This window comes from Mycobacterium paraseoulense (assembly GCF_010731655.1).
Classification (GTDB): Bacteria; Actinomycetota; Actinomycetes; order Mycobacteriales; family Mycobacteriaceae; genus Mycobacterium; species Mycobacterium paraseoulense.
The window spans coordinates 2,404,420-2,462,090 of record NZ_AP022619.1 but is presented as its reverse complement, the minus strand read 5'-3'; the positions used below and the strand labels follow the sequence as shown (position 1 = coordinate 2,462,090).

Here is a 57,671-nt window from a genome sequence, read left to right as displayed (position 1 = left end):
TTCGACCGCCACCCCGAGCTGCGGGTGGTGTTCGTCGAAGGTGGTTTCACGTGGGCGATGCCGGTGATGTCGCGGATGGACCGTATCTGGGAAGCCCGCCGCGGCGACCTGCCGCACGTGCGGCGGCGCCCGTCGGAGTATGTGCGAGAACATGTTCGGTTCACCACCCAGCCGCTCGAAGACGCCGACACCGTGCAGTTCCGGGAGTACCTGGAGATGATGGATCTGGGCGACAACCTGATGTTTTCGACGGACTACCCGCACTGGAGCTACGACTCGCCGGCATACGCGATCAACCGATTCCCGGCCGACCAGCGCGAGCGGATCATGCGCGGCAACGCGACCGCCCTCTACGGGCTGCCGGCGACCGTCAAGGCGCTCCCCGGAGAACGGTGAATCTGGCCCACGCTCGAGCGAGAAGCACCTCATCTTCCACCGCACGGATTCGCAGGTCTACGTTGAAGAGGGTTTCCAGGCGCGGCACCGCGCCGGCACCGGACGAGCCCGCATTCATGAGCCGGAAGATGAGAAGGTATGACACAGACGAATCTGTCGCGGCCGCAGGGCCTTACCCGGATCGACCCGGTGCTCCGGGAGGTCGCCGCCGCGCTGGGCGTCGTCGAATTCCGCGCCGAGACACTGCCCGCCGAACGGGAACACGCGGACCGGCTCGCCGCTGAGCGCGCCTCGGCAGCCGACACCGCCGATGTGGCCATCGAAACGCGCACGATCGCCGGCCCGGGCGGCCACCAGCTGAAGCTTCGCCTCTACCGGGGCCCCGACCTCGATCGAGCGGACTCGGGTTCCCCCCTCGTCCTCTACGCACACGGCGGTGGCTTCGTGACCGGCAACCTCGACACCGATCACGCGCAATGCGCGGAGTTGGCCAGAGAAGGCGGTTGCCTGCTGATATCGGTCGACTACCGGCTCGCGCCGGAACATCCCTGCCCGGCGGCATTGGACGATGTCGAGGCGGGCTTTTATCACGCGATCCGCAATTGCGCCGAGCTGAATGTGGATGTCAACCGCATCGCGGTGATGGGCCGGGACGCGGGTGCCGCCCTCGTCGCGGGCCTCAGTCAGCGCATGTTCGACGACGAGGGCCCGCAAATCCTGGTGCAGATCCTGCACCAGCCGATGCTCGACTCCGATGCCACCCAGTCGCGGCGTGAGTTCCAGCGCACGCCGGGGCTCAACGGGCCGGCGGTGAGCCGGGCATGGGGTCATTACCTCGGGCACGCGAGCGCCAACGGTCAACATGTCCCCGCGCACCGGGCGAACCTCGAAGGCCTGCCGCCCACGTTCATCAGCTGCGCCGAGATCGATCCGTGCCGCGACGAAGCCATCGATTATGCGAACAGGCTGTTGCACGCCTACGTGCATACCGAATTGCATGTCATCGCAGCCGCATTCAACGGCTTCGACTCGTTGGTTCCCGATTGGGTGGTTTCGCAGGAGAATCGGGCCCTGCATGCGCGCTCCCTGCGCCGCGTGTTCGCCATGTAGCGGTCGGCAGAACTATCGACGGGACTCCGGTATCTCTTACCGTAGCGCCCGTTGCTACCATCGAAACGCCGGCGAATTCGGACGAGAGGCAGCATGACGACACTCGACTCTCCCGAAAAGACGCTGTTCACCTCGACAACCCAAGCGTTCCTGGAAAAGGAAGCGCCGCTGCGCCGCGTGCGCGAGTTGCACGCCGCGGGGGAGTCGTTCGATCCGGCATGGTGGCGGCGCGCCGCCGAACTCGGCTGGACCGGACTGTTGGTGCCCGAGGAATTGGGCGGCGGCAGCGTCTCGGACAACGGCCTGGCGGATCTGGCCATGGTCGCCGAACTGCTCGGGAAGACGGTGGCGCCCGGGCCGTTGTATTCGGTCAGCGTTGTGCTCGCCGCACTCGTCGAGTGCGCGGACCGGCAAGAGCACACCGCCACCATCGAGGCGCTGATGTCCGGTGAAACTGTGGCGTCCTGGGCGGTATCGGAACCGGGCCGGGGATGGGCGCCGCTGAATCCGTCGGTCACGGCCAGCCCGACCGATTCGGGCTACCGGATCGACGGGATCAAGGACCGGGTGGAGGCCGGCGCGCAGAGTGCGGTGCTGCTGGTGGTGGCGCGCTGCGGGGACGGGCTGCGCCAGTTTCTGGTCCCCACGGATGCGCCAGGGGTCACGATCCAGGCGCAGCAGTCGATCGATCTGGTCAAGCAATACGCCCGTGCGCGTTTCGACGGTGTCGTGGTAGGGCGATCGGCGGCCGTGGGCACGCCCGCCGAGACCCCCGCGCTGGTCGACCGGCAGGGCCAAATCGCCCAGACCCTGCAGTGCGCCGAGGTGGTCGGCATCCTGCAGACGGTCTTCGACCTGACCGTCCAGTGGGCGCTGGACCGGCATACCTTCGGACGGCCGCTGGCGTCCTACCAGGCACTCAAACACAAGTTCGCCGACATGAAGCTGTGGCTGGAAGCCTGCCGGGCCACCACAGCCGCCGCGGTCGCCGACGTGGCCGCGAACTCTCCCGGCGCGGGCCTGTCGGCCAGCATCGCCAAGTCGTACGTGGGGGAGATGGCCGGCCAGATCGTCCAGGCCTGCGTGCAGATGCACGGCGGAATCGGCGTCACCTGGGAACACGACCTGCACCTCTACCTGCGCCGGATCACGTTGTACCGCTCCATGTTCGGGACACCCGAGGAACACAACCTGCGTGTGTACGAGCACGAGAAGGCGGGTCGTTGCAGCAGATGACGTCGACCGAGTCCGTTGCCGAATTCGCGGCCCGGGCCAGGGCATGGCTGGCGGACAACATGCCCCGCATCGACCCCGAGTCCCCGCCGCCCGCCCCGCGCGACGACGAGCGATCCTGGCTGCGGGCCAGAGAACTGCAAAAGCGGCTCTACGAGGGCGGATTCGCCGGGATCTGCTTCCCCCGCGAGTACGGCGGCCTCGGGCTGGACTACGAGTATCAGAAGGCATTCGATGCGGAATCGCTCGCCTACGAGATGCCGCTGATCCTCAACACCCCGACTTTCACCATCTGCTGCGCCACGCTGCTCGACACCGGCAGCGAGGAGCAGAAGAGGCAACACATCGGTGCGGCGCTGCGGGGCGACGAGGTGCTGGTCCAGTTGTTGTCCGAGCCCAGCGGCGGATCCGACCTTGCCGGCGTCATCACGCGGGCGGAGCGCCAGGGCGATCGTTGGGTGCTCGACGGCGCCAAGACGTGGAGCACCAGCGCGTTCGCGGCGGACTACGGGCTGTGTCTGGCGCGCACCAACTGGGATGTGCCCAAGCATCAGGGCTTGACCATGTTCCTGGTCCCCATCGCCCATGCGGGAATCACCTTGCGGCGCATCACCATGCTGAGCGGTTCCACCGAGTTCTGCGAGGAGTTCCTCGACGCGGTGGACGTCGGGGACGACGCCGTCGTCGGGGAGGTCGACGGCGGCTGGACGGTTGCGTCGCGGCAGCTGTACCACGAGCGCCGGGCGGTGGGGCAGGGGTCCGAGTTCGCCAGCGGCAGTGGCAGCGAGGGTGGCAACGCGAATCCCGTTGACTACGTGAGCCTTATCGAGAAGACGGGCCAGGCCGGCGACGAACGCGTGCAGCAGCTGGCGGGCCGCGCACTGGTACAGCGCGCGGTGGCCGACCAGCTGATCGGCCACGTCTACCGCAGCGTGCGAGACGGCACGCTGCCGCCGGCCGCCGGCACACTCATCAGGCTGTTTCACGCCGAGACCGTGTTCGTGGATATCGACACCGCCATGGCCATCGCCGGAAGCGCCGGCGTTGTCGGCGAACCGGGCGAAGGCCTGGAAACGGGGCTGCGCTACCTATCCCGGCAGACCGTCGCGATGGGCGGTGGCACCACGGAGATGGCCCGCAACGTCATCGGTGAGCGGGTGCTGGGCTTCCCGCGGGAATACGCAGCCGACCGCGGTGTGCCGTTCAAGCAGGTGCGGCACGGCCAGCGGTCCGACCGACCCTAGCCCTCCGCGACTAGATTCTCGGCGAGACCACCGGTCACCGGAAGCTGTACCAGCGACAAGACATGGTGCGCCGGGCTTCCCGGCGGCGCTATCAGCACGTACTCGCTGCCGTGTCGTTGTGCTCGGTCGCGTGCGGCGGCCAGCGCGCTGACGCCGGCCGAACCCAGCTGGGTGACGGCGCTCAGATCGATCGTCAGCGGTGCGACGCCCGAACGGCTTTCGACGGCGATCTGGCGATCCAGCGTGGATGCGCTGTTGGAGTCGACGTCGCCGCTGACGACGATGCGACCCGGTTCGGCCACCACGGAGGCGAATTCGGAATTAATCGACCGTTGCTGACCCGCCCGGCTGACGAGGGTGTCGGTGATGAAATTGGCCGGCCGCGACAGGCGGTGCGTCAAGCTCGCTGTCGTCCCGCCGGGCCCATGGGTGACGTGCGCGCTGGACACCAGGGCCTCGGCCATGGCCAGGCCGCGGCCGCGGCCCTGCTCGCCTTCGCGGTGATCCTTCCACTGCCCGTGGTCGATGACCGACGCGTACAGGTTGCCGTCTCCCGCCAGCGATACCTCGACGACGATGCCGTCGGAAACCTCTGTGGCGTAACCGTGTTCCACCGCGTTCTCGACGAACTCCGAGATCGCATGCACGATGTCGGAAATGTCGTCGGAGGCGGCACCGGCGTCGGAAAGCCATTGACGCAGGCGGGCGCGTACCGCGCGCGCAGCGTGGACGGTGGCATCCAGTGTCATCTGAAGCGGCGGTGGCGGCGTGCGCCGTTGCGCCGCCAGCAGGGTGATGTCGTCGTTGTAACCCGTCGACCGCAGCAGCAATTCCAAAGTCTCCGAACAGATCCGGTCGATGGGTCGGCCCGAGGGCTCGATCACGAACCCGCTCTGCCCGCCGGCGATGTTCGCGGCCAGGTCGGCGAACTCGGCGGTGCTGGCCGCCAGCGGCCGGCCCGGGCGTTCGATCAGACCGTCGGTGTAGAGCATGACCGTGTCGCCCACGTCGAGGAATTCGGTGCGGACCGGAAATCCCGTGCCGCTGCCCAACGGGCCTGCTCCAGAGGGCACGAGATAGCGCGCGGCGGCCTCCGCGCCGATGAGCAGTGGCGGCGGGTGCCCGGCCGTGCAGTACTGGAATTCGCCGGTGGTGAAGTCGAGCGAGCCTACGCATACGGTGGCCGACCTCGATCCCGGCACATGTTCGTGGAAGCGGTCGACCGCCGCCAGCGCCTCGGCGACCGGGTAGCCCGCCAAGATCTGCATCCGCAGCGCGGTGCGCAGCTGCGACATCACCGCGGCCGCCTCGACGCCATGGCCGACGACGTCGCCGACGATGAGAACCAGTCGATCCCCAAGGGGGATGGCATCGAACCAGTCGCCACCGGCGGCCGTGTCCTCCGCCGCGACGAGGTACTCGGCCGCGACATCGGCGCCGGGAACGACGGGTACCGACGGCGCCAGCAGAGCCTGCTGCATGATGGTGGCCGAATGGCGGACGTTGCGGTAGCGCTCGGACAGCTCCTGCATCCGCGACTCGGCGGCCAGCCGCGCTCGCACCCGGTCGGTCACATCGACGAAGGCGAGCTGCACGCCCTCGATCGAGCCATCGTCGGCGCGCCGCGCCGTGACGATGAAGTCGAAGAAGTGTTCTTGTGCCGTTCCCGAGCCCTCGAAATCGGCCTGCACCCGCCACTCGGTCCCCGACTGCGGCTCGCCCGTCTCATACACCCGGTCGAACATTTGCAAGATCTGCTGGCTCTCCAGCTCCGGATAGACCTCGCGCACCAGCAGGCCGATCGTGTCGACGGGGGGGCTCAGCGTGCGGTAAGCGGCGTTGGCCGCGACGAAGCGGTGGTCGGGCCCTTCGAGGCCCACCAATAAGGCGGGAACATTATCGAAAACGCGGCGGACATCGTCGGCCGCACCTACCGTCTTGTCCCAATTTCTCTCGGCCGCCATTGGCCGTCCCTCCTACGGACCCTTTCTCGGACCGAGTCCCGCAAGCTGGTCATAAAGCGCTGAGCACTCGCCAGGCATAGACGATAAGAATATCAACGGCAGCCGAGTGCTCAATGCATCAGTTTTCCTGGCGTGGCGTGCGCTCGTGTGGCGACCGCGTTCGAGCTTGCGATTTGACCGGCTCTGTTTGCAATTGATCAGCGTGGGTACCTCGCCGCCATGGCCAATGTCGTCCCCCGGCCGTTGACCTCGCTTTGGCGGCGCATCATGTCGTCGCCGTTGCTCACCCTGAATGGCTGGGTCGCCTTCAACGTGCCGCGAGCGGTGACCGCCTCGGGGATATCGCTCCTGATGGGTCTGGTAGCCGTGCATGTCTACGTTGTCCTGACCGAACCGGACCCGCCGCTGTATTTTGCTGTCTACACAGCTGTGCTGGCGGTCGCCTGCACGATCGCGGTTGGCGCCATGGTTTTCGCGCCGAAACCAGTTGTACCGCAAGCCGGTTGGTATTGGGGCAGCCTGGTGTGCTTGGCCTTTCTGGGTGTCTATCTGGTCAGTCGGTGGGTGAGCCTTCCGGGACTGGTCGCCCTAACGGGCCGATGGGACTTCGCGCCCGGCACCTTCGCGATGGCGTTCGCCGCGGCTTTCGTCGCGGTTCACACGACGGTGTTGTCGGGCATCAATGTGGCGTACCCGCAACGCCGGCAATGGCCCGACTGATGGGAGCCCCGGCATGACAACGCTCGATTACCCGGCATGGCTGCGCGTCGAGCACTGGCTAAACCTGCTGTTCGTGACGTTGATCATTCGCAGCGGCATCGAGATACTTTCCACCCACCCGAAGCTGTACTGGCACGACGACAGCAAACCGGGCACCGAATGGGCGCGCTTTACCCGCAAGGTCATGCCGCGCGACAGAATCTACGACACGCTTGACGAAGAAGAGGATTATCACCCGCTGATTTCGTTGCCGGGCCACGCACAGCTGGGCATCGGCCGCCATTGGCACTTTTTCTCGGTCATCGGTTGGATCCTGGTGGGGCTCTCGTACTACATATTGCTTTTCGCGACAGGGCAATGGCACCGGTACTGGCCGTACTCGTGGTCGATTTTCCCCGACGCGTGGAATGACATCGTCACCTACATGTCGTTCAATCTGCCGTCGGTGCTGCCCGGTCAACCGCTGGATGCCATCCAGAAGCTGACCTATGCGGGCGTCATCTTCGTCCTGGCGCCGTTTCAGATCCTGACTGGTGCCGCTCAGTCCCCGGCGATCGAGGCGCGGTTTCCCTGGTACGTACAGATGTGGGGCGGGCGCCAGTGGGCGCGCAGTCTGCACTTTTTGGGGCTGGTCGCGTTCTTGATCTTCATCGTGATCCACCTGTCGATGATTTTCTTTTGGGGATGGGGCAGGCTCACCGCGCTGATGATCTTCGGCTCCGTCCGCAACATCTACTGGGCGACGGGGCTTTCTTTGCTCATCGTCGCGGCGGTCATCGGCGTCCACGTTGCGGCCACGCTCTGGAGCAGTCGCAATCCGCGATCGGTCCAGCGCACACTCGGGGCCGTGGTGTCCGCCGTTCGGCGGGTGTTGTTGCGCCCGCTGAATTCCCGGCAGAACTACCCGGCAAGCAAGATCTCGGCGCAGCACCGGGTCAACGGCAAGCCCCCGACGAGCATGGACTTCAAGGTGATGGCCGTCCACAACTTCGTCGACTGGCGACTCCGGGTGGGCGGCCTCGTCGAGAACCCGGTGATCTTGGACCTCGCCGCGCTGCGGTCCTTGGCCGAGCCGGAGGCCCAGTGCGTCATGCACAACTGCGTGCAGGGCTGGACCAGCATTGCCGAATGGAAGGGATTGCACTTGGGCCGATTGGTGGAGTTGGTGCGACCCCTTCCTCAGGCAAGGTACGTCTGTTTTCTGAGCATGCAGGACAACAGCACCGACGAACCGGCGTCACATGGCGGAGGGCAGTTCTACGAGGTCATCGATTTGGAATTCGCGCACAAGCCGCAGACGTTGCTGGCATACGAGATGAACGGCGTGCCGCTGCCGATCAAGCACGGCGCCCCCTTGCGATTGCGGGTGGAGACCCAGGTGGGATTCAAGATGACGAAATGGATCAACCAGATCGAGTTCGTCGAGGACTTCGCCGGTATCGGCTTCGGTACCGGGGGCTGGCGTGAGGACCGCGTCTTCTACGACAAGGACGTGGAGATCTGAGATGACCGAGGGTGCCGGCGAGCACGTGGGGGTACGCCCCGAGCTGATCAGTTTGGATGCCGGCGCGCGTCAACGTGTGCTGGAGCTGATTGCGGTGAAAGGCGGACATTGCGAGGCGTGCGGCGCCAACGACTTTGCTGTCGGGGATGCGATGATCATGGGTTTTCTTTTTCTGGACGAGGAGCCGGACGCCTACATGGTGGCATTGACCTGTGGTAATCCCGAATGCCCCAAACCCCGGACCGCGATCAGGCTGTGCGGCAAGGACTTTCTGTCCGAAGAGCAGCGGGATCGCGCGGTTTCCCTTAGATCGTCGATCGCGTGACACGAGCTATGAGCGAGCTGGTCGCCGCCACTTCGTCGAGCGCCGCTTCCGATCATCCGCGTGGTCGTCTCGCCGGCCCGTAAGGTTCGGACGAGCTAGGTTAAACCTCTGGATCAGGGGTCCTACCGCTTGCAACTCGTGACATAACGACTGAAACCGGCGCTCGTCGGCGTCGCTGAGCAAGCCGATCGAACTATAGTGCGCCATGCGTGGCAGCCGTCCGGCCAGCGCCGTTCCCCATCGGATGCTGAGGTCGTAAACGTCCTCGTCGCCGAAGACGTCGGACGCTTCCTTCTGTTCGGCGAGGTACCTGAGTCTCTCGATCTGCTCGCTGAGGAACTCGACGTCGTCATCGATGTTGACGTGCACGTGACTCTCCGGTGCCATGCCCATGCGGCCGTCCTTCCCCGCAGACCTTCATCGTTGCCTTCGTCAACGGTGATTACCCAGGCGGACATCGCTGGAACATCTGAGGGCCGTCCTAATGATGTAGTAAGAAACAATTGCATAAAGTAATTGTTTACAGCGTATCGACAGGATTTGGTACGCGCATTCCCAGCGTATGACGCGCGGATACGGGAAGTCGCCGGGGTGACGCTAGGCAATGCACCGGTCGGGGTGGATTGCGGGGTGGTTCGCGGCCCTAGGCAGGAGGTGTTGCATGGCAATAGATTTCGGCATGCTCCCGCCGGAGATCAACTCGACACGTATGTACACCGGGCCCGGCTCCGGGCCAATGTTGGCGGCAGCAGCTGCGTGGGACGACGTGGCCGCGCAGCTGCACGCGACGGCGGCGAGTCATTCCTCGGCGGTCTCGGGATTGACGGCCGGGTGGCAGGGTCCATCCTCGGCGAGCATGGCGGCTGCGGCCGCGCCTTACACGGCGTGGATGAGCACCACCGCCGGCCGGGCCGAGCTGACGGCCGCCCAGGCGCGGGCCGCGGCCGCGGCTTTCGAGGCCGCGTTTGCGGCGACAGTGCCGCCCGCGTCGGTCGCGGCGAACCGTGCTCGGCTGTTGGCGTTGATCGCGACCAATTTCTTCGGGCAGAACACCCCGGCGATCATGGCCACCCAGGCCGAGTACCTGGAAATGTGGGCGCAGGATGCGGCCGCCATGTACGGCTACGCGGGCTCCTCCGCGATGGCCGCACAGGTGGCGCCCTTCGACCCGCCGCCGCAGACAACCAATCCGGCCGGGACCTCGGGACAGGCCGCGGCGGTAAGCCAGGCCACCAGCACGGCGGCCGGCGCTCAGGCGACGCACTTGCCGCAACTGTTAACGGCGATGCCTCAGGCGTTGCAGACCCTCGCCGCGCCCGCGCAGTCCGCGGCGCCCGCAGCGGCGGCCGATCCGCCATCACTGTTTTCGGCGCTCGACGGCTTCATCACCGGCCCGCTGTCGCCGGCGTCGCTGTTCACCATCCCCGGTGTTCCTTACCTTCTGGGCATACAGAGTTATCTGACGCCGCAGGCCGCCGCGAACTTGACCAGGGCGTCGGAGAATTACTCCAAAGCCCTGGCCAAGGCGGATGCCGCGGGCGTCCCGCGGATGGTCAGCGCGCCGGTATCCGCCGGAGTTGGTCGGGCGGGACTCGTAGGTGGCTTGTCGGTGCCGCAAGGCTGGGCGTCCGCCGCCCCCGAGATCAAGACGATCGCTGCGACATTGCCCCAGAGCAGCCTCAGCGCCGTCCCCGCGGCGCTCGCGGCCGATGGGCAGGGAAGCCTGGTCGGCAACATGGCCTTGTCCGGGTTGGCCGGTCGCGCAATGGTTGGAACCGGCGGGGCCGCGGCCCGTTCCGCCGGCATGGGCGGCGCCGCCCCCGCCGCAGGGGAGGCCACCACGGCCAACATTTTCGTGATCCACGAGGCGGCCGAATGATGACGACCGGTGCGACGTCACTGTCAGCGGTCGCAGCCACAAACTCACTCCGGGCGAATTGAGGAGGCCAGCAATGGACTACGGGGTGTTACCACCGGAGATCAATTCCGCGCGCATGTACGCGGGCCCCGGATCGGGATCGATGTTGACCGCCGCTGCGGCGTGGGATGAGCTTGCCGCGGAACTGCGTTCGATCGCGGCTTCCTATTCCTCAGTGATCTCGGGGCTGACCACTGCGTGGCTGGGTCCGTCTTCGGTGAGGATGGCCGCCGCTGCCGCGCCGTACGCGGCATGGTTGAACGCGACGGCAGCGCAAGCCGAACAGAGTGGAAGCCAAGCCAGGGCGGCCGCGGCGGCCTACGAGGCCGCCTTCGCGGCCACCGTACCGCCGCCCGTGATCGAAACGAATCGCGCCGAGCTCGAGTCGCTCATCGCCACAAACACTTTCGGTCAGAACACCGCGGCGATCGCGGCGAACGAAGCCCGATACGCCCGCATGTGGGCCCAGGATGCGGCAGCGATGTACGGCTATGCCGGTCAATCGGCAGCGGCCGCCGCGGTAACGCCGTTCGATCCGCCCGCGCAAAACACCAACCCTGCCGGCACCGCGGGGCAGACCGCCGCCGTGAGCCAAGTTGTCGGCACGTCGGCCGGAACGAATAGCCAGGCCGCGTTGTCCCAGTTGACGTCCGCCACACCGAGCGCGCTGCGAAATCTTGCGGCCCCCGCCGCGGTGAATCCGCCATCGGCGTCCTCCCTGGCAAGTCTGCTCAGCAACCTGGACTCGTCCTCGCTGGCGAAGCTGGCCGGGAACGTCGAGCTGATACCGAAGGCAGTCCTGCCGGCCAACGACGTGCTGATCAGTACCATTATGGGATTAGTGATCGGCGCGCGGCATCTGGGCGACCTGACGGTCGCGGTGAAGGCCGCGACGCCAGGCCTAGCGGCCGGACTCGGCTCAGCCGCACCGGCATTGGGATCGACGGTGTCGGCCACCGTCGGCCAAGCCGGCCTGGTGGGGGGATTGGCTGTTCCGCCGAGTTGGGCCGTCGCAACCCCGGCGATCAGGACTGTCGCGGCCGTGCTGTCGGGTACGTCCGAGAGTGCCGTCGCGGCAGCCACCGTGAGCGAGGGAAGCTTTTTCAGCGGTCTGGCGGTGGCGGGCATGGCCGGCGGTGCGCTCGGCGCCGCGGTTCCCCGCGCGGTGGCCGGCGCCGGCGCCGGCAAGGGTCGCGACCGCTCGGCCAAAGATGGTACGAGTCTCAAAGACAGTGATTCGCCGGAGAACCTGCAGAAGGTGGTCGCGGAAATGTCTCAGAATCCGGACAGCGTGCAGCACTGGCATACCGATCCCGACAACCTCGATAACCTGCTGGCTGAACTGCGCAAGAAGCCGGGCACCCATGCGGTACACGTGAAGAATGGCAAGCCCAAGGTGACGCTACCGAGTTAGTAGCGAACCCCCGCGAATATCGCGCTTCAACAACCGCTTTAGCGACGCACGGTAGACCGACGCTAGTGCTGCACTTTGGTGAGGGCACGCGGGATACGCAACAGACCGGCGATCGCCACAATGGCCCAGGCCAGAAACGCATCCCAAAAGATCACCAGCGCAACGGTTTGCAGCGATCGTAGATGTATCTCGCCGGCGATCATGTTCGTAGCCACTGAATACATTCCCAGCGGAAAGACCAGTGTCCACCAGGCACCGGTAAAGCGCAGCAGCTTGGGTCGCTCTTCAACGCGGTGCAACCCGAAGTAGATCAGCGGGGGAATCCACAACGTTGCCGCGATCCAGGCCGTCAGCATGGTCGCGTACAGACCCTGCGCCCACCAGTTCCGGGCCTGAAGGTTGATGTCGTGGCCTGCCACTGTGGCAATGGCCAACGCACCCATCAGGATCCAAGCGTCGGGTTGGAATCCGTGACGATCCAGACGCTCCGCGACGGCGCGCCACACGATCAGTGCGGTCGTTGCGACGTACGCGGCCAGCGCCGTGGCCCACGCAACCACCGCGGCGATAAACCATGGGCTGCGGCCGGTGCTGCTTGCCAGCTTCGTGGCCACGATCGCCAGGCCCGATGTGGCCACGCTCGACAGCAGCCATGCGCCGTGGACTTGGTCGCGCAGGCCGGCCAGGCGTCGCCTTGCGATGTTGCGGATGCTGACCAGCATCAAACCCAGCCACGCCGAGGCGGCGACGGCGCCAAGTATCGGAACGACCAGCGGATGGTCGGACGAAAGCCGGTTACACAGCACGGCGCATGCAGCAACGAAGGTCAACAGTGGCATGGTGTTCTCGAGCTTGGCCAAATCCCACGGCAGAGGCCGAGGTTGCGCCGCGGCGCTGACGATCGTGAGAACAATGAGCAGCGCCCACGCCAGCACTGCGATCAGACTGAGCGCGTTGCTGATCGACATGTAGTGATGATTCTCGGCGGCGGTCGACAAGATCCCGGTCGCCATCACCGATGCGAACGCGTCAGGCGAGACCCTGAGGCTACTGAGCCGGATCGTCATCGCGCGCCTCAGGGGTTGCGTGCATGGGCGGAGCCGCGGTGGTGGCCGCGTGGTACATATCGGCGAACTCCTGTCCGTTCACGGGGCAACCGCGGCTCGTCCCCGCGGCATCGCGGTCCTCCGCACATCGGGGGCTTCCCCTTAAGTCGCTTTTCATGCGCCGTGGTCATCGGCGTTAGCGCTCGCTGCCTTCACCAAACGAACTGCTGGCCAGGAAACGAACGTACTTCGTCGGTGCGGTACGACACTCTATGGTTTCGAAAACATTTGCACTGCAGGGGTTTTATCGTCGGCGATGGTGCGCAAGGCTCGATACGTGACTACACAGCTCCGACGGTTACCACATGGTCGCACCGCGATCCAGCGTGCCGGCTTGGACGCCAAGGACATTGACCATGTCAACGCCCACGCGACCGGCACCACGGTCGGAGATCTAGCCGAGAGCAAGGCGATCAACAGGTCACTCGGTGGGTGCGATCGGTGCGGTGGAGGCCATCCGGACCGCGCTCGCATTGCGCGACCAAGTGATTCCACCGACGCTCAACGTGGAGAACCTCGAGCCCGGGATCGATGTGGACGTGGTGTCGGGCGAGCCGCGCGCGGGGCGCTACCGGTAGGCGATCGGCAATTCGTTCGGATTCGGCGGACACAACGTCGCGCTCGCCGTCGGCCGATACTAGTCCGGGCTGACCATCGCACACGTTGTCCTGGTTACCGCGGTTCGTTTGTGGGTAAGTCCCCTAGGCGTACATGGCATGAACACGCGAGAGAAAGTCAGATGAGCGATCCTGATGCAATTGTCCGCAAGCTGTGCGATGTCGTCGAGAAGGAACAAGGGCTGGCCGAGCTCCTGGAGCGCTCGCTGAAGCAGGCTCGTCAGTCGGCCGAGGCAGAGTTGCGACCCGAGTTGTTCGACGCGCTCGAGTGGCCGGGCGACATTGATGAATACCAGGGTTACCTGAAGCGCTTCATCAGATGGATACCCCGCCAGTCCGATGCCAAGGCATGGCGGGAGTTGGAACCCGAAGAGAGACAGGCCGAAGAGGTCAACGACCGGGTAGCCCACTTTTTCTTTCTCGTCGACCAGGAGGTGGAGGGGGCCGCGCCGCAGGGTTCCGAGGCCTTTCGCGGGTGGATGACCGAGTTCTCGCGGCAATGGGGCAGCTTCCTGGACACAACTGAGTCGTTCAGCCCAGAGACGTTGCAGTCCTTCATCGATCACGCCCCCGAGTACCGGGTGCATGAGTCGCTGATCGACGGTAAACCCAACATGCCTAGCGGGTGGTTGACGTTCAATCAGTTCTTCGGACGTGAGTTGAACGGCGGATTGCGCCCGATCGCCGAACCCGCCAGCAACGTGGTGGTGACCTCTCCCGCCGACTGCGTCTTCCAGCACGCCTACGACATCGACGGCGACTCCAACATCCCGCCGGTCACACTGAAGGGCGTCAAGAGATTCGGCAATGTCAAGCAACTGCTCGAGGGCAGCGCATACAGCGAAAGCTTCGGTGGTGGAACGTTTGTGCACTACATGCTCAAGCCCAATTCGTATCACCGCTACCACCTGCCGGTGTCGGGCCTGGTGAAGGAGGCGTTCACCATCAGCGGACAAGTGTTCATGCAGGTGTCCCTGGAGGGGCACGAGTTCAACTCGAGTGATAGCGCGACCACCGGGTTCGAGTTCTTCCAGAATCGGGGCGTGGTCACCATCGACACGTCGGCTTCGGATTCCGACGACATCGGCGTTGTCGCGGTCATCCCCGTAGGCATGGCCCACGTGTCGTCGGTGATCCTCAGTGCGGTGGAAGGCAAGCGCATGGCGAAGGGCGAAGAATTCGGCTACTTCCAGTTCGGTGGTTCGGACATCATCCTGCTGTTTCAGGATGGCGTGGATCCGCAGATCGACACCGACAAGGGCTACCGACTCTTCGGCACGCCCGCGGCCCGCTGCAAGAGTCGGCTCCCTTGAGCGACCGAATGAATGCACTTTCACAAGGATTTACTAGGTAAATCACAGCCAATCGTCCGGCGAGCGGGGTTTCCGGACGGCGGACTCGGGCACGCGATGAGCATGACTCGCTCGCACGACATCCTGGACTGGAACCCCGAAGATACCAAGGCTTGGGAGGACGGCAATAAAGCCGTCGCACACCGAAACATGGCATGGTCGATCGCGACCGACCACGTTGCCTTCGGTGTCTGGTCGTTGTGGTCGGTACTGGTGCTCTTCATGCCCGAATCTGTTTACGGGTTCTCCGCAAGCGACAAGTTTCTGCTCGTTGCCGTCAACACCCTGGTCGGCGCCCTGATGCGCATCCCCTACACGGCCGCGATCGGCATCTTCGGGGGACGCAACTTCACGGTGGCCTCAACCGTGGTGCTGCTGGTACCGGCGGCCGGCACCATCGTGCTGCTGGCCAATCCGGGTCTGCCGCTATGGCCATACCTGGTGTGTGGGGCGCTCACCGGACTGGGCGGCGGGAACTTCTCCGCCTCCATGACCAATGTCAACGCGTTCTATCCCCAGCGGCTCAAGGGGTGGGCGCTGGGGCTCAACGCGGGCGGGGGCAACATCGGTGTGCCGGTGGTCCAGCTGGTAGGCCTGCTGGTGATAGCGGTGGCCGGCCACCGGCAGCCGTACTGGGTGTCGGGGCTCTACATGGTGCTGTTGACGGCGACCGGCATCGGCGCATTCATGTTCATGGATAACATCAAGGGGTATCGAGTCAATTTCGCTGCCATGCGGAAGATGATCAAGGAGCGCGACTCCTGGCTGCTCTCCCTGCTCTATGTCGGCAGCTTCGGATCCTTCATCGGATTCTCCTTCGCACTCAGCCAAGTGCTGCACATGAAGTTCACCGAAGCGGGGCAAAGCTCCGCGCAGGCTTCGCTGCATGCAGCCCAAATCGCCTTCGTGGGACCGCTGTTGGGGTCACTGGCGCGGGTCTACGGCGGCAAGCTCGCCGACCGGGTGGGTGGTGGCCGGGTGACCCTGGCGGTCTTCGGTGGTATGAGCCTTGCCGCGGGTGTGCTCGTCTTCGCCAGTACGCTGGAGGACAACAATGGCGGCCGCCTCACCACCACATCCATAGTCGGTTACGCCGTCGGCTTCGTCTGTCTGTTCCTTCTCTCCGGCGTCGGCAACGGATCGATCTACAAGATGATCCCGTCGGTGTTCGAGGCGCGCAGCCGCTCACTCGACCTCAGCGACGATGACCGTAGGGAGTGGTCGAAAAACGTTGGGGGAGCGATGGTCGGGTTCGCCGACTCGGTCGGGGCGTTCGGTGGCTTCGCGATCGATATCGTGTTGCGGCAGTCCTACTTGACCGCTCGCACCGAGACGCCGGCGTTATGGATCTTCTTGGTGTGCTACATCGGCTTCGCGGTTCTGACCTGGGCCATCTATGTTCGCACGAATAAAGAATAAACTCAGATGATGAACGGCCTGTTACTCGAGCTGTACAACGGGTGGCGCCCGGCGCTGTATGCGGCTGTCAAGGCGCTGGCTCTGTTCCTCACCGCCGCAGCAGCTTTCCGGCTGACGCTGCGGCGCACCATCGCGGAGTTCACGCCATTCGACTGGATCACCGGCGTCGCCGTGGGTGCCATCGTCGGTCGCACAGCGACCGCTGCCGGCACCTCATGGCTGACCGGGGCGGCCGCGCTGCTGGCGCTGATCGCCGCGCACGACATCGTGGCGCGGCTGCGGTTCATTCCATGGGTACGAAGAATCGTCGACCCTCCCGTGCGGGTCCTCATCCGCGATGGCCAACTCCACGAGCGGAACTTGTTGCGTTGCAGACTGACTCACGACGACATGGATGCCATCTTGCGCCAGCACGGTCACCGAACGGCAGCCGACGTCCACCTCGCATTGTTCGAGACCAAGGGTGTGGTCTCGGTCTTCCCTAAGCCCGACAGGGCGCAACCGCCGGAATCGAAAGGACCGGCCCCCTAGGCGTGTCGGCCGTCGTCCGGCGGGCAGCCCTTGTCCTGATCCATGACACAGTAAACAATAGCTATGGGCAATCATTCCGGAACTCGTAGCTGACCTCAGAATCAGCGGCGTCGGCTCACCGACATGGTTGGGAACCTTCGACTGAAGACGCCGACCACCGAGATCGCCCAGCCGCTGGTTGGCCCGGAGCGTTCCTCGCGAAAGGCCCTCCACGATAAGGAGATTTGCTAGTGACCGCATCAACGTACGTGCTTCGCGACCGCCGCCCAAGTGACACTTACGGTGATCGCCGATGACTCCACCCATTTGGTTGACCGTCGTATCCTGGGCCGCTTTGGCTTTGGGCTTCGCAACGGCGGTGGTGATCCTTCTCGACATCTACGCCCGCGGCTACCGGCAACGGATGGGCATCATGGAGGCCGTCTGGCCGGTTACCGCTCTCTACTTCGGACCCGTCGCGTTGTGGATGTACTGGCGTTACGGTCGTCCGAACAGCCATCGATGGCTAAGTGAGCACGAGCGCGACCGGCCCCCGGACAAGCCGAACTGGGCCACCACGGCCATCGGGGTCAGTCACTGCGGCGCGGGCTGCACGCTCGGCGACATCATTGCCGAATTCGCCGTGTTCGCATTGGGATTGGAGCTGCTAGGTCGCGCCCTGTTGCCCGAATTCATCGGCGACTATGTTGCGGCGCTGACGCTGGGCATCTTGTTCCAGTATTTCGCCATCGCTCCGATGCGGGGTCTGGGCTTCCGCAAAGGCCTCGTGGAGGCAGCCAAGGCCGACGTCCTGTCCCTGACCGCATTCGAAGTCGGGCTCTTCGGCTGGATGGCCGTGATGTCCTTCGTTCTCTTTCCGTCCTCGCCGCTGCACCCGAACACGGCCGCCTACTGGTTTCTGATGCAGGTGGGAATGATCATCGGATTCGCGACGGCTTGGCCGGCGAACGTCTGGCTGATCCGTCGAGGCATTAAGGAGGCCATGTAGCCGCCGGACGTGGGCCCTTCGTCCCTCAGGCCGAGACGGGTTTCTTGGCCGGCGCGGACACCTTCATCAGCTTCATCAGGTTGCCGCCCATGATCTTGGCGATGTCCGCCTCGTCGAAGTCGGTGAGCTCGTCGACGAAGGAGATCGGGTCCTTCAGGCCCTCGGGGTGCGGCCAGTCGGAGCCGAAGAGCACCCGGTCGGTGCCGACCATCTTGACGATCTCGGTGAACCGGTCCTCCCAGAACGGGGTGATGTAGACACAGCGCTTGAACGCCTCGATGGGGTCCTCGCTGAACGACTGCGGCATCTTCTTGTAGACGCCCTTGAGGCCCTTGAACAGGTCCGGCACCCAGTCGGCACCGTTCTCGATTGACAGGATCCGCAGCTCCGGGTTGCGGGACAGCGCGCCGTGGCACACCAGCGCCCCCATCGCGTCCAGGATCGGCCGGTGGCCCATCGCGAAGCTGCGGAAGGCGGTCGGCTTGAACGGCAGGAATTCGTCGCCGGGCTCCCACACGTTCGCGAATTCCGAATAACCACTGTCGGATGCGTGCATCGACACCGGGAGTTCGGCCTTGATGCAGGCCTGCCAGAACGGGTCGAACTCCTCGAGGCCGAACGAGCGGCTGCCCTTGTAGCCGGGCACCGGCGCCGGGCGCACCAGCACGGTGCGGGCGCCGCGCTCCAGGCACCACTCGAGTTCCTCGAGGGCACGCTCGACGATCGGCAGGGTGATCACCGGGGTGGCGAAGATGCGGTCCTTGTAGTTGAACGACCACTGCTCGTACATCCACTGGTTCAGCGCGTGGATGACGTCGTGGGTCATCTCCGGGTCGTCCTTCATGCGCTCCTCGACCAGGCTGGCCAATGTCGGGAACATCAGGGCGTAGTCGATGCCGAGCTCGTCCATGACCTCGAGGCGCGCGCCGGGTTCGCGGAAGGCGGGGATCGCCTTCATCGGCTCGCCCAGGATCTCGCGGTAGCTCTTGCCCTGCGCGCCGTTGCGGAAGTAGTCCTCCTGCGCGCCCGGCTTGGCGACCACCTCGAACGTCGGGTTGGGGATGTATTCGCTGATGTGGCCGCGGACCACGATCTTCGTGCGGCCGCGCACCTGGACGTAGTCGATGACGCGCTTGCGGTTCTCCGGAAGGAACTTGGTCAGCGCTTCCTGCGGCTCGTACATGTGGTTGTCCGCGTCGAACACCGGGAAGGAAAGTTCGCGAGACGGCATGGCGATCTCCTCGGCAGAAGTCTTGAATTCTCTGTAGGTGGTAATGACGTTACCACTTTCGCCCGACAAGGTGTACAGCTGCCTCAAGGGGTCCCGCTGAGGCCAGTCGGCGTCGGCCCGTTGATGACGGCGAAGTTGACGGTCGCAGTGGCGACGAGCTCGTCGTCGTCGCCGTAGATGTCTACCTGCATCACCATTGCCCGCCGCCCGGACCGCAGCATCCGGGGTACCGCGAACGCCGAGCCCTGCCGGATCGGGCGCAGGTAACGAATGAAGAGGTCCGCCGTCGTCATCGTGGTGTCCGGCTGCAGGTAGTCCAGCCCGAACTGTCCGCCCGCGACGTCGACGAGCGTCGCGATCAGGCCGCCCTGCAGCGCGCCGGACGTGTTGACGACGGCCGGGCTGACCGGCATCGTCATCGCGAATTCGCCATCGCGGGTTCCCGGCCGCATACCGATCTGGGCGAACAGCTCGGCCAGCGACGGCGTGCTCGGTTCTTCGTCGCCTTCCCGGATGCCCAGGGCGCGACTGCAGAAGTCATACAGTTGACCGCCGTCGAGGGGGGCTCCGTTCAATTCCGTTCCCAGCCAATGCAACCGCTGTGCCCCCATCACCGTCTGCATCACGACTGCCGCCGCCGCCCCGACGTCGACTCCCGGGTTGAAGACGCCCTCGGTGATGCCTTGCCCCACGATGTCGCGAATGAGTCGATGCAAGGGCGAGAGCACCCGGGCGTAGTCGCGGGGGCGGGCCTCGGCCAAGTGTTGGTTATAGAGGGACAAGGCCCGATTGAGGCTGTCTTGGGTGCTCGATTCCGGTTGCTGACTGATGCGGTCGATCACCAGCTTCAGCGCCGCCGTGCTGTCCAGGCCGTCGGTTTCGGTGCGCCAGGCTTGTACCGACTGCGCGATGGTCCGGTCGAACAAGGCCAGCAGCAACTCGTCCTTGCTGTTGAAATGCTGATAGAAGGCGCGCAGCGACGTTTTGGAACGAGCGACGACCTCCTGCACGGTGAAGTCGGTGCGTCCGGTTTCGCCCAAAATCTCGACAGCGGTCTTGATGAAGCGGTCGCCGCGTGTCACGTCGACATCGTCGCCAAGGTCGCCCATGAGCGCTTCGTCCCCTTCCCCGGCGCGGTGCTCGCGCGTTGAGAATGAGGTTACCGCGGGTCGCTGGAGGCGCTCACGGCTTCCGGTAGAAGATTCCGTGACCGGACCCGCGAGACGCGAAGCCCGTCCGTAGTTCGCCAAGCTGTGGCACGGTTGGCGGGTGTTGAGATACGCGCTGGCCGTTGCGGGGATTGTGCTGGTTGGCGCCTTGGGCATCCCGGTCATCCCGCCGGCCGCCGCGGATCAGGATAACTACGTGGCCTTCCTGTCCCCGTCACGCAATATCAGCTGCGAGATCAACTACCACCGTCGCGGCATCCCCGACGAAGCATTCTGCTTCGCCTTAGCGCCACCGGCTTCCGTAAGCATGGACACCGCTGGAACCCTCTCCCGCTGCGCGGGTGAAAGCTGTCTGGCCAATCCGGCGGAGGGCACCCCGATCCTCGGTTATGGCCAGACGAGGGAAGCCGGCCCGTTCGTGTGCCGGTCGGAGACCGCTGGGGTGACGTGCACGGTGGCCTCGGGCCGCGGCTTCACCATCTCGAGTTCGGGAATCGCACCGATCGGGTGACGGTTCCGCGCAGTCCCGGGCCCGGCCTTCCCGGTTGCTTCCGCTCACCGCTGTGCGGCGTTTACCTGCGGTGGTCGGGCGATCGGCGTGCTTTTCGCCGGCTCGGTGGTGTCTTTGGGGAGCAGCCACCACACCATCGGGTATGCGGTGGCGAAACCGAGCCACATTCCGGCCCACATGACAAGCCAGAACGCCATGGAGGCGGTGGAGTAACCCAACACGAATGCGACGAGCAGCATGGAGGCTCCCATGCCCACGTCGAATGCGACGATCGCGAGAACCGAGATTCGCAAGGCCGCCCAGAGGCGTTGTGCCACCGAGCGGTTTCGGCCGGCGAGCGACAGCGAGTGGTACTCGAATCCGACGAGCAGCGGCAAGGCAAAGGCCGCGATCAGCAGCATCATCGGCCACACGCCCTGGCCGGCGATCGTCATGCCGGTCCACATCACCAATGGCATGGCGATCATGTGGCCGACGAACGAGACTGCGCCGCCCGGAATGGTCTGCACGGCCGCCGTCGCCGGCAGCCCGAGCCGGGGCGGGCAACCGTGTTGTTGCTGCCAGCGTTGGGTGGCCGGCCGGGCCCAGCGGTAGTAGGCCCACCAGGCCAGCGGACCGGCGTAGATGGCGGTGATCGGCCAGACTGCCTCCATGGCACGCAATGGCTGCCGATGGCCACCCACGTAGATATCGGCGAGCATGGCACCGGCCAAGAGCACGCCAAGAACCGTCACGATCCAGGCTAGGAGAGTCACCCACTCGGGTGCGGGCATAGACATCATGATTTTGGTCCTTCCTGTGTCAATGGGTTGAATTATGTTGATATGGACAAATTTTCGTTTTGGGTGGGTTCAGGCGACGCCCTGCTGGGCGAGCACTGCATCTGCCAGTTGGGCGACCTCGTGTGCGCAGCCCCACGACAGGGTGACGCCCGCACCGCCGTGTCCGTAGTTGTGCACGATCCGGGTGCCGCCCTCGATCTGCAACCGCACGCCGCCTTCGCGGAATGGCCGCAGCCCCACCCGCACCGGGTCGACGGCGTCCAGTCGGGCGTCGCGCAGAATCGGCAGGAATTCCCTGCAGCGTTCGAGCAACTGCCGCAGCGGTTCATAACTTTCCAGTCGAAGGTCGGTGCCGTACTCCTCGGGCTCCACCAGGCCGCCCAGCAACAGCCGGTTGGCCCCGCGGGGCACGATGAAGACCATGTCCTGGTTGTCGGTGCCCGCATCGTTGGCGACGGCGTGGGCGGCGGTCACGCGCGCCATCTGACTGCCGTCGTTGACCGCGCGTAGGAGCGCGCCCCGGTGCGGCACCACGGTCGGGTCGTTGGCCAGCTCACGCGCTCCCAGACCCGAGCAGTTGACGATCAGCTCGACCCCGAACTCGGCCAGCAGCTCGTCCTCCTGCTCCGCGAGCGTCCCGCGCACGGTGCGCCGGACGACGGAGATGCCGGCCGCCTCGGCCTGGCGGGCCAGCCACGCCAGGTACCAGTCGGTGTCGATGGTGGGCGCCAGGTAGGAATAGGCGTCCACCACCCCGGCGTCGGGGCTGACGCCGTGGGCGGCGATCAGTTCGGGGTCGCGGACGAACCCGGGTACGAACCGCCCGACCTCGGTCATCTTCGCCAGCTCGGCCGGATCCTCTTCGACCGGGCGGGTGAAGTAGAACACCGCCGGGCGCAGGCTCACCCCGGTTCGCGGGTCGGCGGCGAGCCGGGCGAAGCGAATGTAGGAGTACTGGGCCCACTCCGCGGAACGGCCCAGGATGGATTGGTCATGGTGGCGGCCGCACACCGATGGTGGCCATTCCCATAGCGCGCCGGCGACGGTCGACACCGTGTCGACGCCGAACCGATCGGCGGCCACGACGACACGCCAGCCCCGGCGGGCCAGCACCAGCGCGGTGGTCCACCCGCTGACCCCGGCCCCGATCACCAGCGCGCTCGGCCGGTCCAGGTGCGCCGTCATGACCGCGCCTCCCGTCGGCTCTCGGTATGGGCGTAGCGAAACCGAGTCGGACATTTGGACAGGACAAGATTCATGGATCTCTCGTTTCTGAATCGGAACGCCGCGCAAAATTCTGCGCGCGGCAACGGTTAGGACAGCCGCGGCCGGCCGACGGAGGACCCGACGGCTCGAGGCTGACCGATCAGATACGAGCGATGCAGAAGCGGGTCAAGATGTTTCGACCCGAACGGTAAAGTACGAAACCGTCAGTTCGTGGTGGGCCCCGCGGCGCCGGGACCACCGGCGAAGCCAGGGAACCGGCCAAGGGCAATGCTGAGGCGACGACGGCCAGTTCCACCGCATCGTATGTCGAGCAAGCCTGTGGAACATGTTTGCAAGTCTGGTGCAGCGGCGAGCATGGGTCGCCGCGCGTGGGTGCCAGGTGCGCAAGGGTGGCAACCCCGTGGCCGAGTCCGGCAGCTACGCGGGAAGACGTCGAGGAAGCCGTTGCGCTCCCGTGTGGCAGGTGACATCCCGCCGCGACGCCCAGCGCCCAGAACAGGGCGATGACTGCGGTGGTGAAGCGCAGCCATTGCGTGGTGCGGGCGGTCTGCGGGCGCATAACAATGGCGATGCTATCACCCCCGGGGGGTATAGGCCTAGAGAAGGCGCGCGGTCGGCAGGTATGCATCCGCCGTATCACGACTTCGTCTGTTCTACTCGGCTTTTCAGCCAGCTAACGCTCTAGTGCGTCATTCTGCGCATCAACAACGTACCCCAACGGGGTATGTGCTGGTCCAAACTGCGCCCTCAGCCGCCGCGGGCCTCGATCATCGCCGAGCGGTTGACCTTCGTCGCCGCGGTGCGGGGAATCGTGTCGACGAACTCGACGGTCTTCGGGGCTTTGTAGTGGGCCAGACGGCTTTTCGCGTACTCGATCACGTCGTCTTCGGTGAGCGCCGCGGCCTCGGCGAGTTGCACGACCGCGTGCACCCGGCGTCCCCACTGCGGGTCTGCGAGTCCGATCACGACGACGTCGGCGATGTCGGGATGACCCGCCAGAGCCGACTCCACTTCCGCGGGAAAGACGTTCGCGCCGCCGGTGACGATCATGTCGACGCGGCGGTCGACGATGTAGAGGTACCCGTCCTCGTCCAGGTAGCCGATGTCGCCGGCGGAGCGGAAGCCGTCGTCGGTCGTCGGCAACGGCGGCGCGCCGCCGACATAGCGCGATCCCGCGCTCATCGGTGCGCGCAAATAGATCTCGCCGTGTTCGCCGGGGCCAAGCTGTCTGGTGCCGGCGTCGAGAATCCGGATCTCGGTGTCGCGGAAACCCCGGCCGACGCTGCCCGGATGCGCGAGCCACTCGTCGCCTCGCAACGCGGTGAGCCCGAGGTTCTCGGTCATGCCGTAGGCCGAGACGATCTGCTGCGGGCTCAACAGTTCGAACCACGTGTGCATGAGCGACGGCGGCATCACCGCGGCGCCCTGCAGGATGAATACGACGCTGGACAGGTCGCGCTGTCGGACGTCGGGCCGGGCGGCGATGCGCGCCAGCATCGTGGGCGTGGCCGTGAAATTGGTGATCCGGAAGCGTTCGATGACGTCCAAAGCCAGTGCGGCATCGAACTTTTCGAGTATCACCAGGTGGTCGCCGGCCAGCAGGAAGAAGAAGGTGGCGAAGCCGTTGGTGTGGTACATCGGCGCGGGCACCATGATGGTCTGCGGCTGGGCCACCGGCGTCCAGTTCGACAGAAAGGGCTCGCCGTGCTGCGGGGTCCACAACGACGGCGCCAGGCTCAGAATCACTTTCGGCACACCGGTCGAACCGCTGCTGCAGATGCCGTTGATGTTGGGGGACACGGCCACGGGCAGGGCGTCGGCGGACTCGGCCGCCGCTTGCGCCTCCAGGCGCCACCGGTTCTCCTCGTCGACGACCACCGCGGGATTGATCACCTCGCGCACCCGGTCGCGCTCCCACTCGGGCAGGTCCCAGTGCATGGGCACCGGGACGGCGCCGATCTTCCAGCATCCCAGCGTGGCCAGCACAAGGTGCTCGGAGTTGGGGATCGCCAGCGCGACAAGGGAACCGGTGTCGGCACCGTCGGCGGCGAGCGCGCGGCCCCACTGGTTGGCGCGGGCCTCGAGTTCGCCGAATGTCAGCGAGCGCGCGGTGCCGTCGAGGGCGACGATGGTCACCCCCGTGTCGTCGCGACGCTGCTCGGCGAGCTGTCGAAGCTTGACTCCGAACGGGATTCCATCGGCTAACGGGTCGGCCGTCACCTCGGACGCGGTCGGCTTGGTCACGCCGATACCGGCCCACTGAACAGTGTCTCCAGCGAGCCGTCCGCGACGCCCGGGATCAGTCGCAACGCGAGCGCCTCGGCTCCCAGCGGCAAGCGGACGAGCGGTTGGGTGTGCCGGTCGAGCACGCTGATGTCGGACTCATCGCAAAAGCCCAGGGCACCGAGCAATTGGTGGGAGGTGCGCAACACCTGGCGTGCGGTGTCGGATGCCTTGAGCCGAAGAACGAGTGCGTCCGCCGAATGAATCTGGATGGGTAGCGATTCGGGGCGGCAGAGGGTGAATTTCGCCAATTCGTGCAGTCCGCGGACGGCGACGGCGGCCTCGGCGACGGCGAACCTGACGGCCTGGAAATCCGCCAGCGGTTTACCGAACTGGATTCGGGCGCGCACGTGATCGGTGACGATCCGCAGTGCCTGCTGCATCGATCCCAGAATCCGCCATGATCCCAGCACGAGATGGAGGTTAACGTCGCCGGCCGGAATTGTTCCATCGGGCGCCCCGAGGGAGGCGGGCACCAGGAACGGCCCCAGTTTGGCGGTGGTGCGCGGCGCCGGCCGCGGGTGGTAACGGTTGCCGTCCAGGTCGGCGGCGATCCAATCACCGTCCAGGTCGCCGTGGTCGATGCGCGGTGCTTCGGGGTTGACCAGGGCAAGGCGGGCGCCGTCGATCGCCAACAGCTCCTCGACCAGGGGATAGGGCAACGCGGTCGCGCCGGCGGCCCGGCACAGCACGGCGGCGGCCAGCAGGTCGTCGGGCCCCGACCGGACATCGAGGTCGAATGCGCCGACCTCGCTCAGCGCCGTGCGCGCGGCGTCCCGGACGCCGTCGTCGGTCTCGGCGCGCAACGCGGCCTGCGGGCCGCCCAGCCGGGCGAGCCGCTTGTCCGCGACCGCGGCGAAGTCGCTGATGTCTTGTGGTAGATCCGTTTTCACCGATGCTCTCCCAACACGTCCCGGGCCACCAACATCTTCTGGACTTCGATGGTGCCCGATGCCACGGTGGCAGCCTGTGCGTAACGCCAATGGTCCTCGATCGCCCCGTGCAGCGCGGCGCCGCGGCCGCTGTCCAGCGCGACCGGGCCCAGCACGTCGAAGAGCAGCTCGGCGACCTGCTGGTCGCACGTCGTCGTGGCGATGCGGGCCGCGCTGGCCGCGGCGCCCGCCGCCGCATCGTCCTGCAGCGACACCGCGCGATAGGCCAGCAGCCGGGCCACGCGTAGGTCGACGAGTGCCCGCACCCACCGGGAGCGCAGCGACTCGGGCAGTGTGTCCCAGTCGTCGCCGAGCTGCGTGCGCGTCCGCTCGAGCAGCGACTCGCACCGCGCGTAACGGGCGATGCCGACGCGCTCGAATGCCAGCGCCTCGCGCATCACCCGCCAGCCGTCGCCGACCTCGCCGAGCACGTCGCCGGGGAACGCCTGCACGTCGTCCAGGAACATCTCGTTGAGGTGATGCGGTCCCAGCATGGACCCGATGGGCCGGACGGTGAAGCCCGGCCGGTCCATCGGAATCAGAAAGAGGGTGAGCCGCTTTGGTTTTGGGGCTTCGGGGTCGGTGCACGCCGCCAGCACACACCAGGACGCCATCAGCGCATACGACGTCCAGACCTTCTGCCCGGTGATGCGCCAACCGTCGCCGTCCGGTACGGCGCGGGTGCGCAACGAGGCCAGGTCGGTGCCCGCCTCCGGCTCGGAAAAGCCCTGACACCAGATCACGTCGCCGGCGGCGATGGCCGCCAGGTGCTTGGCCTTCTGCTCGGCCGTTCCGTAACGCATCAGCGCCGGGCCCACCCAATTGATGCCCATGTACTGCGGACCGCGGGGCTCGTGCTGGGCCCACATCTCCTCGCGCAGCACGGTTTGCTGCCACACCGAGCCGCCGCCGCCACCATGCTCTCTCGGCCAGGCCAGCGCCAGCAGACCCTCGGCGGCTAGCAGCTTGCAGAACGTCTCGGTGGTGGCGAGATCCCTCGGGTTCTCGGTGCACGCCCCGAGAAAGTCGGGGGGAATGTGGTTGGCCACCAACTCACGCAGGTGCTTTCGCAATTCTGCGGCGTCGTCGCCGAGGTCGTAATCCATCCTCGTCATCCCTTCGGCAACCCGAGCAGCCGCTCGGCGATGATGTTGCGCTGGACCTCCGATGTCCCGCCGTAGATCGTCGCGGCCAGCGCGTCCTGGCGCTCGAAGAGCAGGTCTAAGTCGCTGAGCGACTGCATTCCGCCGGCGTCGGCCGCGAGCTCCCAAACACGTTGCAAGGTAACCGATCCGAGCAGCTTCATGGTGTCGGCTTCGGGACTCGGTCGTCCCGCCAGTTCGTTACCCAGGGCACGGTATCCGGTGGCCCGCAACGCTTCGGCGTCGGCCAGCAGCGAACCGAGCTCGGTGCAGATATCCGCCGTCGGCTGCGCTCTGCGTACCGCGTCGAGTCCGCGCTTGATCTCGACCCAGTTCATGATCCAGATCATCTGGCGTTCGTGGTGCAGCGAGGACAAGGCGACATTCCACCCGCCGTGCAGCGGCCCGAGGAGGTTGTCGGCGGGCACCTCGACGTCGTCGAGGAAGACCTCGCAGAATGTCTCGTCGGAGATCGAGGCCATCCGGATGGGATCGATCCGCACGCCCGGCGAGTGCAGGTCGAGAATGAGGCAGGAGATGCCCCGGTGTTTCGGCGCCTCCGGGTCGGTGCGGGCATACAGGGTGCACCACCGCGACTCGTGGGCTTGGGTGGTCCAGATCTTGTGGCCGTTCACCCGGAAGACGTCCCCGTCGCGCTCGGCCCGCGTGCGCAGGCCGGCGAAATCCGACCCGGCCTCCGGCTCGGACATGCCCAGCGCCCACCATTCGTCACCGCGCAGCAGCGGAACCAGAAGGCGGTCGATCTGGTCGGGCGTCCCGAATTGCCGGATCCCGGGTGCGGCCACGTTGGGGCCGGCGATGTTGGGCAGCTTGGGCGCAGACCGCAGCGCCGCCTCGATCCTGACTTCCATCGCGTCCCGCAAACCCAGCGACCGGCCGCCGTGCTCGCGCGGCCAGGTCGGCTGTATCCAGCCGGCCTCGAAGGCCGCCCGCTGGTAGTCACGGCGCAGCTCGAGGTCCCAGCGGTATTGCCGATAGTTCGCGTAATAGTCATTCGGCAGGAAATCGTTCAGCCAGACGCCGAATTCCCGTGTCGGCGAAGTCATTTCGCGCTTCCTGCGAAACGGCGACCCACCTCGTGGTAGAGCGCCCGGCTGTCTCCCAGCACTGCGGCGGCCTGCCAGGCGTGCCGGACGTACAGGTGGGCGTCGTGCTCCCAGGTCTGTCCGAGCGCGCCGTGCACCTGCACCGCGGTTCTCGCGCAATTCACGGCAGCATCGCCGGCTGCCGCCTTGGCGAGCGCCGCGCTGGTCCAGGCATCGGCGGGGGCCGTGGTCGGATCGTGCAGGCGGGCGGCCGCGGCGTAGGTGAGGCTACGGGCGCGCTCCAAGCCGACGTAGTTCTCGGCGAGCGCGTGTTTGATCCCCTGGAACGCGCCGATCGGCGTGCCGAACTGGCGACGCGTCTTCGCGTGTTCGACGGAGCGGTGCAGCGCGGCACGGGCCACGCCGACCAGGTCGGCAGCGGCGGCCACCAATGGCGGTGTCAACGCCGTTTCGATTTCGACGGGCGCGGCGGCCACTGGTTCGGCGTCGACCTCGACGTCTGCGAGCGGGTGCGCGGGATCGGTCGACTCGCCCGCGATCACGCTCACCCCGTCGCCGCAGCGCGCGACCGCCACCACTGTGCCGTTGGGGGCCGTGTCGTCCCGCGCCAGCGTGACGAGGAGATCGGCGCGGGACAGGTTCGGGACACCGACCGCCCGCCCCCGCAGGCGTCCGCCGCGCAGTGTCATCGGCGCCCCGGGCAGCCTAGAGCCTTTGGCGTGCACGGCCAGAGTGGCGACGGCGCCGCCCGCGATGTCGTCGAGAACCGCGTCGAGGTCGGTGCCCCGCAATGCGCCAGCGGCCAGCCCGACACAGCTCAGCAGCGGGATCGGCGCGATCGAAGCGCCGCATTCCTCGAGCACCACCGCCAGCTCAACCGGCCCGTAGTCGCCGGTGTGGGCAAGCTCGGTCCAGCCGAGGTCGACGACCGTCTTCCACAGCGCGCGCCAGCGCTCCGGATCCGTCATCGCTTGCCGGGCCGCATCGGGTGGACACTCCGTACGCAGGATGTCGCGCACGGTGTCGCGCAGCGACAGCTGCTCCGAGTTCAATGCGACATCCATAAGACCCCTAACATAATAAAAATAGTAAACTAGCGCCCCGGTTCGCAATCGCACGGGAACATACGCATAGGTGGCTGCATGGTCGAGTGGTACTTGTTCCTGCCGCAGGTGCGGCTGTCGGTGGCCGACATCGCTGCGCGCGCGCACCACGCCGAGGCCAGTGGCTTCGACGGCATGGCGTTCATCGATCACCTCGAGGCGCCGGGCCTTCCCGATGAAAGCATCTGGGAGGCAATGGGCATCGCCGGCTGGGTGGCGGCCAAGACGGAGCGGCTGCGGATCGGCCACCTGGTGCTGTGTGACGCGTTTCGCCACCCCGCCGTGCTGGCCAAGCAAGCTGTCACGTTGTCGGACGCATCGGAGGGCAGATTCGATCTGGGGCTCGGTTCGGGGTCCTGGCCCGCGGAGTTCACCAGATTCGATGTCGGCCAGCGCGATCCGGTGGCCAGGGTGGAGCGACTCGGGCGTCACCTCGAGTTGATCAGGCAGTACTGGGGCGACGACGCGCAAGCCGGCGAGGTTGTGCAATCTCCGCGGCGGTCACGCCCGATACCGCTGGTCCTGGGTGGCACCGGCCCCCGGATGATGGAACTCGTTCGCAAATATGCGGATTGGTGGAATGTGCCGGCCAACCACCTCGACAAGTTGCCCAAGCTGGCCCAAGCCGCGGGGACGGCCCGGGTGTCGGTGCAGCAGATGGTGGGATTCGTCCGCGCGGGCGGCGACCCGGACAAAGTGCGCGAGGTCAGCACCCGCCGATTCGGCAACCTGGGGTCGGGACTGGTCTGCGGCGACGCCGGCGAGTTGATCGCACATTTCACCGGTCTGGCCGCTCAGGGTGTCGAGCGGTTCTACGTGTGGTTCGCCGACTTCGCCGTCGCCGACTCCCTACAGGAATTCGGCGAGACGGTGATCAAGGCGTTCGCTGCCTCCGGCGACGGGCTTCCGTAGGCACGACCGGCGGCCGGGCGAACGGCCCCCGCTGCACCGCGCTCAGCCGGATCTCCGGCAGGTCGACCGACGGGTCGACGGTGTCCAGCCAGGCGACCGCGTCCGCCACATCCGAGACCCGAATCGCGTACATCTCGAAAGGCACGTCCTGCAGCATCTCGGTTTCCACGGGACCGGGCGTGACGATGTGGACGGCGATGCCGTCGCGGTCGACTTCCAGCGCCAAGGCCCGGGCGAATGCGTTCATGCCGGCCTTCGACGCCGAGTAGGCGGTCCGCGCCATCATCGGTTCGTGCGCAGCCGAGGAGGAGATGAACACGAACCGCGAGCCCGCGCGCATCCTCGGCAGTGCGGCGGCCGTCACCACGAAGCACGAATCCAGGTTGGCCGAGATGATGGTTCGCCATTGCTCGAAAGTCTGTTTGCGCGCGTACGTCCCGCCCAGCGTGCCGGCGGCATGGACGACGAGGTCGATCGTCTCCAATGCGCTTGTCGCGGCGGCGAACCCGTCCGGATCCGACGCATCGGCCACAACATGGCGCGCACCGATCTCCTCGGCGGCCGCCCGCAACGGCGCCTCACGACGCGCCGCAAGCACCACGTCGTAACCGAGCTCGACCAACTTGCGGCCGCACCCTTTTCCGATCCCGCCGCTGCCGCCGGTGACCAATGCGGTTCTCAACGGGTGCTCTTACGGTTGCCGGAAATCGCGCGTGCGCGACAACGCTTGCGGCGACAGCGCATGGATTCGTTGATCGGACCGATCGGAGAGCACATAGGTCTGGGTGTCGGCGAGATGGCGACCGGCGATGCGGCGTGCCCGGTCGACGTCACCCTCAGCGATGGTCTCGGTCAGCTTGACGTGGGTGCTGAGCACCGCACGGCGCTGCGCCAATGAGGGGTAGGTGCCGCGCGCCGCGCTCTCGTCCGCCCACTGTTGTTCGTGGCTGGTCCACAGCGACTCCAAGCTGCCGACCACCGCGATGATGGTGTGATTTCCGCAGCCGCGCACGACGAGATCATGGAATTCCCGGCCGATTTCGGTGAACAGACCGCCGTCCTCGATGTTTTCGGCCATGGAGTCGTTGATCCGGTTGAGTTCCGGGACCAAAGTGTCCGCCCGGTCTGGCCGCCGCGCGGCCAGTGCGGCGCATGCGGGCTCGAGTTCCTGCAACGCCATGCCGAGATCGGCCACCGCGACGGACTCGCTCTGCAGCAACAACCCCAGCATGTACGCGGCGCTGGTCTTCGCCGGGGCATGCACGACAGCCCCGCCGCGGTTGCCCCGCCGCACCGACACCAGCCCCTCGGTTTCCAGAATCCGCAGCGCCTCTCGCAGCGAAACCAAACTCACGTTGAACTGTTCGACGAGCACCTCTTGACGCGGCAAGAGGTCGCCGTCGGCGAGCTCGCCGTTGATGATCTGGCGGCGCAACTCGTCGGCTACGATTTCTGCGATCCGCGGCGCCGACAATCGGCGACGGGCGTCCTGCCCAATTCCCAAGGCGGTCATCCGATCCTCGATACAAGCATCTCGCTGGCTTAGCTATTTTAGCAGTAATGGTATAAATAGCTTCTTCGATCGCGCGCCGATCGGGAGGGCGGGTGCAAGTGAGCGAGCGGTCCGACAGCCGTCCCACACCGCTGCATGACCTGCGTGTAATCGAGATCAGTGACCGGATAGCCGGCAGCTACTGTGGGAAGCTGCTGACCGACGCGGGCGCGCAGGTGTGCAAAATCGAGCCGCCGCAAGGGGATTGGCTTCGGCATTACTCCGCCACCGGATCGCCGGTGCGGGGCGGGGCGAGCTCGCCGTTTTTCGCGTATCTCAACGCCGGCAAGCGCAGCATGACGTATTCCCCAGATGCTTCGGGCCCGGCGCGGCTGCCTGAGTTACTCGCCGGCGCGGACGTCGTCGTCATCACGGCCGGCCGGGCGCGCGCGGCGGCACTGGGTGTCGACCCGCAGCGGCTGCTGGCCGCCTCCCCGCGCACGATCGTCGTCACGATCTCCGACTTCGGCTGGACCGGCCCGTACGCCGACAGGGCCGCCAGCGAATTCACCCTGCAGGCGTGGGCCGGCTCGCCCGGCTTCCGGGGCGACCCCGCGGGGCCGCCGATCTCCATCGGCGGCGACCTGGGGGAATACATGGGCGGCGTGTACGCCGCATTCGGCGCGCTGGCCGTGCGCCGCCGCGTCGAGCTTGGGGGGCCCGGCGAACACCTCGACCTGTCCATGCTCGAGGCGCTGACCGCGATGCAGAGCAGCGAATGGCTGCACTCCCAGCTGCTGCGGGTACCGCCCATCCGCCGCACCCTCGAAGTGCCGTCGATCGAGCCCGCCAAGGACGGCTACGTCGGGATCACCATGGTCACCGGCCAGCAATGGCTCGACTTCTGCGCGATGGTCGAATGCCCCCAGCTCGAGGAGATCGAGCAGCTGCGCTTCCAGATCGGCCGGTGGGCCTACCGTGACCTGATCCGCGAACAGATCGGCCCATGGCTGGCCGAACGGACCGTCGAGGAGATCGTCGAGCTCGGCCAACTCTTCCGGTTGCCCATCGCGGCGCTGGGCAATGGCGCCACGATCCGGGATATGGAGTACGTGACCCAGCGCGGGGCGTTCGGCGACAACCCCGCCGGCTTTCACCAGCCCCGCCCGCCGTGGCTGATGTCGGCGTGCGCGCCCGCCCCGACGGGGAGCACCCCCGGCCTCGGTGAGGCAAACGATGAGACCCCTTGGCGCCGAAGGGAGTCCGGGGAAGATTGGGCGCCGCAAGGGTTGCCCCTGACCGGTGTGCGCATCGTCGACCTCACCGCCTTCTGGGCCGGTCCCGCGGCGACACACCTGTTGGCCGCGTTCGGCGCCGACGTCGTCAAGGTGGAATCGATCCAGCGACCCGACGGCATTCGATATTCGGGGGGCATGCGCACCGACGTCGACGATTGGTGGGAGTACGGGTGGGTGTTCCACGCCATGAACACAAACAAGCGTTCGGTGACGTTGGATCTGGGCTCCGAAGACGGGCGTCGCCTGTTCACCGAGATGGCCGCCGACGCCGACGTGGTGATCGAGAACTTCTCGCCCAGGGTGATGGACCAGTTCGGCCTGACCGCTGACGTGTTGCTGAACGTCAACCCCAGGCTCGTGGTCGCCCGGATGCCCGCGTTCGGGCTGGACGGGCCATGGCGAAATCGGGTGGGATTCGCCCCCACGATGGAGCAGATCGCCGGCCTGGCGTGGGTGACCGGGCTGCCCGACGCTCCGCCGGTGGCCCCGCGGGGGGCCTGCGATCCGCTGGCCGGCGTGCACGCCGCCTTCGCGGTGCTGGCGGCGCTGAACTTCGCCGAACGGACCGGGTCGGGTCAGCTCGTCGAGCTGCCGATGCTCGAAACGGTGCTGAACGCCACCGCGATCCAGGCGATCGAATCCGAGGTCTTCGGGACGACCCTGACCAGGCAGGGCAATCGGGGCCACGGTGACTCGATCCAGAACATCTACCGGTGTGCCGGCGATGACGACTGGATCGCGGTCACCATTGGTGCCGACGGGCAGTGGCGTTCCCTGGTCGAGCTGATGGGTCGACCGGCGTGGTGCGACGAGGAACTGTCCACCGTCGCGGCACGGCGGCAGCGCGCCGACGAGGTGGATCGCCGGCTCGCGGAGTGGTTCGCCCGTCAGCCCCTCGACCCGACGGTGCAACGATTGGCCGCCGCCGGCATCCCCGCCGCACCGGTGGTGTCGCCCTCATTGGTCACCGATAACCCCCAACTACGGCACCGCGGGTTCCTCGAGGCGCTGCATCACCCGAGCACCGGAGTGGGCCTCTATCCCTGCCCACCGTTCGCCCGGCTTGCCGGCCAGAACGAGTGGCTGCTGCGGCCACCGCCGCGATTGGGCGAGCACAATGAAGAGATACTCCGAGATCGGTGCGGGCTGACCGACGAAGAACTGACGAGCCTCGCAACCAGTGGGGTGATCGGGACCCGACCCAAGGGCCTTTAGAGAAGTGGAGGGCATCTGATGCGCGTGACAGTTGACGAAAACCTTTGCGAGGCCAACGGCTTCTGCGAATCGCTGGCGCCGGAGGTTTTCGAACTGGGGGACGAGGACGTGGTGCAGATCGCGGATGGCCCCGTGCCGGCGCGGCTGGAGATCGACGTGCGCGCTGCAGTGGACCAGTGCCCCAAGGCGGCGCTGCGGCTCACGGATTAGCGCTCGGTGAGCGATATCGGCATCTCGTCGTAGATCGACATGTTGGTGGTCAGGTTCGGATAGGCGACCTTGGCCGGGCCGAGTTCGATGTCGTCGCAGCGCAACAACAGTTCGTCGAATACCGCGCGGAGCTCCGCGCGAGCCAGCATGGCGCCCAGACAGTGATGTGGCCCGCCGCCCCCAAAGGCCACCTGCGGGTTGGGCTGCCGGCCGATGTCGAAGGTGAACGGCGATTCGAACACCTCCTCGTCGCGGTTGGCCGAACGCAGCATCGACACCACCCGCTCGCCCTTCGCGATGTGCTGGCCATCCATCTCGACATCGACCTTCGCGGTGCGCGTCCAGTAGGCGACCGGCGAGGCCCAGCGCAGCACCTCCTCGACGGCGCTGGGCCGCAGCGCCTCCTGCTCGCGATAACGCTCGATCTGATCCGGGTTCTCCACAAACGCCTGTAGCCCGATGGCGAGCGCATTCTTGGTGGTGTCGCTGCCGGCGAACGCCAGCACGAAGAAAAAGAACTCGAGTTCGTTTGCGGGCAGGCTGAACTGCTCTCCGTCTTCGCCGGTGATGACGGCAGTCGCCAGCGTGCTCCAGATGTCATCGGCGGGATTGCGCCGCTTCTCTGCGGTCAGCTCCATCGCGTAGCCGAAGATGGTGGCATAGAGATCGGTATAGTCCTGCCACCTGGGCCGGGCTCCGGCCGCGTTGGCCTTCAGGATGCCGTCCAGGCAATCGAAGATTCGTGGCCGGTCTTCGTCCGGTATGCCGATGATGTCGCCGATGACCGTCATCGGCAGGGCGTCGGCGACGTCGTCGATCCAGTCGCCGCCGTCCTGGGCAAGCAAGTGGTCGATCATGCGCGCGGCCCGCGCCCGGATGCCGTCCTCGAGTTTGGCGATCGCGCGGGGATTGAACGCGTTCGAGATGAGCTTGCGGCGCTTGTTCAGCTCGGGCGGGTCCATGTTGATGATGGTCGGGTACGAGGCGAACATCCCGACCGACTGGATGAGTGGGCCGTCGACCGCGGTAAAGGAGTCGACATCACGATGTAGCCGGACCGTGTGCCGGTGCTTGGTGGTCACCCAGAACCCGCGTTGCGCACCCCCGGGGAACAGGGCGGTGACGCCCGGGGTCACGTCGTGGCGGAAAATAGGCCGGCTGCGCCGCAGCTCCGTGAACAGATCGTCGGGAAATCCGTTGCGCCACAAGGCGGAATCGGAAAGATCCACTGCCGCAGCCGTCATCTTCAACTCCGCTCTTCCCGGACGCGCCTGGCGCCGCGTTGACGTTCAATGCTTAAAATAGTAAAAATAGACGTTGTCGTCGAACCGCGGTGAGCGAAGGGCGGCCCGGTTGCGCTCGGCTCGCCTTGGTTTAGGGCCTGATATGGAGACTTCGTGACGCATACAGTTTCGGACCCGGCCGCGGATGCGGCCGGGGATCCCTCGGAACAAGAGTTCGGTCAGACCGGCATCGCCCTGTCGACCTACCGATTCCCGACGGGCTGGTTCATCGTCGCCTTTGGCTCCGATCTGCCCGCGGGTCAGGTCAAGCGTGCTCATTACTTCGGTGAAGAACTCGTCATCTTCCGCACCGAGTCCGGCCAGGTGCACGTGATGGACGCCTACTGCCAGCACCTCGGCGCCAACCTCGGCGTCGGCGGCACGGTGGAAGGCGAGAACATCGTCTGCCCTTGGCACGGCTGGCGCTGGCGGGGTGACGGCAGCAACGCGCTGATTCCCTACAGCAAGATCGGATGCAAGAACAACGTCCGCATCCGCACCTACCCCAGCATGGAGTGGTACGGCTTCGTCCTCGCGTGGCACGAGCGGCACGGCCGGGCGCCGTACTGGCAGCCCCCGGTGCTGCCCGAACTGGAAACCAACGAGTACTACCCGCTGCATCCGCACACCCAGATGGTCAACCGTGTCAAGGTGCACCCCCAGATGATCATCGAGAACGCCGCCGACCCCTACCACGTGCAATACGTACACAAGGCCGCCAACCCCGCCACCACAGCGTCGTTCGAGGTGTCCGGTTATCACCTTCACGCCACCGTCAACGCCCACTTCGGGGGCGGCCGCGCCTCGACCTGGCTGACGCCCAACGGGCCGGTCGACGCCAAGATCATCTACGACAACTACTCGCTGGGGCTGGGGGTCGTCCGATTCCCAAGCGAGCTGGTGGCCACGGTTCAGGTCACCGGGCAGACGCCGGTCGACCAGGACTACACCGATTACTTCTACACGCAGGCGTCCGTCCGGGAGCCGGGCGACACCGGCGACGTGCCGACCGGTCGGGCGGCCAAATTCCTGGCGCTGCAACAAGAAGTCATCAAACAGGACTTCTTCACGTGGGAGAACATGAAGTACCTGGAAAAGCCCAACCTGGCCCCCGAAGAGGCGCACGATTACGCCGCCCTTCGCCGCTGGGCGCACCGCTTCTATCCCGGGACGCAGCCCTCGACGTCCGATTTCGGTTACACCGCCGACGGTCAACCCGACCCGGCGGCCGCGAAAGCCTGAGCGGAAGCCGCTGGAAACCTGATGCGCCCCGACCGGAGCGGACCTCCCGGGCCCGCCGATTTCGGCGTCGACAGCTTCACCGTGACGGCAGTGCTCGATCGGCGCGCCCAACAGCATCCCGACCGGGTGATGATGTCGATAGCCGGCGTCGACGTGACCTTCGAACAGATGCGGCGGCGGTCCTGCGCCGCGGCGAACATGTTGTCGGAGTTGGGCGTCGGTCGCGGCGATGGTGTGGCCTTGTTCACCGGAACCTGCCCCGATTGGGTCTACTTCTGGCTGGGTGCGGCGCGCCTGGGCGCGGTGAGCGCGGCCGTCAATGCCGCCAACAAGGGGGACTTCCTGCTGCACGCCCTGCGGCTGTCGCGGGCCAAGGTGGTCCTGACCGATGCCGAGCGCCGTTCCCGGGTCACCGCAGTCGCCGATGCGTTGGACATCGTGCCCAGCGTGGTGTTGCAAGGCGATTCACTCGGCTCGGGCCCAGACACCGACCCACCGGTGGCCGACACCGCCGCCGGGGAGGTGGGCTGTCTGTTCTACACGTCGGGCACCACCGGGCCATCGAAAGCGGTTGCCACGACCTGGCATTACCTGTTCACGGTGGCCGCGACGGTCGCGTCGGCGTGGGAATTGGACGCCGGGGAGGTGCTGTGGACGGCGATGCCGCTGTTCCACCTCAGCGCGGCCCCCAGCGTGCTGGCCCCGATGCTGCTCGGCGCGACGACCGTCCTGGCGCAGGCTTTTCACCCCGGCGAGGTGTGGGACGACATCCGCGCGCGCGGCGCCGTCGGCTTCGCCGGCGCCGGCGCGATGGTGTCGATGCTGCAGAACCTGCCCGCGGACCCGCGCGACGCGCAGCTGCCGTTGCGGTTCATCTCCGCGGCGCCGATCGACGCCGGCGCCTATCGGGACATCGAAAAGCGTTACGGCTGCCGCATTGTCACGATGTACGGAATGACCGAGGCGTTCCCGATCGCCGTCAAGGCCCTGGCCGACGACGGGGTACCCGGGACATCCGGCCGGCCGAATCCGAATTTCGACGTGCGGATCGTCGATGAAGGTGGCGAGCCACTGCCCGTCGGCGCGGTCGGTGAGATCGCCTGCCGGCCCCGGTACCCGCATGTGATGAGCGAAGGCTACGTCGACTCCGGATTGCACGTGATTCCCCACCAGGAATGGTTTCGCACCGGCGATCTCGGCCGGCTCGACAGCGCGGGGAACCTGACTTACGTCGACCGCAGGAAAGATTCGTTACGCCGGCGCGGCGAAAACGTCTCCTCGGTCGAATTGGAAACCGTCGTCATGCGCCATCCCGCGGTGGCCGAAGCGGCCGCGGTAGGGGTGCCCAGCCCGCTGGGCGAAGACGACATTCTGGTGGTCGTGACGTTGCGATCCGGGGCCACAATGGATTACACGGACCTGCTCGATTTCTGCGCCGACCGGATGCCGTACTTCTGTGTGCCGCGGTTCGTGGAGACCGTCAGCGAACTTCCGAAGAATGCCGTCGGGCGGATACGCAAGGATTTATTGCGCGCGCGGGGGGTGACGCGGGAGGCATGGGATCGTGAAGCTCAGGGATATACCGTTCGCCGGTAGGTTACGTTAATGTTACGTAATAGTCGGGAAGCTACATTACCGTACATGTGTCCGCTCGTTGGCAGTCATTTTCCGGGAAAGGCTGGAGACCAAAATGACCATGTCTTATCAGGAACAGCAAATGCTGCAGGCCGCCACGGGTCGCGCCGCCATCCTCAACCTGAACGCCCGGCACAACCGGGCCTACTCCGAGGGCGATCGAGAGCGCTGGATTGCCACGTTCCGCCATTCCGGAGCCACCTACCACCGCGATGGTGAGACGTTCGACGATCTGCGCGCGGCCTTCGACGGCGGCGACGGACAACGGCTGGTGACGGTCGACCACGAGATCCGCGTCGACGGGGTCAACGCGACACAGCGTTGCGTTGCCGTGCTTTTCGCCGCCATGTACGGCGACACCACGTTGCGTGCCACCGGGACCTTCCGGGATACGCTGATCTACGAGCGCGGCGGCTGGTACTTCACTTCCCGTGCGCTGCAATGGGATTCGGTGCCCAGTCGGCACCCGCTCGTTATGTGAGCGGCGTGGACCCAGAGCTCAGTTACCAGCTGGCCTTCGGCACCTACGACGACGCGCTGCGGATGGTCGGCACGACGACCGAGCCGCGCACCGCGGCCACGCCCGTCAGTGGGGCGCGAATACAGCTGTTTGCGGCCATGGTCCACGACGGCAATCGCTCCTACTGGGACGCCGAGTTCGCCCGCCGGACCTGGGGCGGTCTGCTGGCGCCCCCCGCCCTGCTGATGGGGTGGCTGATACCCCCGCCGTGGGAGCCACAGGGCAGGCCACCCGCGGCGTCGCTGGTCCTGCGAGTGCCGCTGCCGGGCACCACATTCATCAACGCGGCCAATGACGTTGAGTTCCTGGCACCCATCGTCGAAGGCGACGTCCTCGCCGTCGTCGAGGAACTGGTGTCGGTGTCACCGGAGAAGCGGACGCGGCTTGGCGTCGGTCACTTCGTCGAGACGCTGGAGACCTATCGCCGCCAGGACGCCACGGTCGTCGCGACGTGCCGCAACACCTTGTTCCGCTTCACACCCGGGGCGTCCCCGTGACCGGCGACGGCCTGGACTTCGACGAGATCACCGTTCCGGTCGACCTGCCCGAGGTGGTCGACCACATCAGCTATCAGCGAGTGGTCGAGAATGCCGGCGCGACGTGGGACTACTTCCCGGGCCATTTCGACCCCGAATACGCGCGACGCCAAGGCAATCCGACCATTTACGTCAACACCATGCACCTCGCCGGCTTCGCCGACCGCGTCGCGACCGACTGGGCGGGCCCGAGCAGTCGCGTGGTGCGGCGCTCCTTACGGTTGACGGGCTCGGTGTATGCCGGCGACACCATGGTCGGCCGGGGACGTGCGGTCGCCAAGCGGCGGGACACGTCGGTGGACCCGCCGCGCTGTCTCGTCGACATCGAGGTCCGCGTGACCAATCAGCACGGCGCGCTGTGCTGCCCGGTCGAGCTCACCCTGCAGGTGCCGGATCCCGCGCGTGACCGATGACGCGGTGGCGGCCCTGCATCTCGCCGTCTGCCAACGGTTTGGCGAGGCCGTTCGGTCGGCGCACGGCAAGTGGGACCGTCGCTCCCCATGCGACGAGTGGGATGCGCGGGGAGTGCTCGAGCACGTGATCGGTTTCCATGACGTACTTATCCTGCGTCCCTTGGACTTGAAGCCGGAGCGACCGAGAGCACACCCGCAAGCACGATGGCAACTGACGTACGACGCGCTGAGGGATGCCGCTGAATCCGGCAGAATGGCTCAGCTGGATGCCTACCGGCTGATGCCGAACCTGACGCGCGATGTGTTGGTCCACACCTGGGACCTTGCTCGCGCGGTGGGGGCAGACGACCGGCTGGAGCCCGCATGGTGCCGGCGGCTCTACGACGGCCTACCCGCGGACCCGCAGGCCTTGAGCTCGTCGGGAATGTTCAACGCTCCGGTCGCGATTCCCGACGAAAGCGATTTGCAGGCAAAGCTTCTCGCGCGGCTCGGTCGTGACCCTTCATGGCGGCCCGACGTTTTATAACGGCGGCAGCTGCCCCTTGCACACCAGCGTCTGAAGCTCGACGTATTCATGAAGCCCTTCCGGGCCGAATTCCCGCCCGATGCCCGACTGCTTGAAGCCACCGAAGGGGGCGCCGATGTCGAGCGTGTACATGTTGATGCCGTACGTGCCGGTGCGTACCCCACCCGCGATCTCCAAGCCGTGTGCGATGTCGGAGGTCCACACCGAGCCGGCCAGACCGTAGTCGCTCTCGTTGGCGATTCGGATTGCGTCGTCCTCGTCGCGGTAGCGCAGCACGGTCAAGACCGGACCGAAGATCTCCTCCCGGGCGATGCGCATGTCGTTGGTGGCGTCGGCGAACAGCGTCGGCTGCACATACCAGCCGCGGTCCGACGGGCTGTCCTGGCCGCCGAGGACGACGCGTGCGCCCTCGGCCTGGCCGGACTTGATGTAGTCCTGGACGCGGTGTTGTTGGCGTTGCGCGACAAGGGGTCCGATGTCGGTGGCGTCGTCGGCGGGATCGCCGACGTTGAGGGCCGACATCATGTCGGCCAGCGCGTCGACGACCTCGTCGTGTCGCCGGTCGCTGACCAGGATGCGGGTCTGGGCGACGCAGGCCTGGCCGTTGTTCATCAGGCCGGCGGTTTTGAGGCCGGCCACGGTCTTGCCGATGTCGGCGTCGTCGAGGATGATCGCCGCGGACTTGCCGCCGAGTTCCAGGCTCACCCGCTTGAGCTGTTCGCCGCACAGGGCGGCGATCCGGCGCCCGACGGCGCTGGAGCCGGTGAATGCGACCTTGTCCACACCGGGATGACGGACCAGCGCCTCGCCGACGTCGGTTCCCCCCGGAAGCACCGAGACCACGCCCTCGGGCAGGCCGACCTGCTCGATCATTTCCGCCAACCACAAAGCATCCAAAGGGGTTTCGGGTGCGGGTTTGACGATGACCGTGCAACCCGCGATCAGGGCCGGGATCAGCTTGGGCATGATCAGGAACTGCGGCACGTTCCACGGCACGATCGCGGCGACGACCCCGACCGGGGCCCTGCGCAGGTGCACCTCGCCGAGCACACCCTGGCGGCGCTCGGCCCACGGAAAGTCGCGGGCGACGGCCAGCGCCAGGTGCATCAGGCCCGCTGCGGCCGCCCCTTGGCCCATGCGGCTGAAGCTGCGCGGTGACCCCATCTCGTCGGTGATCAGATCGGCCATCTCGTCGACGTGGCTGCCGTAGATCGCGGCGAGCTGCTCGACCTTGGCCATGCGCTCGGCGTGGGTCATGCGCGGCCACGGGCCGTGGTCGAAAGCGTGTCGTGCGGCGGCGACGGCCGCTTCGACGTCCTCCGGCCCAGCCACCTGGACGTGCCCGATCGGTTCTTCCGAGTGCGGGGAGATGACGGCGAGCTGTTGGGGGTTGGCGGGCTTGCGCCACTGGCCCCCGATGAAGAGTTCGTCGTAGGACCGGTGGCCGGCGTTTTCCGTCATCGGGCACTTCCTCGGGGGTCGGGCGCGAATGCGACAGTGACCGCGATTTCGCTATTGACGCTAACATAGCGAAAAAAGCAGCGAGGCCTGATATGACCAGCGATTGGCGCAGTTACCCCTTCCAGTTGGTGCCCGGCGACAGCCAACTGGATTTTCCCACCGCCGAGGGTGAGCACCCGGATCAGGAATCGGACACCTGGTTCATCGCCGGGCAGCTCGATGCCGCGGCGTCCGACCGGTCTTTCGCCTTCCTGACCATCTTCAACAAGAACCGCCCCGGCGGCACCGTGGTCGCGGACTTCTACACGATGGCGCTGTTCGATCTCGACACCGGTGACTACGGCACCTATACGGACTACGACATGCCGCCGGCCAACATGGAGCCCGGAGCGCGGCGCAAGCTGACTTTGGCCCCGGGCTATCTGGACATCCATTACTCGAGCGGGGCCGGCACCGCGTCCTGGACCACGTGCCGCGACGCCGACGGAGGATTGCTGCCCTACACCTACCGCGTCAGCCTGGTCGGCGAGGACCAGTCGGCGCGGCCCATGCGCCTGGACCTGGCCGTGACACCCACGCGTGCACCGACACCGGTAGGAGCCAAGACGTACAACGGGAAGATCTGCTGCTTCGGCCAGACCGAGACCTATTCGTATTTCCAGACCGGTATGGCGATGACGGGCACCCTGCGCTGGGGCGACGAGGTTCACCAGGTCTCCGGCAGCAGCGGGCACATCGACCGGCAGTGGTTCCCCAAATACGCCGGCGGCGGAGGTACCGAGGGAGACCCGCGGGCCCGTTCCCACGAATGGCGCACCATCAGCTTCGACAACGGCGTCGACATGAGCATCTGGCGGCAGTTCGACCGGACCAATGGCAATGTGCTGCAGCCGTTTACCGGATTGACGACGAGTCATCCCGATCCGGCCGTGCCGCCGGAATGCGCCGAGGACGTCGAGGTCACGGTCAGCAGCTACGTGCGATGGCCGGAAGAGGTGCGGCCGTTGGTGCGGCCGTACGCCTCGGCGCGCTACATGCCGGACCGCCACCGGATCACCTGCCGCACAATGGAACTCGACGTCATCGGTGAGCCGCTGGTGCCGGCCCCGGCGCATGGCCTGCCCATCGAATACATGGAGGGCCCGTACCGCTACCAGGGGACCCTGTGGGGCAAACCCGTGACCGGCTTCGCCTTCAACGAGCGCTCCCTGGCCCTGTACCGGGACTGGGAGCTGGTCGAGGTGCTCGCCACCACCGTGGCGAACATGGAGCCGGCCGACCGGGACCTGGAGACCGTCGCCGGTCGGCTGGAGCAGCTGCTGGCCCACGGTCGCCGACAGGAAGCCGTCGGGCTGTTGACCACGGTTCGCCCCGCCCAAAACGATGCGCTGGCAACATTGTTGGACGACCTACTGGCGGTGTTGTCCGCCGAGTGAGTCCCCGGCAAGCGCCTGCGCCCAGGCGTTGTGGCGGTGCTGCAGTCCGGGCTCGTTGCGACCGAACAGCAGGTGGTCGCGGGCGCCCGACTCGAGATTGGCCTGGAGGCCTTCCGCCAGCCGGTAGTCCTCGTCGCGCACCGTGGCGTGGGCGTACTCGAAGACGGCTTGCGCGCCGGCGGCCGTCGATTCGTCGGACAGGTCCAGCGGTGTCGAATTCTGGTGCACCGTGATCGATCTGCCCGGTCGATCGCCGGGGTAGATCCGGAACAGCTCACCGTTGGCGATGGTCACCGACAACACGATGTTGGGGAACAGCGCGTAGATCACGACCATGTTCTGGAAGGGATCCCACTGCTCTTCGGGGACCTCGTCGAGCGTCAGGATCGTGTTGAGCGGGAAGATCAACCGGTGGTGCGGACCGAACGCGTCGAAGACCGTGCAGTTGCTGCGGGCGATGGTGGCGAACGTCTGCTGATGCACGGTGGCGAAATGGTAGTTCTCCGAAAAGGTGTCGACCGCGAGCTTCCAATTGATCGGGCAGTCGAGCACTTTCTCGCCCAACGGCGACCACCGCCCGATGCCCCACGAATCGAGCTCCTCGGCCAGGGGGCCGAGGTGTGCGGCGACGTCCAGCGTCGTGCCGGGATCCAGTGCGACCCAGAGGAAGCCGGCGAATTCGGCGGCCGGAAGCTCGGTCAGGCCGTCGGCCCTTATGGTCACGTCCGCAAAGCCCTCACGGCCCGGCAGGCCCACCAACCGCCCGTCGTTGTCGTACGTCCACGCGTGATAAGGGCAGGTGAACCGCTTGGCGCTGCCGCAGCCCGTCGCCACCTGCGACTGGCGGTGCAGGCAGACATTGTCGAACGCCTTGACCGACCCGTCGGCCGTTCTGGTCAACAGGATTGACCGGCCCATCACCGTCTTGGTGCAGTACGCACCGGGGCCGGGCAACTCCGAGACGTACCCGACCAACTGTGGGCTGGCCATCACCATGGCCCTGTCCCGGTCGTGGCGCTCCGCGGACGTGTAGGCCTGCGCATCGACCCGGTGCTGGGCCGGGGCGAGATCGGTGGTCTTGTCGCGCGCCAACTTCAGGGCGCGGCGGGTGAGGTCGATCAGCTGGTCGCGTTCCATCTGATCAGTACAGACCTTGCCACGGTTGTAAGGTCAAGGAGTGGCTGAGCAGTTGCTGATCGGCGACGTCACGGCCCTGACCGGGATCGCCCCGGGTCGCATTCGCCACTACGAGAAAATCGGGCTGCTGCGCGCCGAGCACCTGTCCAACGGCTATCGGGTCTTCGACGTCGAGCAGGTGCTCGACCTGCTGCGCATCGATCTGATGAGAAGTCTCGGCGTCAGCATCAATGACATCCAACGGTTGATCGCGGGTGGGCGCACCACGCTGGCGGGTGTCCTCGACGAGCACCGGACGTTGTTGTTGCGTCAGCGCGACCGGCTGGACCAGTTGATCGCGGCCATCGACCGGTCCCGCGCCGAATCCCGCGCCGCCGCCGACTGCCCTGCCCCCGACGTCAGCGAGGACATCCTGCGCAGGCTGGCCACGACGCACCGCGACAGCATCGGCGTCATCGGGCGGCTCAGCGCGCCGTTGTCGGCTCCCATCGCCACCATGTACGCCGACCTCTTCCGGGAATGGGACCTGCCGGTTCCGGTGCTCTTCGGGCAGATGGTCCTGCCGGCGGCGGCCAGCACCTTGCTGGCGCAGCTGGCCGAGACGCCCGGACGCCGGGTGCTGTTCGACCGCTTGCGCGACCTCGCCGGCGACGTGGTCGGGTTGGGTGACGATCGGGTGGCGGCGACGGAACTGGCGCGCAGATGGATCGACCAGCAGCTGGCCGATCCATTGCCCGACGACGTGGTCGGCGTGCTTCGGGCGGTACAGCCGGCTCTGGAACGCGACCCAGTGATCGTGCAGGGGTTCCGGGCCTGGGCGGGATCGATCAACCCGGCGGCCGCGCACTTCCTCGACGAGATCGCCCATCAGACCGCTCGCCTCGGCCTGGAGACCGTGAGCGTCATCGTGCTGCCCGCGACGACGCGGCCTCAAACCCACGATGCGGCACTGTGATGCAGATGTGATCAGTGTGGTCAATGTGTCAGATGGTGTTCCTGTCGTACTCTGTCGCTTGTGCCATCGGTTTCGCGACGCGACCTGCTGAGGTTGGCGGCCGCGGCACCCGCCCTGGTGGGCCTGGGCGTCGCAGGGACGTCGCTGCGTCCGGTGCCCGCGTCGGCGTCGCTCGGCACCCTGTTGGACTACGCGGCCGGGGTCATTCCGGCCAGCCAGATCAGGGCCGCAGGCGCGGTCGGCTCGATCAGGTATGTGTCGGACCGGCGCCCCGGCGGCAACTGGATGCTCGGCAAGCCCATTCAGTTCGCCGAGGCTCGCGACCTCAACAGCAACGGACTGAAAATCGTCTCCTGTTACCAGTACGGCAAGGGCAACACCGCCGATTGGCTCGGCGGAGCCAACGCCGGACTCCAGCACGCGCAGCGCGGGATGCAACTGCACGCCGCCGCGGGCGGGCCGGCCAGCGCCCCGATCTACGCCTCGATCGACGACGACCCGTCCTACGACCAGTACAAACAGCAGATCGCGCCCTACCTGCGGTCCTGGGAGTCCGTGATCGGACATCAGCGCACAGGTGTGTACGCCAATTCGAAGACCATCGACTGGGCGCTGCACGACGGCTTGGGCTCCTACTTCTGGCAGCACAACTGGGGCTCGCCCAAGGGATTCACGCACCCGGCCGCCCATCTGCACCAGGTCGAGATCGACAAACGCAGTGTCGGCGGGGTGGGTGTGGACATCAACGAAATCCTCAAGCCGCAATTCGGGCAGTGGGCCTAGCCGCCCGGCTCCTCCGCCACGCGCCGGCAGGCCGCTCCTCTTAGAGATCCCAGCAAACACTCGTTCGCTCATTTCCCGGCGCGGCGGGCGCGAGCGCCGCGCGGACGGTGCGACGGAGGCGGGCTCGACCGGCTTCCACGGCTCGAAATTTTTACATAACGATTACATAACAAAACTGCTTTGATCAGCGCAGTTATAGCTACTCGACCGTAACCACCTGCATGCAGCAGGTTTGTTCGCCGCGCCCGCGCCGCCGATTAAACCCGGTGTTACCCACGACACGGTTACCCATGCGTAGAACTCACCAGTAACCAATCACCACGCAAAACGGGGGTCGATCCTTATGACACTCTTAGTACAGCCGATGCAGTCCGCCGCGCCGCTCCACCCACAAGAGGGGTCCGCCGACAACACACCGGTCAGACGGATCTTCGGTCGCGATTCGATGCGGAATCGACGGACTCTGTGAGTTCCTGTCCCCTTCGGACCGGCTGAACGCACTGATACGTAAGACGTACATGACGCATACAGGGAGATACAGACGTGACGATCCACGAGCACGATCGGGTGTCCGCTGACCGCGATGGAAATGGGCCCCACCCGGCCGCCGGGGAGACCCACGCTCTGGTCGACCGTCTGACGGCCGGCGAGCCGTACGCCGTGGCGTTCGGCGGCCAGGGCAGCGCTTGGCTGGAAACCCTCGAGGAACTGGTCTCGTCGGCCGGGATCGAATCGGACCTGGCAACGCTGGTCGGTGAGGTCGAGCTGCTGCTCGAGCCGGTGGCCAAGGAATTGGTGGTGGTGCGCCCGATCGGTTTCGAGCCGCTCGCTTGGGTGCGCGCGCTGGCGGCCGAGGATCCGGTCCCGTCGGACAAGCACCTGACGTCGGCCGCGGTGTCGATCCCCGGCGTGCTGCTGACCCAGATCGCGGCCGTGCGCGCGCTGGCACGTCAAGGCATGGACCTGCAAGCCACCCCGCCGGTGGCCGTCGCCGGGCATTCGCAGGGGGTGCTCGCCGTCGAGTCGCTCAAGGCCGCGGGTGCCCGCGACGCCGAGCTGCTGGCGATGGCCCAGCTGATCGGGGCGGCCGGCACGCTGGTGGCCCGACGGCGCGGGATCTCCGTGCTCGGCGACCGCCCGCCGATGGTGTCGGTGACCAACGCCGACCCCGAGCGCATCAGCCGGCTGCTCGACGAGTTCGCGCAGGATGTCCGCACCGTGCTGCCGCCGGTGCTGTCCATTCGCAACGGCCGGCGTTCGGTCGTCATCACCGGGACGCCCGAACAGCTGTCCCGGTTCGAGCTCTACTGCCAGCAGATCTCGGAGAAGGAAGAGTCCGACCGCAAGAACAAGCTGCGCGGCGGTGACGTGTTCTCGCCCGTCTTCGATCCGGTGCAGGTGGAGGTCGGCTTCCACACGCCGCGGCTCGCCGATGGCATCGACATCGTCGGCGGTTGGGCCGAGAAGGTCGGCCTGGACGTCGCGCTGGCCCGCGAGCTGACCGAAGCCATCCTGGTGCGAAGCGTCGACTGGGTCGAGGAGATCAGCCGCGTGCACGACGCCGGTGCGCGCTGGATTCTCGACTTGGGTCCCGGCGACATCCTGACCCGGCTGACCGCGCCGGTCATCCGGGGCCTGGGCGTCGGCATCGTGCCCGCCGCGACCCGCGGCGGGCAGCGCAACCTCTTCACCGTCGGGGCAGTACCGGAGGTGGCGCGGGCATGGTCGACCTATGCCCCGACCGTCGTCCGCCTGCCCGACGGCAGGGTCAAGCTGTCGACGAAGTTCACCCGGTTGACGGGCCGCTCGCCGATCCTGCTCGCGGGCATGACCCCGACCACCGTCGACGCGAAGATCGTCGCGGCGGCGGCCAACGCCGGGCACTGGGCCGAGCTGGCCGGCGGCGGGCAGGTCACCGAGGAAATCTTCGCCGGCCGCATCGAGGAACTCGCCACGCTGCTCGAGCCCGGCCGCACCTATCAGTTCAACGCGCTGTTCCTCGACCCGTACCTGTGGAAGCTGCAGGTCGGTGGAAAGCGCTTGGTGCAGAAGGCGCGTCAGTCCGGTGCGGCGATCGACGGCCTGGTGATCAGCGCCGGCATCCCCGACCTCGAGGACGCCGTCGACTTGATCAAGGAGCTGAACGACGTCGGCATAAGCCACGTCGTGTTCAAGCCCGGCACGGTCGAGCAGATCCGCTCGGTCATCCGCATCGCGACCGAGGTGCCCACCAAGCCGGTGATCATGCACATCGAGGGCGGGCGCGCCGGTGGCCACCACTCGTGGGAAGACCTCGACGACCTCTTGCTGGCAACGTATTCGGAGCTGCGGTCGCGCCCCAACATCACCGTCTGCGTGGGCGGCGGCATCGGCACGCCCGAGCGGGCGGCCGAGTATCTGTCCGGGCGTTGGGCGCAGGCGTACGGCTTCCCGCTGATGCCGATCGACGGCATCCTGGTCGGCACCGCGGCGATGGCGACCAAGGAGGCCACCACGTCGCCGTCGGTCAAGCGGATGCTCGTCGAGACGCAGGGCACCGAGCAGTGGGTCGGCGCCGGAAAAGCCGCGGGCGGCATGGCTTCCAGCCGCAGCCAGCTGGGTGCCGACATCCACGAGATCGACAACAGCGCGTCGCGATGCGGCCGGCTGCTCGACGAGGTCGCCGGGGACGCTGAGGCCGTCGCCGCGCGTCGCGACGAGATCATCGCGGCGATGGCGAACACCGCCAAGCCCTACTTCGGCGACGTCGCCGACATGACCTACCTGCAATGGCTGCAACGTTACGTCGAGCTGACCATCGGCGACGGCAACTCCACGGCCGACACCGCGGCGCCGGGCAGTCCGTGGCTGGCCGACACCTGGCGCGACCGGTTCCAGCAGATGCTGCAGCGCGCCGAAGCGCGTTTGCACGCAAACGATTCCGGCCCGATCGACACGCTGTTCGCCGACGCCGTGCTACTGGAAAGCCCCCGGCAGGCCATCGCCACGTTGGTCGCCGAATACCCCGATGCCGAAACCGTGCAGCTGCACCCGGCCGACGTCCCGTTCTTCGTCAGTCTCTGCAAGACGCTGGGCAAGCCGGTCAACTTCGTGCCGGTCATCGACAAGGACGTGCGGCGCTGGTGGCGAAGCGACTCGCTGTGGCAGGCCCACGACGCCCGCTACGACGCCGACCAGGTCTGCATCATCCCTGGTACCGCGGCGGTGGCCGGCATTACCCGAATGGACGAACCCGTCGGTGAACTGCTGGACCGCTTCGAGCGGGCCGCCATCGACGAGGTGCTGTCCTCCAACGGGCAGCCGCGGGCCGTCGCGTCGCGCCGGATGGGCCGCGCCGACGTGACCGGACCGCTGGCCGTCGTGCTCGACGCTCCCGACGTGCAGTGGGCCGGTCGCACCGCGACCAACCCCGTCCACCGGATCGCCGACCCCGGTGACTGGCTCGTGCACGACGGCCCCGAAAGCCGGCGCGCCACACACTCGTCCACCGGGGCGCGGCTTCAGGTCGACGGCGACCGGGTGGTGCTGAGCGTCCCGTTGTCGGGAACTTGGATCGACATCCCATTCACCCTGCCCGCCAACACCGTTGACGGCGGGACTCCGGTGGTGCCGACCGAGGACGCCGCGACCGCCATGCGGGCGGTGCTGGCGATCGCCGCCGGTGTCGACGGGCCGGAGTTCCTGCCCGCGGTCGTCGACGGAACGGCCAGCGCGACGGTCGACTGGGATCCCGAGCGGGTCGCCGACCACACCGGAGTCACGGCCACCTTCTCCGAGACGCTGGCACCGGGCCTCAGCACCGTGCCCGACGCGCTGGTGGGCCTCTGCTGGCCGGCCGTCTTCGCGGCGATCGGCTCGGCGGTCACCGACACCGGCGTCCCGGTCGTCGAGGGCCTGCTCAGCCTCGTGCACCTCGACCACGCCGCCCACGTGGTCGGCGCGGTGCCCACAATCCCGGCCGAATTGGCAATCTCCGCAACGGCTTCGCCGGCGGAGGACACGGACATGGGCCGTGTCGTCCGGGTCGCAGTGACCATCGCCGACCCCGACGGCGCGACGATCGCCAGCCTCGACGAGCGGTTCGCGATCCTTGGGCGCACCGGCTCCGCCGAGCTCACCGAGCCGGTGCGGGCCGGCGGCGCAGTGTCGGAGAACGCGACCGACACCCCGCGTCGCCGCCGCCGCGACGTCCGGTTGACCGCCCCGGTCGACATGCGGCCGTTCGCCATGGTGTCCGGTGACCACAACCCGATCCACACCGACCGGGCCGCCGCCCTGCTGGCCGGCCTGGAATTGCCCATCGTGCATGGCATGTGGTTGTCGGCGGCCGCGCAGCACGCGGTGACCGCCACCGACGGCCAAGCCCGGCCGCCCGCCCGCCTGGTCGGTTGGACCGCTCGCTTCCTGGGCATGGTGCGTCCCGGCGACGAGGTCGACTTCCGTGTCGAGCGCGTCGGAATCGACCAGGGCGCAGAGGTTTTGGACGTGTCCGCCCGCATAGGGTCCGACCTGGTGATGTCGGCGACGGCGCGCCTGGCCGCCCCGCACACGGTGTATGCCTTCCCCGGTCAGGGGATTCAGCACAAGGGCATGGGCATGGACGTCCGCGCCCGCTCCAAGGCCGCCCGCAAGGTGTGGGACAAAGCGGACAAGTTCACCCGCGACACGCTGGGCTTCTCGGTGCTGCACGTGGTGCGCGACAACCCGACCAGCATCATCGCCAGCGGCGTGCACTACAACCACCCCGAGGGGGTGCTGTACCTGACGCAGTTCACCCAGGTCGCGATGGCCACGGTGGCGGCGGCGCAGGTCGCCGAGATGCGCGAGCAGGGCGCGTTCGTCGAGGGTGCGATCGCCTGCGGCCACTCCGTTGGGGAGTACACCGCGCTGGCCTGCGTCACCGGCATCTACGAGCTGGAAGCGTTGCTGGAGACGGTGTTCCACCGCGGCTCGAAGATGCACGACATCGTGCCGCGCGACGAGCTGGGCCGTTCGAACTACCGGCTGGCGGCGATCCGGCCGTCGCAGATCGACCTGCCGGACGACGAGGTGCCCGGGTTTGTGGCCGGCATCGCCGAGCGCAGCGGTGAATTCCTGGAGATCGTGAACTTCAACCTGCGCGGTTCGCAGTATGCGATCGCCGGGACGGTTCGCGGTTTGGAGGAGCTGGAGGCCGAGGTGGAGCGGCGCCGCGAGCTCACCGGCGGCAAGCGCTCGTTCATCCTCGTGCCGGGTATCGACGTGCCGTTCCACTCGCGGGTGCTGCGCGTCGGGGTGGCCGAATTCCGCCGCTCGCTGGAACGTGTCATGCCGCGTGACAAGGATCCCGACGTCATCATCGGCCGCTACATTCCGAACCTGGTGCCACGTCCGTTCACCCTGGACCGCGACTTCATCCAGGAGATCCGGGATTTGGTGCCCGCCGAGCCGCTCGACGAGATCCTCGCCGATTACGACACCTGGCTCAACGAGCGCCGCAACGAGATGGCGCGCATCGTCTTGATCGAGCTGCTGGCATGGCAGTTCGCCAGCCCGGTGCGCTGGATCGAAACCCAGGACCTGCTGTTCACCGAACAGGCCGCGGGCGGGCTGGGCGTGGAGCGGTTCGTCGAGATCGGCGTGAAGTCGGCGCCGACCGTCGCCGGATTGGCCACCAACACCCTCAAGCTCCCCGAATATGCCCACAGCACAGTCGAAGTGCTCAACGCCGAGCGCGACGCGGCGGTGCTGTTCGCCACCGACACCGACCCCGAGCCGGAGCCGGAGGCGGACGACCCCGCCGCCGAGGTGGCCGTGGGGGCCGCCCCGGTGGAGGCGGCGCCCGCGCCGGCGCCCGCCGCCGCGTCCTCCGGCCCGCGCCCGGATGACATCGGGTTCGACGCCGCCGACGCCACCCTGGCGTTGATCGCGCTGTCGGCAAAGATGCGCATCGACCAGATCGAGGAGCTGGACTCCATCGAGTCCATCACCGATGGTGCCTCGTCGCGGCGCAACCAGTTGCTGGTGGACCTGGGTTCGGAATTGAACCTGGGCGCCATCGACGGCGCCGCCGAGGCCGACCTGGCCGGGCTGCGGTCACAGGTGACCAAGCTCGCGCGCACGTACAAGCCTTTCGGTCCGGTGCTTTCCGACGCGATCAACGACCAGTTGCGCACCGTGCTGGGGCCCTCGGGCAAGCGGCCCGCCGCGATCGCGGAGCGGGTCAAGAAGACGTGGGAGCTCGGCGACGGTTGGGCCAAGCACGTGACGGTCGAAGTTGCGCTGGGAACCCGCGAGGGCACCAGCGTGCGCGGCGGCGCCATGGGCCACCTGCACGAGGGCGCGCTGGCCGATGCGGCCTCGGTCGACAAAGTCATCGATGCCGCGGTGACCTCGGTCGCCGCGCGGCGCGGCATCGCGGTGGCGCTGCCGTCGTCCGGCGGAGGCGGCGGCGCGACCGTCGACGCCGCCGCGTTGAGCGAGTTCACCGACCAGATCACCGGTCGCGACGGTGTGCTCGCCTCGGCGGCCCGGCTGATCCTCAACCAGTTGGGCCACGACGATCCCGTCAGCGCCATGCCGACGGCCACGGACGCCGAGCTCATCGACCTGGTCACCGCCGAACTCGGCGCGGACTGGCCGCGTCTGGTCGCGCCGACCTTCGACGCCAAGAAGGCCGTCGTGTTCGACGACCGGTGGGCCAGCGCCCGGGAGGACCTGGCCAAGCTGTGGCTGACCGACGAGGATGACATCGACGCCCGGTGGCAGACCCTGTCCGAAAGGTTCGAGGGCGCAGGCCATGTCGTAGCCACCCAGGCCACCTGGTGGCAGGGCAAGTCGCTGGCCGCCGGTCGCCAGATTCACGCGTCGCTGTACGGCCGCATCGCCGCCGGGGCGGAGAACCCCGATCCCGGCCCCTACAGCAACGAAGTTGCCGTGGTGACTGGCGCTTCGAAGGGTTCGATCGCCGCGTCGGTGGTCGCGCGACTGCTCGACGGTGGAGCGACCGTCGTCGCCACCACATCGAAGCTCGACGACGAGCGGCTCGCGTTCTACCGCGGGCTGTATCGTGACCACGCCCGCTATGGCGCCGCGCTATGGGTCGTCGCCGCCAACATGGCGTCCTACTCCGACATCGACGCCCTGGTCGAATGGATCGGTACCGAGCAGTCCGAAAGCCTTGGGCCGCAATCCATCCACATCAAGGACGCGCAGACTCCCACACTGCTGTTCCCCTTCGCGGCGCCTCGCGTCGCCGGCGACCTGTCGGAGGCCGGTTCGCGCTCCGAGATGGAGATGAAGGTTCTGCTGTGGGCGGTGCAACGGTTGATCGGCGGCCTGTCCAAGATCGGCGCCGAGCGCGACATCGCGTCGCGACTGCACGTCGTGTTGCCCGGCTCGCCCAACCGCGGAATGTTCGGCGGTGACGGCGCATACGGCGAAGCCAAGTCGGCGCTGGACGCGTTGGTGACCCGTTGGCACGCCGAATCCTCCTGGGCCTCCCGGGTCAGCCTCGCGCACGCGCTGATCGGCTGGACCCGCGGTACCGGGCTGATGGGCCACAACGACGCCATCGTCGACGCCGTCGAGGAGGCCGGCGTCACCACGTACTCCACCGACGAGATGGCCGCCATGCTGCTGGGCCTGTGCGACGTGGAGTCCAAGGTCGCGGCGGCCGGCGCGCCGATCAAGGCGGACCTGACCGGCGGCCTCGCCGAGGCCAACCTCGACATGGCCGAATTGGCCGCCAAGGCCCGCGAGCACGCATCGAGCGAGCCGGCGACGGAAGACGTTGCGGCCGAAGGCACCATCGCTGCGCTGCCGTCCCCGCCGCGCGGCTTCGCCCCGGCGCCTCCGCCGGAATGGGCCGACCTCGACGTCGACCCGGCCGACCTGGTGGTGATCGTCGGCGGTGCCGAGATCGGCCCGTACGGTTCGTCGCGCACCCGGTTCGAGATGGAGGTCGACAACGAACTCTCGGCGGCCGGCGTCCTGGAGCTGGCGTGGACCACTGGACTGATCCGCTGGGAGGACGACCCGCAACCCGGTTGGTACGACACGCAATCGGGCGATCTGGTCGACGAGGCCGAGCTCGTCGAGCGCTACCACGACGCCGTGGTGGAGCGGGTGGGCATTCGCGAGTTCGTCGACGACGGCGCGATCGACCCCGATCACGCGTCGCCGTTGCTGGTGTCGGTGTTCTTGGACAAGGACTTCACCTTCGTCGTCTCCTCGGAAGCCGACGCCCGCGGGTTCGTCGAGTTCGATCCCGAGCACACGGTCATTCGCCCCGTCCCCGATTCGGGCGACTGGCAGGTCACGCGCAAGGCGGGCACCGAGATCCGGGTGCCGCGCAAGACCAAGCTGTCGCGGGTCGTCGGCGCGCAGATCCCCACCGGGTTCGATCCGACCGTGTACGGCATCAGCCAGGACATGGCCAGCTCCACCGACCGGGTGGCGCTGTGGAACATCGTCGCGACCGTCGACGCGTTCTTGTCCTCGGGATTCACCCCGACCGAGTTGATGCGGTGGGTGCACCCCGGCCTGGTGGCCAGCACGCAGGGCACCGGCATGGGCGGGATGACGTCGATGCAGACCATGTATCACGGCAATCTGCTCGGCCGGAACAAGCCGAACGACATCCTGCAGGAAGTGCTGCCGAACGTTGTTGCCGCGCATGTCATTCAGAGCTATGTGGGCAGTTACGGCGCGATGATCCACCCGGTCGGCGCGTGCGCGACCGCGGCGGTGTCGGTCGAGGAGGGGGTCGACAAGATCCGCCTCGGCAAGGCCGAACTGGTGGTGGCCGGCGGCTTCGACGACCTGACGCTGGAAGCGATCATCGGCTTCGGTGACATGGCGGCCACCGCCGACACGTCCATGATGCGCGGCCGGGGCATTCACGACTCGAAGTTCTCCCGGCCCAACGACCGGCGCCGGCTCGGGTTCGTCGAGGCGCAGGGCGGCGGCACCATCCTGCTCGCCCGCGGCGACCTGGCGCTCAAGATGGGCCTTCCGGTGCTGGCGGTGGTGGCCTACGCGCAATCGTTCGCCGACGGCGTGCACACGTCGATCCCGGCGCCGGGTCTGGGCGCGCTGGGCGCGGGCCGCGGCGGCAGGGAATCGGCGTTGGCGCGGTCGCTGGCCAAGCTCGGTGTCGGCGCCGACGACATCGCCGTGATCTCCAAGCACGACACGTCCACGCTGGCCAACGATCCCAACGAGACCGAACTGCACGAGCGGCTGGCCGACTCGTTGGGTCGCTCCGAGGGCGCCCCGCTGTTCGTGGTGTCGCAGAAGAGCCTCACCGGGCACGCCAAGGGCGGCGCGGCGGTCTTCCAGATGATGGGCCTGTGCCAGATGCTGCGCGACGGGGTGATCCCGCCCAACCGCAGCCTTGATTGCGTCGACGACGAACTGGCCGGCTCGGCCCACTTCGTCTGGGTGCGTGAGACGCTGCGGCTCGGTGAGAAGTTCCCGCTGAAGGCCGGCATGGTGACCAGCCTCGGGTTCGGGCATGTGTCCGGTCTGGTGGCGCTGGTGCACCCGCAGGCCTTCATCGCCGCGCTGAACCCCGAGCAGCGGGCGGACTACCAGCGGCGCGCGGAGGCGCGGCTGCTGGCCGGTCAGCGCCGGTTGGCGTCGGCGATCGCCGGCGGCGCGCCCATGTTTGAGCGGCCGGCGGACCGCCGTTTCGACCACGACGTACCGGAGAAGCGCCAGGAGGCGGCGATGCTGCTGAACCCGGCGTCCCGGCTGGGTGAGGGCGATGCCTACGAGGTCTCGGCCGAATGACCTCTTCGACCGTCCGTTAGCCTGGCGACCCATGGGAATTGTCGGTGTGGGGATCGACGTCGTCTCCATCCCTGATTTCGCCGAGCAGGTCGACCAGCCGGGAACCGTCTTCTCCGAGACGTTCACACCGGGCGAGCGCCGCGACGCCTCGGACAAGAGTTCGTCGGCGGCGCGCCACCTGGCGGCCCGGTGGGCGGCCAAGGAGGCGGTGATCAAGGCCTGGTCGGGGTCCCGGTTCGCCCAGCGGCCCGTGCTGCCGGAGGACATCCACCGCGACATCGAGGTGGTCACCGACATGTGGGGGCGGCCCCGGGTCCGGCTGAGCGGCGACATCGCCAAACACCTGGCCGACGTCACGATTCACGTGTCGCTGACGCACGAAGGGGACACCGCGGCCGCCGTCGCGATCCTGGAAACGACCTGACGGCGCGAGCGTGCGTGTCTGTACACGACACGCCGGCAGGCGGTGGCATTCTGCGCCCGCTCGCCGGGACCGCCTACTTCCCGCCGACTAGCCTCGAGATCATGAGTGATCTTGTGGAGCGCGTCCGCGACGTGCTGCCGTCGGTGCGCCGCGACCTGGAGGACTTGGTGCGCATCGAATCGGTGTGGGCCGACCCAGGCCGGCGCGACGAGGTGCACCGCAGCGCACGGGCGGTAGCGGACCTGTTGGCGCAGGCCGGTTTCGGCGACGTGCGGATCGTCAGCGAGGGCGGCGCCCCGGCGGTCATCGCGCACCATCCCGCGCCCCCGGGCGCGCCGACCGTGCTGCTGTACGCCCACCACGACGTGCAGCCCGAGGGCGATGTCGGCCAGTGGGCGTCGCCGCCCTTCGAACCCACCGAACGTGGTGGGCGACTCTACGGACGCGGCAGCGCCGACGACAAGGCCGGCATCGCAACGCATTTGGCGGCGTTCAGGGCGCACGGCGGCCAACCGCCGGTGGGCGTGACGGTCTTCGTCGAGGGCGAGGAGGAGTCCGGCTCGCCGTCACTGGGCCGACTGCTGGCAGCCCATCGCGACGCACTCGCGGCCGACGTGATCGTCATCGCCGACTCGGATAACTGGAGCACCGACGTTCCGGCGCTGACGGTTTCGCTGCGGGGCCTGGTCGACTGCGTGGTCGAGGTCGCCACGCTCGACCACGGGCTGCACTCCGGAATCTGGGGTGGCGTGGTGCCCGACGCGCTGAGCGTCCTGGTGCGGCTACTGGCCAGCCTGCACGACGACGACGGCAACGTGGCCGTCGCCGGCCTCCACGAAAGCACTGCCGCCGCTGTGGATTACCCGCCCGAGCGGGTGCGTGCCGACTCCGGGCTGCTGGACGGGGTGTCCGAAATCGGTTCGGGTTCGGCGCCGCAGCGGCTGTGGGCCAAACCCGCGATCACCGTGATCGGCGTCGACACCACGCCTATCGAGAAAGCGTCGAACACACTGATCCCGCGGGCTCGCGCCAAGATCAGCATGCGGGTCGCGCCCGGCGGCGACGCCGAGGCACACCTGGAGGCGTTGACGTCGCATCTTCGAGAGCATGCACCGTGGGGCGCGCAGGTGA

46 protein-coding genes and 3 pseudogenes (2 of these 49 only partly in view) are annotated in these 57,671 nt (G+C 67.0%); 30 read left to right on the top strand and 19 right to left on the bottom strand.

The window, feature by feature from the left end:
- From G6N51_RS11250 to G6N51_RS11235, 4 genes are all read left to right on the top strand, one after another.
- Positions 1 to 396, top strand: partial view of an amidohydrolase family protein gene (locus G6N51_RS11250; RefSeq protein ID WP_083170341.1) — the end only. It extends 753 nt beyond the left edge of the window; only the last 396 of its 1,149 coding nucleotides appear in the window; the start codon falls outside the window, past its left edge; the stop codon is at positions 394 to 396.
- Between the two features lie 138 nt (positions 397 to 534).
- Positions 535 to 1,506 (top strand): alpha/beta hydrolase, encoded by a 972-nt coding sequence (locus G6N51_RS11245; protein ID WP_083170342.1) that lies wholly within the window; start codon positions 535 to 537, stop codon positions 1,504 to 1,506.
- 93 nt (positions 1,507 to 1,599) lie between these two features.
- Positions 1,600 to 2,742: an acyl-CoA dehydrogenase family protein gene (locus tag G6N51_RS11240; protein WP_083170343.1), complete on the top strand. Its 1,143-nt coding sequence runs from the start codon at positions 1,600 to 1,602 to the stop codon at positions 2,740 to 2,742.
- Complete coding sequence (locus tag G6N51_RS11235) at positions 2,739 to 3,983, top strand: acyl-CoA dehydrogenase family protein (RefSeq protein ID WP_083170344.1); 1,245 nt, start codon at positions 2,739 to 2,741, stop codon at positions 3,981 to 3,983. Before G6N51_RS11240 ends, G6N51_RS11235 begins: the two co-directional genes overlap by 4 nt.
- Here the strand turns inward: G6N51_RS11235 and G6N51_RS11230 are convergent.
- On the bottom strand, positions 3,980 to 5,947 hold the full coding sequence (locus G6N51_RS11230) for a SpoIIE family protein phosphatase (protein ID WP_083170345.1): 1,968 nt from the start codon (positions 5,945 to 5,947) through the stop codon (positions 3,980 to 3,982). The genes G6N51_RS11235 and G6N51_RS11230 overlap by 4 nt on opposite strands.
- 219 nt (positions 5,948 to 6,166) lie before the next feature.
- Between G6N51_RS11230 and G6N51_RS11225 the strand changes: the two genes are divergently transcribed.
- From G6N51_RS11225 to G6N51_RS11215, 3 genes are read left to right on the top strand one after another with little or no spacing between them, the layout of a single operon-like run.
- The gene (locus tag G6N51_RS11225) at positions 6,167 to 6,667 is read left to right on the top strand and encodes an oxidoreductase (protein WP_083170347.1); all 501 of its coding nucleotides are present in this window, start codon (positions 6,167 to 6,169) and stop codon (positions 6,665 to 6,667) included.
- A gap of 13 nt (positions 6,668 to 6,680) precedes the next feature.
- On the top strand, positions 6,681 to 8,171 hold the full coding sequence (locus G6N51_RS11220; RefSeq protein WP_083170349.1) for a molybdopterin-dependent oxidoreductase: 1,491 nt from the start codon (positions 6,681 to 6,683) through the stop codon (positions 8,169 to 8,171).
- Between the two features lies 1 nt (position 8,172).
- Positions 8,173 to 8,496 carry a hypothetical protein gene (locus G6N51_RS11215; protein ID WP_083170351.1) on the top strand — a complete coding sequence of 108 codons (324 nt, stop codon included), beginning with the start codon at positions 8,173 to 8,175 and terminating at the stop codon, positions 8,494 to 8,496.
- Between the two features lie 6 nt (positions 8,497 to 8,502).
- On the opposite strand, the gene G6N51_RS11210 is transcribed toward G6N51_RS11215, so the two are convergent.
- Positions 8,503 to 8,889: a hypothetical protein gene (locus G6N51_RS11210; protein WP_142274889.1), complete on the bottom strand. Its 387-nt coding sequence runs from the start codon at positions 8,887 to 8,889 to the stop codon at positions 8,503 to 8,505.
- Between the two features lie 274 nt (positions 8,890 to 9,163).
- On the opposite strand from G6N51_RS11210, the gene G6N51_RS11205 reads away from it, so the two are divergent.
- Together G6N51_RS11205 and G6N51_RS11200 are read left to right on the top strand one after the other, a co-directional pair.
- Entirely contained in the window at positions 9,164 to 10,375 is a 1,212-nt protein-coding gene (locus tag G6N51_RS11205) for a PPE family protein (RefSeq protein WP_083170516.1), read from the top strand.
- Between the two features lie 73 nt (positions 10,376 to 10,448).
- Entirely contained in the window at positions 10,449 to 11,828 is a 1,380-nt protein-coding gene (locus G6N51_RS11200; RefSeq protein ID WP_083170353.1) for a PPE family protein, read from the top strand.
- A 62-nt stretch (positions 11,829 to 11,890) separates the two neighbouring features.
- Here G6N51_RS11200 and G6N51_RS11195 read toward each other — a convergent pair whose 3' ends face one another.
- Positions 11,891 to 12,895: a tellurite resistance/C4-dicarboxylate transporter family protein gene (locus G6N51_RS11195; protein ID WP_083170355.1), complete on the bottom strand. Its 1,005-nt coding sequence runs from the start codon at positions 12,893 to 12,895 to the stop codon at positions 11,891 to 11,893.
- Positions 12,896 to 13,250: 355 nt separating this feature from the next.
- On the opposite strand from G6N51_RS11195, the pseudogene G6N51_RS11190 reads away from it, so the two are divergent.
- The 5 genes and pseudogenes from G6N51_RS11190 to G6N51_RS11170 form a co-directional block, all read left to right on the top strand.
- Positions 13,251 to 13,575 (top strand): annotated as a pseudogene (locus tag G6N51_RS11190) (beta-ketoacyl-ACP synthase); the annotation flags it as partial.
- Positions 13,576 to 13,622: 47 nt separating this feature from the next.
- Positions 13,623 to 14,864, top strand: a complete 1,242-nt coding sequence (locus tag G6N51_RS11185; RefSeq protein ID WP_232078338.1) for a phosphatidylserine decarboxylase — start codon at positions 13,623 to 13,625, stop codon at positions 14,862 to 14,864.
- A gap of 102 nt (positions 14,865 to 14,966) precedes the next feature.
- A complete protein-coding gene (locus tag G6N51_RS11180; protein ID WP_174814309.1) occupies positions 14,967 to 16,322 on the top strand; it encodes a nitrate/nitrite transporter in 1,356 nt (451 codons plus the stop codon).
- Between the two features lie 9 nt (positions 16,323 to 16,331).
- Positions 16,332 to 16,853 (top strand): DUF421 domain-containing protein, encoded by a 522-nt coding sequence (locus G6N51_RS11175; protein WP_083170518.1) that lies wholly within the window; start codon positions 16,332 to 16,334, stop codon positions 16,851 to 16,853.
- A 292-nt stretch (positions 16,854 to 17,145) separates the two neighbouring features.
- Positions 17,146 to 17,841 carry a DUF4396 domain-containing protein gene (locus G6N51_RS11170; RefSeq protein WP_083170362.1) on the top strand — a complete coding sequence of 232 codons (696 nt, stop codon included), beginning with the start codon at positions 17,146 to 17,148 and terminating at the stop codon, positions 17,839 to 17,841.
- A gap of 25 nt (positions 17,842 to 17,866) precedes the next feature.
- On the opposite strand, the gene G6N51_RS11165 is transcribed toward G6N51_RS11170, so the two are convergent.
- Both G6N51_RS11165 and G6N51_RS11160 read right to left on the bottom strand, forming a co-directional pair.
- Positions 17,867 to 19,072, bottom strand: a complete 1,206-nt coding sequence (locus tag G6N51_RS11165; protein WP_083170520.1) for an amidohydrolase family protein — start codon at positions 19,070 to 19,072, stop codon at positions 17,867 to 17,869.
- An 83-nt stretch (positions 19,073 to 19,155) separates the two neighbouring features.
- A complete protein-coding gene (locus tag G6N51_RS11160) occupies positions 19,156 to 20,181 on the bottom strand; it encodes a hotdog fold thioesterase (protein WP_083170364.1) in 1,026 nt (341 codons plus the stop codon).
- A gap of 160 nt (positions 20,182 to 20,341) precedes the next feature.
- Here G6N51_RS11160 and G6N51_RS11155 point away from each other — a divergent pair, with 160 nt between their 5' ends.
- A complete protein-coding gene (locus G6N51_RS11155; protein ID WP_232078336.1) occupies positions 20,342 to 20,752 on the top strand; it encodes a hypothetical protein in 411 nt (136 codons plus the stop codon).
- A 44-nt stretch (positions 20,753 to 20,796) separates the two neighbouring features.
- On the opposite strand, the gene G6N51_RS11150 is transcribed toward G6N51_RS11155, so the two are convergent.
- The 9 genes and pseudogenes from G6N51_RS11150 to G6N51_RS11120 all read right to left on the bottom strand — a co-directional run bounded on the left by G6N51_RS11150 (position 20,797) and on the right by G6N51_RS11120 (position 29,249).
- On the bottom strand, positions 20,797 to 21,525 hold the full coding sequence (locus G6N51_RS11150; RefSeq protein WP_232078334.1) for a DUF4396 domain-containing protein: 729 nt from the start codon (positions 21,523 to 21,525) through the stop codon (positions 20,797 to 20,799).
- A gap of 78 nt (positions 21,526 to 21,603) precedes the next feature.
- The gene (locus G6N51_RS11145) at positions 21,604 to 22,719 is read right to left on the bottom strand and encodes an FAD-dependent oxidoreductase (RefSeq protein ID WP_083170368.1); all 1,116 of its coding nucleotides are present in this window, start codon (positions 22,717 to 22,719) and stop codon (positions 21,604 to 21,606) included.
- 181 nt (positions 22,720 to 22,900) lie between these two features.
- Positions 22,901 to 23,320, bottom strand: coding sequence for a putative copper homeostasis (lipo)protein LpqS (lpqS, locus tag G6N51_RS29785; RefSeq protein WP_456299257.1), 420 nt, complete (start codon positions 23,318 to 23,320; stop codon positions 22,901 to 22,903).
- 188 nt (positions 23,321 to 23,508) lie between these two features.
- Entirely contained in the window at positions 23,509 to 25,005 is a 1,497-nt protein-coding gene (locus tag G6N51_RS11140; protein ID WP_083170370.1) for a class I adenylate-forming enzyme family protein, read from the bottom strand.
- Positions 25,002 to 25,937 (bottom strand): acyl-CoA dehydrogenase family protein, encoded by a 936-nt coding sequence (locus G6N51_RS11135; RefSeq protein WP_083170372.1) that lies wholly within the window; start codon positions 25,935 to 25,937, stop codon positions 25,002 to 25,004. The genes G6N51_RS11140 and G6N51_RS11135 overlap by 4 nt, the downstream gene beginning before the upstream one ends.
- Entirely contained in the window at positions 25,934 to 27,091 is a 1,158-nt protein-coding gene (locus G6N51_RS11130) for an acyl-CoA dehydrogenase family protein (protein WP_174814308.1), read from the bottom strand. The genes G6N51_RS11135 and G6N51_RS11130 overlap by 4 nt, the downstream gene beginning before the upstream one ends.
- A pseudogene (locus G6N51_RS29780) lies at positions 27,088 to 27,501 on the bottom strand (acyl-CoA dehydrogenase family protein); the annotation flags it as partial. The pseudogene G6N51_RS29780 and the gene G6N51_RS11130, both read right to left, overlap by 4 nt.
- Before the next feature lie 60 nt (positions 27,502 to 27,561).
- Positions 27,562 to 28,185, bottom strand: a pseudogene (locus tag G6N51_RS29775) (acyl-CoA dehydrogenase family protein); the annotation flags it as partial.
- Positions 28,182 to 29,249, bottom strand: coding sequence for an acyl-CoA dehydrogenase family protein (locus G6N51_RS11120; protein ID WP_083170379.1), 1,068 nt, complete (start codon positions 29,247 to 29,249; stop codon positions 28,182 to 28,184). The pseudogene G6N51_RS29775 and the gene G6N51_RS11120, both read right to left, overlap by 4 nt.
- Positions 29,250 to 29,327: 78 nt before the next feature.
- Here G6N51_RS11120 and G6N51_RS11115 point away from each other — a divergent pair, with 78 nt between their 5' ends.
- The gene (locus G6N51_RS11115; protein ID WP_083170381.1) at positions 29,328 to 30,200 is read left to right on the top strand and encodes an LLM class flavin-dependent oxidoreductase; all 873 of its coding nucleotides are present in this window, start codon (positions 29,328 to 29,330) and stop codon (positions 30,198 to 30,200) included.
- On the opposite strand, the gene G6N51_RS11110 is transcribed toward G6N51_RS11115, so the two are convergent.
- Both G6N51_RS11110 and G6N51_RS11105 read right to left on the bottom strand, forming a co-directional pair.
- Complete coding sequence (locus G6N51_RS11110) at positions 30,163 to 30,882, bottom strand: SDR family oxidoreductase (protein WP_083170383.1); 720 nt, start codon at positions 30,880 to 30,882, stop codon at positions 30,163 to 30,165. The two genes, G6N51_RS11115 and G6N51_RS11110, sit on opposite strands and share 38 nt — an antisense overlap.
- 9 nt (positions 30,883 to 30,891) lie before the next feature.
- Positions 30,892 to 31,713 (bottom strand): FadR/GntR family transcriptional regulator, encoded by an 822-nt coding sequence (locus G6N51_RS11105; RefSeq protein WP_083170385.1) that lies wholly within the window; start codon positions 31,711 to 31,713, stop codon positions 30,892 to 30,894.
- Between the two features lie 92 nt (positions 31,714 to 31,805).
- Here G6N51_RS11105 and G6N51_RS11100 point away from each other — a divergent pair, with 92 nt between their 5' ends.
- The gene (locus G6N51_RS11100; RefSeq protein WP_083170387.1) at positions 31,806 to 34,205 is read left to right on the top strand and encodes a CaiB/BaiF CoA-transferase family protein; all 2,400 of its coding nucleotides are present in this window, start codon (positions 31,806 to 31,808) and stop codon (positions 34,203 to 34,205) included.
- Positions 34,206 to 34,223: 18 nt separating this feature from the next.
- Positions 34,224 to 34,415 carry a ferredoxin gene (locus tag G6N51_RS11095; RefSeq protein WP_083170389.1) on the top strand — a complete coding sequence of 64 codons (192 nt, stop codon included), beginning with the start codon at positions 34,224 to 34,226 and terminating at the stop codon, positions 34,413 to 34,415.
- Here the strand turns inward: G6N51_RS11095 and G6N51_RS11090 are convergent.
- The gene (locus tag G6N51_RS11090; RefSeq protein WP_083170391.1) at positions 34,412 to 35,659 is read right to left on the bottom strand and encodes a cytochrome P450; all 1,248 of its coding nucleotides are present in this window, start codon (positions 35,657 to 35,659) and stop codon (positions 34,412 to 34,414) included. The genes G6N51_RS11095 and G6N51_RS11090 overlap by 4 nt on opposite strands.
- Positions 35,660 to 35,812: 153 nt before the next feature.
- Between G6N51_RS11090 and G6N51_RS11085 the strand changes: the two genes are divergently transcribed.
- The 6 genes from G6N51_RS11085 to G6N51_RS11060 all read left to right on the top strand — a co-directional run bounded on the left by G6N51_RS11085 (position 35,813) and on the right by G6N51_RS11060 (position 40,570).
- Positions 35,813 to 36,940 carry a Rieske 2Fe-2S domain-containing protein gene (locus G6N51_RS11085; protein WP_083170394.1) on the top strand — a complete coding sequence of 376 codons (1,128 nt, stop codon included), beginning with the start codon at positions 35,813 to 35,815 and terminating at the stop codon, positions 36,938 to 36,940.
- A gap of 21 nt (positions 36,941 to 36,961) precedes the next feature.
- A complete protein-coding gene (locus G6N51_RS11080; RefSeq protein ID WP_083170397.1) occupies positions 36,962 to 38,536 on the top strand; it encodes an AMP-binding protein in 1,575 nt (524 codons plus the stop codon).
- A gap of 94 nt (positions 38,537 to 38,630) precedes the next feature.
- The gene (locus tag G6N51_RS11075) at positions 38,631 to 39,056 is read left to right on the top strand and encodes a nuclear transport factor 2 family protein (protein ID WP_083170399.1); all 426 of its coding nucleotides are present in this window, start codon (positions 38,631 to 38,633) and stop codon (positions 39,054 to 39,056) included.
- Between the two features lie 62 nt (positions 39,057 to 39,118).
- Positions 39,119 to 39,592 carry a MaoC family dehydratase gene (locus G6N51_RS11070; RefSeq protein WP_174814381.1) on the top strand — a complete coding sequence of 158 codons (474 nt, stop codon included), beginning with the start codon at positions 39,119 to 39,121 and terminating at the stop codon, positions 39,590 to 39,592.
- Complete coding sequence (locus tag G6N51_RS11065) at positions 39,589 to 40,044, top strand: MaoC family dehydratase (RefSeq protein WP_083170401.1); 456 nt, start codon at positions 39,589 to 39,591, stop codon at positions 40,042 to 40,044. Before G6N51_RS11070 ends, G6N51_RS11065 begins: the two co-directional genes overlap by 4 nt.
- Positions 40,034 to 40,570: a maleylpyruvate isomerase family mycothiol-dependent enzyme gene (locus G6N51_RS11060; protein WP_232078332.1), complete on the top strand. Its 537-nt coding sequence runs from the start codon at positions 40,034 to 40,036 to the stop codon at positions 40,568 to 40,570. The genes G6N51_RS11065 and G6N51_RS11060 overlap by 11 nt, the downstream gene beginning before the upstream one ends.
- Here G6N51_RS11060 and G6N51_RS11055 read toward each other — a convergent pair.
- The gene (locus tag G6N51_RS11055; RefSeq protein ID WP_083170403.1) at positions 40,565 to 42,031 is read right to left on the bottom strand and encodes an aldehyde dehydrogenase; all 1,467 of its coding nucleotides are present in this window, start codon (positions 42,029 to 42,031) and stop codon (positions 40,565 to 40,567) included. The two genes, G6N51_RS11060 and G6N51_RS11055, sit on opposite strands and share 6 nt — an antisense overlap.
- A gap of 92 nt (positions 42,032 to 42,123) precedes the next feature.
- Here G6N51_RS11055 and G6N51_RS11050 point away from each other — a divergent pair, with 92 nt between their 5' ends.
- Entirely contained in the window at positions 42,124 to 43,467 is a 1,344-nt protein-coding gene (locus G6N51_RS11050) for a lipocalin-like domain-containing protein (protein WP_083170405.1), read from the top strand.
- Here G6N51_RS11050 and G6N51_RS11045 read toward each other — a convergent pair.
- On the bottom strand, positions 43,441 to 44,604 hold the full coding sequence (locus tag G6N51_RS11045) for an aromatic ring-hydroxylating oxygenase subunit alpha (protein ID WP_083170407.1): 1,164 nt from the start codon (positions 44,602 to 44,604) through the stop codon (positions 43,441 to 43,443). The genes G6N51_RS11050 and G6N51_RS11045 overlap by 27 nt on opposite strands.
- A 40-nt stretch (positions 44,605 to 44,644) precedes the next feature.
- On the opposite strand from G6N51_RS11045, the gene G6N51_RS11040 reads away from it, so the two are divergent.
- The 5 genes from G6N51_RS11040 to G6N51_RS11020 form a co-directional block, all read left to right on the top strand.
- Positions 44,645 to 45,559, top strand: coding sequence for a MerR family transcriptional regulator (locus G6N51_RS11040; RefSeq protein ID WP_083170409.1), 915 nt, complete (start codon positions 44,645 to 44,647; stop codon positions 45,557 to 45,559).
- Between the two features lie 60 nt (positions 45,560 to 45,619).
- Positions 45,620 to 46,342, top strand: a complete 723-nt coding sequence (locus tag G6N51_RS11035) for a DUF1906 domain-containing protein (protein WP_083170411.1) — start codon at positions 45,620 to 45,622, stop codon at positions 46,340 to 46,342.
- A gap of 543 nt (positions 46,343 to 46,885) precedes the next feature.
- The gene (locus G6N51_RS11030) at positions 46,886 to 56,116 is read left to right on the top strand and encodes a type I polyketide synthase (RefSeq protein ID WP_083170413.1); all 9,231 of its coding nucleotides are present in this window, start codon (positions 46,886 to 46,888) and stop codon (positions 56,114 to 56,116) included.
- 31 nt (positions 56,117 to 56,147) lie between these two features.
- Positions 56,148 to 56,540 (top strand): holo-ACP synthase AcpS, encoded by a 393-nt coding sequence (gene acpS, locus G6N51_RS11025; RefSeq protein WP_065444533.1) that lies wholly within the window; start codon positions 56,148 to 56,150, stop codon positions 56,538 to 56,540.
- Positions 56,541 to 56,641: 101 nt separating this feature from the next.
- Positions 56,642 to 57,671 carry the 5' portion of a dipeptidase gene (locus tag G6N51_RS11020; RefSeq protein WP_083170415.1) on the top strand. 296 nt of this gene lie beyond the right edge of the window, so 1,030 of the gene's 1,326 nt are visible here — the first part of the coding sequence; it begins with the start codon at positions 56,642 to 56,644; its stop codon lies beyond the right edge, outside the window.

What these genes read in the sequence shown, in the direction of transcription:
- G6N51_RS11245 (WP_083170342.1), top strand. Translation starts at nt 535, where the DNA reads ATGACACAGACGAATCTGTCGCGGCCGCAGGGCCTTACCCGGATCGAC.
- G6N51_RS11240 (WP_083170343.1), top strand. Translation starts at nt 1,600, where the DNA reads ATGACGACACTCGACTCTCCCGAAAAGACGCTGTTCACCTCGACAACC.
- G6N51_RS11235 (WP_083170344.1), top strand. Translation starts at nt 2,739, where the DNA reads ATGACGTCGACCGAGTCCGTTGCCGAATTCGCGGCCCGGGCCAGGGCA.
- G6N51_RS11230 (WP_083170345.1), bottom strand. Translation starts at nt 5,947, where the DNA reads ATGGCGGCCGAGAGAAATTGGGACAAGACGGTAGGTGCGGCCGACGAT.
- G6N51_RS11225 (WP_083170347.1), top strand. Translation starts at nt 6,167, where the DNA reads ATGGCCAATGTCGTCCCCCGGCCGTTGACCTCGCTTTGGCGGCGCATC.
- G6N51_RS11220 (WP_083170349.1), top strand. Translation starts at nt 6,681, where the DNA reads ATGACAACGCTCGATTACCCGGCATGGCTGCGCGTCGAGCACTGGCTA.
- G6N51_RS11215 (WP_083170351.1), top strand. Translation starts at nt 8,173, where the DNA reads ATGACCGAGGGTGCCGGCGAGCACGTGGGGGTACGCCCCGAGCTGATC.
- G6N51_RS11210 (WP_142274889.1), bottom strand. Translation starts at nt 8,889, where the DNA reads ATGGGCATGGCACCGGAGAGTCACGTGCACGTCAACATCGATGACGAC.
- G6N51_RS11200 (WP_083170353.1), top strand. Translation starts at nt 10,449, where the DNA reads ATGGACTACGGGGTGTTACCACCGGAGATCAATTCCGCGCGCATGTAC.
- G6N51_RS11195 (WP_083170355.1), bottom strand. Translation starts at nt 12,895, where the DNA reads ATGACGATCCGGCTCAGTAGCCTCAGGGTCTCGCCTGACGCGTTCGCA.
- G6N51_RS11180 (WP_174814309.1), top strand. Translation starts at nt 14,967, where the DNA reads ATGACTCGCTCGCACGACATCCTGGACTGGAACCCCGAAGATACCAAG.
- G6N51_RS11175 (WP_083170518.1), top strand. Translation starts at nt 16,332, where the DNA reads ATGAACGGCCTGTTACTCGAGCTGTACAACGGGTGGCGCCCGGCGCTG.
- G6N51_RS11170 (WP_083170362.1), top strand. Translation starts at nt 17,146, where the DNA reads ATGACTCCACCCATTTGGTTGACCGTCGTATCCTGGGCCGCTTTGGCT.
- G6N51_RS11165 (WP_083170520.1), bottom strand. Translation starts at nt 19,072, where the DNA reads ATGCCGTCTCGCGAACTTTCCTTCCCGGTGTTCGACGCGGACAACCAC.
- G6N51_RS11160 (WP_083170364.1), bottom strand. Translation starts at nt 20,181, where the DNA reads ATGGGCGACCTTGGCGACGATGTCGACGTGACACGCGGCGACCGCTTC.
- G6N51_RS11150 (WP_232078334.1), bottom strand. Translation starts at nt 21,525, where the DNA reads ATGCCCGCACCCGAGTGGGTGACTCTCCTAGCCTGGATCGTGACGGTT.
- G6N51_RS11145 (WP_083170368.1), bottom strand. Translation starts at nt 22,719, where the DNA reads ATGACGGCGCACCTGGACCGGCCGAGCGCGCTGGTGATCGGGGCCGGG.
- lpqS (WP_456299257.1), bottom strand. Translation starts at nt 23,320, where the DNA reads ATGCGCCCGCAGACCGCCCGCACCACGCAATGGCTGCGCTTCACCACC.
- G6N51_RS11130 (WP_174814308.1), bottom strand. Translation starts at nt 27,091, where the DNA reads ATGACGAGGATGGATTACGACCTCGGCGACGACGCCGCAGAATTGCGA.
- G6N51_RS11120 (WP_083170379.1), bottom strand. Translation starts at nt 29,249, where the DNA reads ATGGATGTCGCATTGAACTCGGAGCAGCTGTCGCTGCGCGACACCGTG.
- G6N51_RS11115 (WP_083170381.1), top strand. Translation starts at nt 29,328, where the DNA reads ATGGTCGAGTGGTACTTGTTCCTGCCGCAGGTGCGGCTGTCGGTGGCC.
- G6N51_RS11105 (WP_083170385.1), bottom strand. Translation starts at nt 31,713, where the DNA reads ATGACCGCCTTGGGAATTGGGCAGGACGCCCGTCGCCGATTGTCGGCG.
- G6N51_RS11095 (WP_083170389.1), top strand. Translation starts at nt 34,224, where the DNA reads ATGCGCGTGACAGTTGACGAAAACCTTTGCGAGGCCAACGGCTTCTGC.
- G6N51_RS11090 (WP_083170391.1), bottom strand. Translation starts at nt 35,659, where the DNA reads ATGACGGCTGCGGCAGTGGATCTTTCCGATTCCGCCTTGTGGCGCAAC.
- G6N51_RS11080 (WP_083170397.1), top strand. Translation starts at nt 36,962, where the DNA reads ATGCGCCCCGACCGGAGCGGACCTCCCGGGCCCGCCGATTTCGGCGTC.
- G6N51_RS11075 (WP_083170399.1), top strand. Translation starts at nt 38,631, where the DNA reads ATGACCATGTCTTATCAGGAACAGCAAATGCTGCAGGCCGCCACGGGT.
- G6N51_RS11070 (WP_174814381.1), top strand. Translation starts at nt 39,119, where the DNA reads ATGGTCGGCACGACGACCGAGCCGCGCACCGCGGCCACGCCCGTCAGT.
- G6N51_RS11055 (WP_083170403.1), bottom strand. Translation starts at nt 42,031, where the DNA reads ATGACGGAAAACGCCGGCCACCGGTCCTACGACGAACTCTTCATCGGG.
- G6N51_RS11050 (WP_083170405.1), top strand. Translation starts at nt 42,124, where the DNA reads ATGACCAGCGATTGGCGCAGTTACCCCTTCCAGTTGGTGCCCGGCGAC.
- G6N51_RS11045 (WP_083170407.1), bottom strand. Translation starts at nt 44,604, where the DNA reads ATGGAACGCGACCAGCTGATCGACCTCACCCGCCGCGCCCTGAAGTTG.
- acpS (WP_065444533.1), top strand. Translation starts at nt 56,148, where the DNA reads ATGGGAATTGTCGGTGTGGGGATCGACGTCGTCTCCATCCCTGATTTC.